At 43.7% G+C, this 57,671-nt stretch carries 38 protein-coding genes (2 of these 38 running past the window's edge); 18 read left to right on the top strand and 20 right to left on the bottom strand.

Translation table 11 applies throughout. The features are described 5' to 3' along the window. The 4 genes from cysW to H4W00_RS08850 all read right to left on the bottom strand — a co-directional run. Window positions 1-337, bottom strand: partial view of a sulfate ABC transporter permease subunit CysW gene (gene cysW, locus H4W00_RS08865; protein ID WP_209957356.1) — the 5' end (the start) only. It extends 584 nt beyond the left edge of the window; 337 of the gene's 921 nt are visible here — the first part of the coding sequence; its start codon is at window positions 335-337; the stop codon falls past the left edge of the window. A gap of 1 nt (window position 338) precedes the next feature. Then, the gene (cysT, locus tag H4W00_RS08860) at window positions 339-1,223 is read right to left on the bottom strand and encodes a sulfate ABC transporter permease subunit CysT (RefSeq protein WP_442793133.1); all 885 of its coding nucleotides are present in this window, start codon (window positions 1,221-1,223) and stop codon (window positions 339-341) included. Window positions 1,224-1,439: 216 nt separating this feature from the next. Beyond that, a complete protein-coding gene (locus H4W00_RS08855) occupies window positions 1,440-2,549 on the bottom strand; it encodes a sulfate ABC transporter substrate-binding protein (RefSeq protein ID WP_209957354.1) in 1,110 nt (369 codons plus the stop codon). 164 nt (window positions 2,550-2,713) lie between these two features. Beyond that, on the bottom strand, window positions 2,714-3,793 hold the full coding sequence (locus H4W00_RS08850; protein WP_442966466.1) for a sulfate ABC transporter substrate-binding protein: 1,080 nt from the start codon (window positions 3,791-3,793) through the stop codon (window positions 2,714-2,716). 477 nt (window positions 3,794-4,270) lie between these two features. Between H4W00_RS08850 and H4W00_RS08845 the strand changes: the two genes are divergently transcribed. Beyond that, the gene (locus H4W00_RS08845) at window positions 4,271-4,807 is read left to right on the top strand and encodes a hypothetical protein (protein WP_209957350.1); all 537 of its coding nucleotides are present in this window, start codon (window positions 4,271-4,273) and stop codon (window positions 4,805-4,807) included. Between the two features lie 188 nt (window positions 4,808-4,995). On the opposite strand, the gene sat is transcribed toward H4W00_RS08845, so the two are convergent. Beyond that, window positions 4,996-6,249, bottom strand: coding sequence for a sulfate adenylyltransferase (sat, locus tag H4W00_RS08840; RefSeq protein WP_209957346.1), 1,254 nt, complete (start codon window positions 6,247-6,249; stop codon window positions 4,996-4,998). Between the two features lie 404 nt (window positions 6,250-6,653). On the opposite strand from sat, the gene H4W00_RS08835 reads away from it, so the two are divergent. The 7 genes from H4W00_RS08835 to H4W00_RS08805 all read left to right on the top strand — a co-directional run bounded on the left by H4W00_RS08835 (window position 6,654) and on the right by H4W00_RS08805 (window position 17,878). Beyond that, window positions 6,654-8,339: a nitrite/sulfite reductase gene (locus H4W00_RS08835; protein WP_209957344.1), complete on the top strand. Its 1,686-nt coding sequence runs from the start codon at window positions 6,654-6,656 to the stop codon at window positions 8,337-8,339. Then, a complete protein-coding gene (locus H4W00_RS08830; protein WP_209957342.1) occupies window positions 8,332-8,934 on the top strand; it encodes a DUF934 domain-containing protein in 603 nt (200 codons plus the stop codon). Before H4W00_RS08835 ends, H4W00_RS08830 begins: the two co-directional genes overlap by 8 nt. Window positions 8,935-9,044: 110 nt before the next feature. Next, window positions 9,045-9,683: a phosphoadenosine phosphosulfate reductase domain-containing protein gene (locus H4W00_RS08825; protein WP_209957339.1), complete on the top strand. Its 639-nt coding sequence runs from the start codon at window positions 9,045-9,047 to the stop codon at window positions 9,681-9,683. A 275-nt stretch (window positions 9,684-9,958) separates the two neighbouring features. After that, window positions 9,959-11,707: a uroporphyrinogen-III C-methyltransferase gene (cobA, locus tag H4W00_RS08820; RefSeq protein WP_209957338.1), complete on the top strand. Its 1,749-nt coding sequence runs from the start codon at window positions 9,959-9,961 to the stop codon at window positions 11,705-11,707. A gap of 234 nt (window positions 11,708-11,941) precedes the next feature. Beyond that, entirely contained in the window at window positions 11,942-13,600 is a 1,659-nt protein-coding gene (locus tag H4W00_RS08815) for an exonuclease SbcCD subunit D C-terminal domain-containing protein (RefSeq protein WP_334684931.1), read from the top strand. Window positions 13,601-13,667: 67 nt separating this feature from the next. Beyond that, window positions 13,668-17,615 carry an AAA family ATPase gene (locus H4W00_RS08810; protein ID WP_209957335.1) on the top strand — a complete coding sequence of 1,316 codons (3,948 nt, stop codon included), beginning with the start codon at window positions 13,668-13,670 and terminating at the stop codon, window positions 17,613-17,615. 17 nt (window positions 17,616-17,632) lie between these two features. Further along, window positions 17,633-17,878, top strand: a complete 246-nt coding sequence (locus H4W00_RS08805; protein WP_209957333.1) for a hypothetical protein — start codon at window positions 17,633-17,635, stop codon at window positions 17,876-17,878. 42 nt (window positions 17,879-17,920) lie between these two features. Here H4W00_RS08805 and H4W00_RS08800 read toward each other — a convergent pair whose 3' ends face one another. Next, window positions 17,921-22,765 carry an NAD-glutamate dehydrogenase gene (locus H4W00_RS08800; RefSeq protein WP_209957332.1) on the bottom strand — a complete coding sequence of 1,615 codons (4,845 nt, stop codon included), beginning with the start codon at window positions 22,763-22,765 and terminating at the stop codon, window positions 17,921-17,923. Between the two features lie 560 nt (window positions 22,766-23,325). Between H4W00_RS08800 and purD the strand changes: the two genes are divergently transcribed. The 4 genes from purD to H4W00_RS08780 all read left to right on the top strand — a co-directional run bounded on the left by purD (window position 23,326) and on the right by H4W00_RS08780 (window position 28,397). Next, a complete protein-coding gene (purD, locus tag H4W00_RS08795) occupies window positions 23,326-24,726 on the top strand; it encodes a phosphoribosylamine--glycine ligase (RefSeq protein ID WP_209959108.1) in 1,401 nt (466 codons plus the stop codon). 384 nt (window positions 24,727-25,110) lie between these two features. Then, entirely contained in the window at window positions 25,111-26,517 is a 1,407-nt protein-coding gene (locus tag H4W00_RS08790; protein ID WP_209957330.1) for an ABC1 kinase family protein, read from the top strand. A gap of 405 nt (window positions 26,518-26,922) precedes the next feature. Continuing rightward, window positions 26,923-27,114, top strand: a complete 192-nt coding sequence (locus H4W00_RS08785) for a DNA gyrase inhibitor YacG (RefSeq protein WP_209957328.1) — start codon at window positions 26,923-26,925, stop codon at window positions 27,112-27,114. Between the two features lie 101 nt (window positions 27,115-27,215). After that, window positions 27,216-28,397 (top strand): aspartate aminotransferase family protein, encoded by a 1,182-nt coding sequence (locus H4W00_RS08780; RefSeq protein WP_209957326.1) that lies wholly within the window; start codon window positions 27,216-27,218, stop codon window positions 28,395-28,397. A 300-nt stretch (window positions 28,398-28,697) separates the two neighbouring features. On the opposite strand, the gene H4W00_RS08775 is transcribed toward H4W00_RS08780, so the two are convergent. The 5 genes from H4W00_RS08775 to H4W00_RS08755 form a co-directional block, all read right to left on the bottom strand. Beyond that, window positions 28,698-29,597, bottom strand: a complete 900-nt coding sequence (locus H4W00_RS08775) for a LysR family transcriptional regulator (protein WP_209957324.1) — start codon at window positions 29,595-29,597, stop codon at window positions 28,698-28,700. A 234-nt stretch (window positions 29,598-29,831) separates the two neighbouring features. Further along, on the bottom strand, window positions 29,832-31,709 hold the full coding sequence (gene dnaX, locus H4W00_RS08770; RefSeq protein ID WP_209957322.1) for a DNA polymerase III subunit gamma/tau: 1,878 nt from the start codon (window positions 31,707-31,709) through the stop codon (window positions 29,832-29,834). 288 nt (window positions 31,710-31,997) lie between these two features. Continuing rightward, window positions 31,998-33,530 carry a lysine--tRNA ligase gene (gene lysS / locus H4W00_RS08765; RefSeq protein WP_209957319.1) on the bottom strand — a complete coding sequence of 511 codons (1,533 nt, stop codon included), beginning with the start codon at window positions 33,528-33,530 and terminating at the stop codon, window positions 31,998-32,000. Window positions 33,531-33,828: 298 nt separating this feature from the next. Next, on the bottom strand, window positions 33,829-34,920 hold the full coding sequence (gene prfA / locus H4W00_RS08760) for a peptide chain release factor 1 (RefSeq protein WP_209957317.1): 1,092 nt from the start codon (window positions 34,918-34,920) through the stop codon (window positions 33,829-33,831). Between the two features lie 370 nt (window positions 34,921-35,290). Beyond that, window positions 35,291-36,436, bottom strand: a complete 1,146-nt coding sequence (locus H4W00_RS08755; protein WP_209957314.1) for a beta-ketoacyl-ACP synthase III — start codon at window positions 36,434-36,436, stop codon at window positions 35,291-35,293. A gap of 298 nt (window positions 36,437-36,734) precedes the next feature. Between H4W00_RS08755 and pnuC the strand changes: the two genes are divergently transcribed. From pnuC to H4W00_RS08740, 3 genes are all read left to right on the top strand, one after another. Next, window positions 36,735-37,460: a nicotinamide riboside transporter PnuC gene (gene pnuC, locus H4W00_RS08750; protein ID WP_209957312.1), complete on the top strand. Its 726-nt coding sequence runs from the start codon at window positions 36,735-36,737 to the stop codon at window positions 37,458-37,460. Further along, complete coding sequence (locus H4W00_RS08745) at window positions 37,411-37,998, top strand: AAA family ATPase (protein WP_209957310.1); 588 nt, start codon at window positions 37,411-37,413, stop codon at window positions 37,996-37,998. The genes pnuC and H4W00_RS08745 overlap by 50 nt, the downstream gene beginning before the upstream one ends. Window positions 37,999-38,197: 199 nt before the next feature. Further along, on the top strand, window positions 38,198-39,079 hold the full coding sequence (locus H4W00_RS08740; RefSeq protein ID WP_209957308.1) for a DMT family transporter: 882 nt from the start codon (window positions 38,198-38,200) through the stop codon (window positions 39,077-39,079). A gap of 230 nt (window positions 39,080-39,309) precedes the next feature. Here the strand turns inward: H4W00_RS08740 and H4W00_RS08735 are convergent, their stop codons facing one another. Next, a complete protein-coding gene (locus H4W00_RS08735) occupies window positions 39,310-40,170 on the bottom strand; it encodes a universal stress protein (protein WP_209957306.1) in 861 nt (286 codons plus the stop codon). A 55-nt stretch (window positions 40,171-40,225) separates the two neighbouring features. Then, on the bottom strand, window positions 40,226-41,725 hold the full coding sequence (locus tag H4W00_RS08730; protein ID WP_209957304.1) for a SulP family inorganic anion transporter: 1,500 nt from the start codon (window positions 41,723-41,725) through the stop codon (window positions 40,226-40,228). A 756-nt stretch (window positions 41,726-42,481) separates the two neighbouring features. Between H4W00_RS08730 and uvrA the strand changes: the two genes are divergently transcribed. Further along, window positions 42,482-45,091: an excinuclease ABC subunit UvrA gene (gene uvrA, locus H4W00_RS08725; protein ID WP_209957301.1), complete on the top strand. Its 2,610-nt coding sequence runs from the start codon at window positions 42,482-42,484 to the stop codon at window positions 45,089-45,091. Window positions 45,092-45,224: 133 nt separating this feature from the next. Here the strand turns inward: uvrA and H4W00_RS08720 are convergent, their stop codons facing one another. From H4W00_RS08720 to H4W00_RS08705, 4 genes are all read right to left on the bottom strand, one after another. Next, window positions 45,225-45,752, bottom strand: coding sequence for a GlcG/HbpS family heme-binding protein (locus tag H4W00_RS08720; protein WP_209957299.1), 528 nt, complete (start codon window positions 45,750-45,752; stop codon window positions 45,225-45,227). A gap of 160 nt (window positions 45,753-45,912) precedes the next feature. Beyond that, a complete protein-coding gene (locus H4W00_RS08715; RefSeq protein WP_209957298.1) occupies window positions 45,913-47,124 on the bottom strand; it encodes a CynX/NimT family MFS transporter in 1,212 nt (403 codons plus the stop codon). 279 nt (window positions 47,125-47,403) lie between these two features. Beyond that, on the bottom strand, window positions 47,404-47,874 hold the full coding sequence (gene cynS, locus H4W00_RS08710) for a cyanase (RefSeq protein ID WP_209957296.1): 471 nt from the start codon (window positions 47,872-47,874) through the stop codon (window positions 47,404-47,406). Window positions 47,875-48,060: 186 nt separating this feature from the next. Beyond that, window positions 48,061-48,723, bottom strand: coding sequence for a carbonic anhydrase (locus H4W00_RS08705; protein WP_209957294.1), 663 nt, complete (start codon window positions 48,721-48,723; stop codon window positions 48,061-48,063). 106 nt (window positions 48,724-48,829) lie between these two features. Here H4W00_RS08705 and cynR point away from each other — a divergent pair, with 106 nt between their 5' ends. After that, window positions 48,830-49,711, top strand: a complete 882-nt coding sequence (gene cynR / locus H4W00_RS08700) for a transcriptional regulator CynR (RefSeq protein WP_209957291.1) — start codon at window positions 48,830-48,832, stop codon at window positions 49,709-49,711. A 163-nt stretch (window positions 49,712-49,874) separates the two neighbouring features. Here the strand turns inward: cynR and H4W00_RS08695 are convergent, their stop codons facing one another. Continuing rightward, on the bottom strand, window positions 49,875-50,474 hold the full coding sequence (locus H4W00_RS08695) for a class I SAM-dependent methyltransferase (protein WP_209957289.1): 600 nt from the start codon (window positions 50,472-50,474) through the stop codon (window positions 49,875-49,877). A 603-nt stretch (window positions 50,475-51,077) separates the two neighbouring features. On the opposite strand from H4W00_RS08695, the gene benE reads away from it, so the two are divergent. Further along, entirely contained in the window at window positions 51,078-52,274 is a 1,197-nt protein-coding gene (gene benE / locus H4W00_RS08690; RefSeq protein WP_209957287.1) for a benzoate/H(+) symporter BenE, read from the top strand. A gap of 144 nt (window positions 52,275-52,418) precedes the next feature. Here benE and hrpA read toward each other — a convergent pair whose 3' ends face one another. Next, window positions 52,419-56,714, bottom strand: coding sequence for an ATP-dependent RNA helicase HrpA (gene hrpA, locus H4W00_RS08685; protein ID WP_209957285.1), 4,296 nt, complete (start codon window positions 56,712-56,714; stop codon window positions 52,419-52,421). Between the two features lie 220 nt (window positions 56,715-56,934). After that, window positions 56,935-57,671: the 3' portion of an alpha/beta fold hydrolase gene (locus H4W00_RS08680; RefSeq protein WP_209957283.1), read on the bottom strand. It continues 247 nt past the right edge of the window; 737 of the gene's 984 nt are visible here — the last part of the coding sequence; its start codon lies off the right edge, out of view — the gene reads right to left on this strand; the stop codon is at window positions 56,935-56,937.

Genomic DNA, 57,671 nt, shown 5'->3' with positions numbered 1-57,671 from the left:
ATGGTAAATCAAGCAAGGTCGTGACTAGCTGTTTGCCTCTAAATTGATAACGGGTTACTAGCCAAGCAATTGCTACGCCCATCACCATATTGATAGGCAGTACAATAGCAGCAGTGATTAGGGTTAGTTTGATCGCTTGCAGGGCTTCTGGGTCGACCAGCGAGGCAATATAAAGCTGCCAGCCGCCTTTTAAGGCCTCATAAAACACCGCAAGTAGCGGCACTACTAACATGATAATCATGAATAATACGGCAATGATGATAAAAGTGCGTCTAATCCATGGCGTATCTCTGGTCGCAGGGTTACTTTGGTAGTCGTAGCTATTGGCTATTTGCATCTTAGCGAGCTCCTACGCGGCGCGACAGTTTCCACTGTACGATATTAATGGTCAATAGAATAACAAACGAGATCATTAGCATAAATAACGCCACCGCTGAAGCACCCTGAATATCAAACTGCTCTAATTTACTGATAATAATCAATGGCAAAATTTCAGACTCCATCGGAATGTTACCCGCAATAAAAATCACTGAGCCGTACTCGCCAGTCGCGCGCGCAAACATCATACCTGCACCCATGAGTAATGCTGGCATCAGCTCTGGTAACAGAACTTTGCGAAAAGTAGCCAGACGGTTGGCACCTAATACCGCCGAAGCCTCTTCAAATTCGACCGACAACTCTGCTAATACTGGTTGAACGGCACGCACAATAAATGGAAAGCTGACCACCACTAACGCGAGCCAAATACCTATAGGGGTAAAAGCCACTTGGATGTCAAACTTTTCAAACCATTGACCAATGAGACCGTTTGGCGCATACAAGGTGGCAAGCGAAATACCCGTGACCGCCGTGGGTAGCGCAAAAGGCAAATCGACCAAGGCATTAATTAAGGATTTGCCCCAAAATTCATAACGTACCAATACCCAAGCTACCAGCGTGCCGAACACCATATTGGTCAACATCGCCAAAAAGGACATCCATAAGCTCAGCTTGATAGCCGCCATGACCTGAGGTTGACTGATAGTCTCCCAAAATCCGCTCCAGCCCATTTGACTGGTGGTATAGGCCATCATTGCAAACGGTAATACCACCAATAACGACAAGCTAAAGACGGTGATGCCCATGCTCAGACCAAACCCTGGCAGCACGTTGCGCTGGCGCATGCGGGTCAGCCAGCCCTTTTTATTACTAGGTTTGCTGGCGGGAGAAGTTGTTGCACTCATAGTGATGTCCTATTGCTATAGCCTAGCTAATAATACTTATCGTTGCGACCATGCTGTCGTATGATGTTACCTATGCGTCGAACTCGGTATAAGCTCACGGCTTAAAGGAAATAAGGACATAGCGCGGTAAGCCATGTCCTTATTAACGCGTTATTAAGTTCGATTGTTGCAGCGGGTGTATTACTGAGACGCTATCTAAATAATCGTTGCAAAAACTTATTGCGGCGCATTAATCGCTAATTGATCAAATACCCCACCATCGCTGAAGTAAGTACCCATGATGTCATCCCATGAGCCAAAAGCTTCATTCGGACTGAAGGTATCAATCGGTGGTAATTTATCACCGTTTTTGTCAAGAACGCTTTTTACACTAGGACGCAAGTAAAGGTTAGCGGCCAATTGCTGGGCCGGCTCACTCCATAAGTAATCAAGATAGGCTTTTGCGGCGTCAGTGGTACCTTTTTTATCGGTAACGGCTTTCACAATAGCGACCGGACTTTCAGATTTGATAGAATACTTAGGATAAACAATGTCTACTTTACCCGCACCAAAATCAGTAGCGGCAAGGTTGGCTTCGTTTTCAAAGGTAATCAACACATCACCGATACCGCGCTGGACAAAGGTAGTGGTCGCTGCACGCCCGCCATTCTCATAAACTTTCACATTTTTGAGCATCTCTCTAACGTATTTTTTGGCAGGGGCTTCTTCGTTATTAAAAGCATGAAGGCCATAGCCATAAGCGCCTAAGAATGCGTAGCGACCATTACCGGTCACTTTCGGGTTGGCCATGACTATCTCAAGGCCAGGCTGGGTTAAATCTTCCCAGTCTTTAATATTCTTAGGATTGCCTTTACGGACTAAGAATACGATAGTGCTGGTAAAAGGTACCGCATTGTCCGGAAACTGCCCTTCCCAGTCGCTATCTACTAAGCCTTTTTTCTCAAGTAATTCAATGTCTGAGCCTTGGTTCATGGTCGCCACATCGGCTTGTAAGCCACTAGCAATAGACAAGGCCTGCTTGCTGGAACCGCCATGAGACTGATTGACGGTCACATTACTGTCTGGGTTTTCAGCTTTATAATGTTCAACGAATAGTGGGTTATAGTCTTTATAAAAATCGCGAGCCACATCATAAGAGACGTTTAGTAGCTCGATATTTTGACCTGCTGTTGGGGTGCCGTCAGCATTGGTAGCTTGTTCATTATTGCTACAGCCTGCAAGCCCCAAGGTCATCGCCACGCCAGTAATACTTAATACCCCAAGCGCTTTATTTTTATAAGGGCTGGATTTTTTGCCTAGCGCTTTTCCTGCTGCGTAAGTTGTCATAAGTGCCTCAATGTAATATATGATGTAATGCCGTTATGCTAACAGCGCTAGCTTATTATGTTTAATGATGAATATGCGTATGTTATTGCCAAAATGGAATAACAAGATTGTATTAATCATCTATAAAAAATAGTGGTTATTTTGTAGTTGTCAGCCAAAAAAGACTATTGACGACGTGCCAGCCGATCATACAGTCCGCCATCGACAAAAATAGTGTCCATAATCTGCTCCCAAGATCCAAACACCGCCACCGGCTCAAAGGTATCGATATTAGGCAGTGTATTTTTATTGGCAGCCAACACTTCTTTATCACTGGGGCGTAGATACATCTGCGCCATCAGCTGTTGCGCCGGCTTATCCCATAGACCTTTTAGATAAGCGTTTGCCGCGTCTGTGCTACCGTTTTTATCGGCGACAGTTTTGACCACCGCCACCGGATTATTAATAGCGATAGAATAGCTGGGATAAACAATCTCAACCCTACCTTTAGCAAATTCCTTAACGGCTAAATGCGCCTCATTTTCGGTCGTAATGAGCACATCACCTAGCATGCGCTGGGTAAAGCTGGTGGTCGCAGCCCGGGCGCCATTGTCATAAGTAACCACATTTGCCAATAGATCTTTGATATAGGCATTGGTTTGGGTTGGCAATGGTTCTTTCATGGACATAGACTCTTTAAAATGATGCAAGCCATAGCCATAGGCACCCAAAAAAGCATAACGCGCAGTGCCGCTGGTCTTCGGATTTGGCATCACAACCTCGACACCAGTACGTGCCAAGTCTTGCCAATCTTGAATATTCTTAGGATTTCCCGTCCGGACTAACAGCACCATGGTACTGGTATAAGGTACGGCATTGTTCGGTAGCGCCTGTTGCCAGTCAGAGGCGACCAGCCCTTTTTCTACTAACAGATTCATATCAGTATTTTGATTGAAGGTCACCACATCTGCTTGTAGGCCATTCGCGACTGACAGTGCTTGTTTGCTTGAACCGCCATGTGATTGGTTGACAGCCACTTTACTACCCGGATACTTCGCCTTATAGGCCGTACTAAACAATGTGTTATATTCTCTATAAAAATCGCGCGACACATCATAAGAGACGTTCAGTAAATCGACATCTTGATTCGTACTAGCCGCCTGATTCGCAGGGTCACCATCTTGGGTTGCTTGGGTTGGACTGCAGCCAGCCAGCAATATTACCGCGGTAACCGCGCCACTTATTGCTAAAAATCGCGGAGACATACGGGTCTGAGCGGACACTAAAGAATGCAAAGAAGGATTAGTGTGGGGTAATACTTTGATAGCTTTGGCGAGGTGTCGCATGGTAGCTCTCTATAAAGTTAAGTTTATTATATGAGTGTTATTAAACCGTTTTTTATGACAATATTTATTGAGATAAAAATTATAGGGTAAAATCTGATACCGTTATGGTTAACAATAGTCATGCTAGCAGCTTGTGTGGGTAGCGCTTAATGATAAAACCGCTTATCAAGTGATTAACTTGGCATAAGTACGGGTCATTGATATTTTTAAATATTTTATTTTGCTATTCATTCTGCTAATGGGTGATGTGCTACGATTATAGTTACATAGTGTTATGGCTTATAATTTAGACTGTGGCATACTTTAACTGCCCAGCAGCTGGCTTTTAACCCCGCCTTTTCTACCAACTACAAATGCACCATTTTTATGATAACTTTATGATGACAAGGCCTACCTATGATCAAAAACCTACGTAGTCGTTTATCCTTTTTTACGAGAACCTCCTTCCCTATAACCATTGCCGCTCTTGTCGCTTTGACCAGTTGCAGTGCACTGACGCCAACCAGTCCAGATATGGCTGAAAATACAGCGTCAGAGACTCAAAAACCCGCCGTACTCACGACAGCCGTACAAACTGTGATCGGTGACTACGTCTCTGATGGTTATGATAAACGCACACAAGGTTATGATTGGGTTAGCGTGATGGTGCGACCTTCTGGCAACGCTGAAATAGATATCAAAGTACGCGCGCGTGCCGATATCAAGCAGCCCAGTTGTAGCTTTGATGGCACTGCTAAATTGATGGGCCAAGACAATGCACATGGGGTCATTTTTCAGACTGTCGCTAACGATAGCCTGACTTTTTTGCAGTTTAAAGAGGGCGTGTTAACCATCGATAGCCAAGACAAGTATGCGTTGAATTATTTTTGTGCTGGTGGCGCGACCTTAGCGGGCGATTATCAAAAGCTTGCTGGTAATTTGAAACTCAGCTAAAAGCTACAATAGGCAAACTTATAACAATAAAAAGGTGCCAGACTTACCGTCTGACACCTTTTTATTGAGTACTACATAAAATAGATACCGTGTCTTAACTCGTACAGTTCTACCGCGACAGAGGCTGCAAAAATTTCTTCCAGCTATACTATAACTGTCTTAAAATAGACTCATTCCACATCACATGATTATACTGCAGACGCACCAGTTAGTTTAACTTCAGCACGTTCTTCTTTTGCAATATTGGCATAGTAGCGACGCAAAACATCCAACACTTCTGGACGGCTAAAGTTATCTGGGACATCTTTATCTTCAGATAACGCCTTGCGCAGCTTGGTACCCGATACTTTCACATGCTGACTGGCATCATGTGGGCAGGTTTTGCTAGAGGCCATAGCGCTACAAGCATTACACCAAAACGTCCAATCTATTTTTAACGGCTGAGTAATTAGGTCGTCTTTTTCTAACGTCTCAAAAATAGTTTGCGCATCAAAGGCACCATAATAATCACCAACACCAGCATGGTCACGACCAACAATCAGATGGCTACAACCATAGTTTTGACGAAATAGCGCATGCAATAAGGCTTCACGGGGGCCCGCATAACGCATGTCTAGTGGATAGCCGGCTTGAATGACCGTATCTTGTTTAAAGTAATTGTCAATTAAGGTCTTAATGGCTTCTTGACGCACGTCGGCTGGAATATCACCGGGTTTGAGTGCGCCTAACAATGAATGTACCAATACCCCATCACAAATCTCGATGGCGATTTTGGCCAGGTATTCATGCGAGCGATGCATTGGATTGCGGGTTTGGAAGGCCGCAACCGTTTTCCAGCCTTTGTCCGCAAAAATTTGACGGGTTTGCTCAGGGGTTTTATAAGTCTCAGGATAAAGCGTTGGAAACTCACCTTCACTTAACACCTCAACACGACCCGCAATATTGACCTGGTCTTGGTTTAACACTTGCTGAACGCCCGGATGTTCACTGTCTATAGTGGTAAATACTTGCTGGCACTCATGTGCTTTATCGATGGTATAGGTTTCTTCTACCGTCAAGATGCCCATGACCTCACCATTTTCAGCAACCAACGCGACTTTATCGCCTTGATTCAAATGATCAGCAGTCGCTTGAGGTGCGGATAAGGTAATTGGAATGGGCCAAAACAGACCAGCGTTAGCGCCGGTCTGCAAGTGCATGTTATCAACCACCCCTTGCCAATCCGCCTGATTCATAAAACCGTCAAGTGGGGTGAAACCGCCAATACCAAGCATGATCAAATCACCACGCTCGCGTGAGCTTAAAGTAATTTGTGGCAAGGTGCTGGCCAGTGTCAGCGCCTGTGTATGTGCATCACCAGTTAATAGCAAGGGCTTAAGCTCGGCGCTGCCGTGTGGTGGGACTAGTTTAGGTTTTGCTACGGCTGCTATAGACTGTGTCATATTAATATCAGGGACCTCAAATAAGTGCTAGTGAAATAGGCAGTAAAAAACTGGGTAACAGGCGTATGGATTAAAGTGTCATTCAGGATGGTTAATGACTAGATATCCGTGCTGTTTTGCACGATATAGGTGTTATACATAGGCTACCTAACTTTCGTTATGAAAATTTATGCTGTGTTTGGATATGGATATGACTTAAAGGAATTTATATTTCGAGGCGCAAGCTTATATGATGTAAAGCTACGTGGTCTTAAGCTAATTTTTTGAGACCTCACTAACCTTTTTCTTAATGCTACTAGCTAGCACATGATTTTTGCCACGGCTCTTAGTGTTGCTTTATCGCATTGACATAGCGCACTTTTTGACACCACCTTCAAGTTTAAAAACAAAATTGAGATTACGTCATGTATCAATATAACTATGCTGACCAAGCTTTGGTTGAGGAACGGGTTGCGCAATTTCGCGATCAAACTCAGCGGTTTTTAGCCGGTGAGCTGCCAGAAGAGCAGTTTTTGCCGCTGCGCTTGCAAAACGGACTTTATATTCAGCGTTTTGCGCCCATGCTGCGTATTGCTATTCCTTATGGACTACTTGCCAGCTATCAATTGCGCAAACTGGCTGAAATCACCCGTTTGTATGACAAAGGCTACGGGCACTTCACCACTCGCACTAATATTCAGCTGAACTGGCCAAAAATAGAGGACGTTCCAGATATCCTAGCGCATTTGGCTTCGGTGCAAATGCATGCTATTCAGACTTCTGGTAACTGTATTCGTAATACCACGACCGACCCTTATGCCGGTATTCATCAAGCAGAGATTGCCGACCCGCGTCCGTATTGTGAAATTATTCGCCAGTGGTCGACTTTCCACCCAGAGTTTGCTTTTTTACCACGTAAATTTAAGATTGCGGTTATCGGTACGGAAAATGACCGCGCCGCGACCCAAGTACATGATGTTGGCTTGCATGTGAAAACCAATGATGACGGCGAAATTGGTTTTGAAGTGATCGTTGGTGGTGGGCTTGGACGTACGCCAGTGATTGGCAAAGTTATCAACAAATTTTTACCGCGTAAGCATTTGCTCAGTTACTTAGATGCCATTTTACGGGTCTATAACTTACATGGCCGCCGTGATAATAAATACAAAGCACGCATCAAGATATTGGTTGAAAGCATGGGCGGTCGCGAGTTTGCCAAACTGGTTGACGCAGAATGGGAGGCCCATACTAAAGATGGCGCCCTCACGTTAACGGATGATAATTTTGCCACTGCTAGCAGCTATTTTAGTGCCCCTGATTACCTTAATATCGATGCGTTACAAGTGCAATCTGAGCTGCAACAGCTATTGACCAGCAATCAAGACTTTGCCAACTGGTATACCCAAAATACGGTCGCACATAAAGTGGCTGGTTATCGCGCGGTAGTCATTTCTTTAAAAGCAGGCTTGGTTGAGGGTACTTATGTGCCCTCAGGCGACGTGAATGACGTACAAATGGATGCCCTAGCTGATTTGTCTGACCGTTATAGTTTTGGTGAGCTGCGTAGTACCTATGAGCAAAATCTAGTGTTCGCTGATGTGCAAGTTAGTCATTTGTATGAGCTATGGCAGCAATTGGCCAAGCTGAATTTAGCCCGTGCCAATATCAACACCCTAACCGACATGATTGTCTGCCCTGGTTGGGACCATTGCTCCCTTGCCAATGCGACTACCTACAATATCGCCGAACAAATCGAAAAGCAGTTCGATGACCTCGATTACTTATATGATCTAGGTGATATCCGCCTGAACATGTCGGGCTGTATGAATGCTTGCGCCCACCATCATGTGGGGGATATTGGTATTTTGGGGGTCGATAAGAAGGGCGAACACTGGTATCAAATCAGCCTTGGTGGCAACTCTAGTGATGATGCCAAGCTTGGAAAAATATTGGGCAGAGCTGTCCCTGCTGCTGATGTCGCCAGTACCTTGCAGATAATTTTAGACCTTTATCTTGAGATACGTGCTAAAAATGACAATGATGTTGAAGGCTTTGGCGACGTGATTACCCGCGTTGGTATTGCGCCATTTAAGGAGAAGGTCTATGGGTAATCACCAAGTACTCAACAGCAGCGGCATTAATATCAGTAGTCAAGATACCTGGTATGCCCTCACGACCGCTGAGCTGCCTGATGGTATTGCACTGACTCATATATCGCTACTGGAACTGCTACACAAACAAGAAAAACTCAATGTACTGCTACCATTTGCTGACTTATTGAGCGCTACTAATACGTTAGTGGGTGGTTTATTGCAACAAGTATATGAGCTCTTGATTCATCATACAGGCCGGCTTGGCGTTTGGATGACGGCTGACACCGATGCCGATGCGCTGGCAGGTTTGAGCGAGTTTTTATTGGCACAGGCACTGATTGTTGTTCATGTACCCGCCTTTACTGATGGTCGCGACTTTAGCTTTGTGCAAACGCTACGTCAATTAGGCTATAAGGGCGAGATTCGGATGGCAGGCGCATTTGGCCGCGACCAAATTGCATATCTGTTACGGGTCGGCGCGGACAGTTTTGTGCTAAGCGAACATGATATGAAATCTAGCACTGATTTTGATTTAAGCCAAGCGTTTACCGCGCTTGCCAGTGCTCATTCCGGACGTAGCGCCGCCAGCTTGCCCATGTTTAGCGGGGCTTAAAAAGCGATAGCATTCATCTCCACTTATTGTCAGCTTCTTAATTTAATATTTTCTTAATTTAACTTTAACTTTAACTTTAACTTTAACTTTAACTTTAACAAGGACACCATATGAGTCAATTACACCCAAATCTAGACCTTAATCAAGCCAATAAAGACTTGCAAGGTAAGTCGCCAGAAGACATCGTTGCCTGGGCGCTGAGTCAAGCGAGCAACCCAATTATTACTACTAACTTCCGTCCTTACGAATCTGCTATCTTACATTTGGTCGCCAAGCAACGCCCAGATATTACGGTGCTATGGGTAGATTCAGGCTATAACACTGACGCCACCTATCAGTTTGCTAACCAATTAATTAGTGATCTAGATTTAAACGTCATTACTTATATCCCAAAGCAAACCAGTGCTCATCGCGACGCGACCATGAATGGTATTCCCGGCATTGATAATCCACAACATGACGAATTCACTGACCAAGTCAAACTTGAGCCGTTCCGCCGTGCGCTTGACGAGTTAAAACCTGATGTCTGGTTTAATGCCATTCGTAAAGACCAAACTGAATTCCGTCAAGGTCTTGATGTGCTAAGTTTGTCTAAAGATGGCGTGTTAAAAGTAGCACCGTTATTTGAAAAAACTGATGCTGACTTAGACAGCTATTTAGCTGAAAATAATCTACCGAACGAGCTCGATTACTTTGATCCGACTAAGGTAGAAGAGAATCGTGAATGTGGTTTACATACCCAGCTATAATAGGCGAATGGTTAACTGATCATTGAAAAAGTTAATACTAAAAAATCCTGCTTAACCTCAATATCCTGCTCAACTCAATACAGGATGGTTAAGCGGGATTTTTTTATACCCTCCATTGTTTTATACTGCTATTCCTTTTCGCATCAAAAATTCCCATCATCATATCAAAAACGAATATGCTAATGCCAATACGCTAGGTGAGCATAAGCACGCAATGCCCCATAATAGTTTCATAAATTAATTGTAATTGACTGCAACCAACTAATGGTGACGATATGAACACCTTTCCGCTATTTTTTAAATTAGAAGGCCGCAAAGTGCTTATCGTTGGCGGCGGCGATGTGGCATTACGTAAAGCAGATTTGCTCAGTCGGGCTGGCGCGTGCATCACTATTCTTGCACCCGATATTTGCCCTGAACTACAGGCGCTGCTCACGAATGCTAAAGCTGGTAATAAACATTATCTGGTCTATGAAAATTATAATCAATCTTATATGACGGGTGCGCGCGTTATCATTGCTGGAACTGATGATGAAGCGCTCAACCAGCAAGTTCATGCCGATGCCACCGAATTAAATATTCCAGTCAACGTGGTCGATACCCCGCATTTATGTGATTTTATTTTTCCCGCTATTGTTGATCGCAATCCTATCGTGATTGGCATTTCCTCAAATGGTAAAGCGCCGGTGCTGGCACGTCTATTACGGGCGCGGTTAGAGACTTTAATACCCCAAGGCTATGGCAAGCTAGCCAAACTTGCTGGCGACTTTCGCGCAGAAGTTAAAACTAAAATACCAACCTTGACCGGACGCCGACAGTTTTGGGAACGTGCCTTTGAAGGTCAAGTCAGTGAATTGATGTTTGCTGGGAATGAGACCCAGGCATCGGCGCAGTTACAAGCAGACTTAGACAGCACTGCAGCTCAAATTATTAAAGACAATACGGTCCGAACCAGCTCATCTAATCTTACGAGCCAGCATGCGGACGGGCTAGAGACCCAAGCGATATCAGCGACTGCGCCAGTAATCGCGAATGAGTCAACGTCTAATGATCACAATAGTAGCCATGACATGACGGCCAAACCTGTACAACCCGTTGGTGAAGTTTATATCGTAGGCGCAGGACCAGGTGATCCAGAATTATTAACCTTTAAAGCGTTAAGGCTCATGCAACAAGCTGATATTGTGTTTTATGATGCGCTAGTATCCCCGCAAGTGCTAGATTTGTGCCGCCGTGATGCCGATAAAGTATTTGTTGGCAAGAAACGCAGCAACCATGCCGTCGCGCAGCTGGGTATCAATGAGCTATTGGTCAATGAAGCCAAACAAGGTCGACGCGTGGTAAGACTTAAAGGTGGTGATCCGTTTATCTTTGGCCGTGGCGGTGAAGAGATTGAGAGCTTACGTGCCCATAGCATCCCTTACCAAGTCGTTCCAGGAATTACTGCTGCTAATGCCGCTGCCAGTTATGCTGGCATTCCCCTTACCCACCGAGATCATTCGCAGTCAGTACGTTTTGTGACTGGTTTTTTAAAGGCTGGCGCGCCCAACGATAATTTCAAAAATCTACTTGATACCGATGAAACCGTAGTTTTCTATATGGGGCTACATTCGCTGCCACGTTTGACTGAAGGCTTGATTACAGCAGGACGCAGTGTTGATACCCCTATCGCTATCATCTCCAATGCCAGTATGCCCAATCAGCAAGTATTGACTGGTACGCTTGCCAGCATCGTTGCATTACAAGAACAACACCAGCTGCCCACGCCAGCGCTATTAATAATGGGTGATGTGGTCGCGCTACATCATGATTTGGCTTGGTACAACTTACACAATCAGCAGCATAATCAGAACGTTAGCGACACGGCTGATAACTGGTTACGTGAAGGTACGGCTGCTACGCCTAGAGATGACATGATATCTAGTAGTCAATCCACTCGCCAGCAAGCACATGCGCTATCGATGGTAGCCAATCTTGCTGAGCAAGAAAAAGGTGATAGTTTAGAGCAGCTAGTGATTGGTTAGCTTTACTATAAAAACAGCAATAAAAAACCACTTTAGTAGATCTATTAGAGTGGTTTTTTTATTAAAAAATTAAGTCATAAAAATACATTCTTACTATAAAGTCTTGCCCTGCTGCCGAAATTATTATCAATACTTACTATTAATAATTATTGTCAAAAACCATTGCAACACAGCAAACCCTGCCAATTCTTGCTAGAATAAAAGCCTTCTATTAACCGTAATCATAACCTGCTTATGTCTATATCTGCTGCTGCCATGCCCTTATCTTCCGTCCCTAATGTCAGGCCTTTGAATGTCCTGCATACTTCCGATTGGCATTTGGGCCGTAGGTTGTATGGGCGCATGCGTTACGACGAGTTTGAGGCCTTCTTAAGCTGGCTGCATGATGCGATTATTGCACAGCAGATTGATGTGTTGATCGTCGCAGGCGATATTTTTGATACCATGACCCCAAGTAATAAAGCCCAAGCACTGTATTATGAATTTTTGGGGAAGGTATCAAAAACCTGCTGTCAGCATACCGTTATTGTGGCCGGTAACCATGATTCACCCTCTTTTTTAGATGCGCCCAGTCAAGTTCTGAAGTTTTTAAACGTCCATGTTATCGGAACCGCTTGTGATGACCTAAGCGATGAAGTCTTAGTTTTAAATGACGCAGACCACGTTCCGCATTGTATTATTGCTGCCGTGCCTTATCTGCGTGACCGTGATGTGCGTAATAGCGCGGCTGGCGAGTCTATGGACAGTAAAGACGCTAACGTTATCTCAGGCATACACGCGCATTATGAGGCGGTTGCCACCTTTGCTAAAGCGCATCAACGAGCGCTTGCCGAGACCCACGAACATTATATTCCTGTTATTGCCACAGGGCATCTGTTTGCTGCTGGCGGTAGCACCACTGCTGATGACGGTGTACGCGACTTATATGTCGGTAACTTAGGTAAAATATCAGCTGACATGTTCGATGACTGCTTTGATTATGTCGCGCTTGGGCATTTGCATGTACCACAGCAGGTTGGCGGGCGCGAGCATATTCGCTATTCAGGCTCGCCTATTGCGATGGGCTTTGGCGAGGCGCGCCAACAAAAGCAAGTACTACTAATACAGTTTGGCGCAGTGACCAATAGTTCTAATGAGGAAATTTTAGAAGATAAAAACTTACAATCAAACGCGACTAACAATATAGTGACGTCACAACCTGTTGGTGTAACCGCTTTAATTACTAAGCCAGAAACTGAATATGCAAATAACCGCTTAAAAAATACAGATATAAAAGCCAAGTATATGGATGACTTATTCGGTTTTGATGAGTCAGTAGACGATACTAATAATAACAATACTGACGATAAAAATACTGAGAATGAAATTGCTCAAAATCTTACTAACCCCAATAACCAAGCAAAGCTTCTTGATGAAGATTTAAATTCAACTGTCCTACCCGCCTCTAAGCTATTGCATCATGACAACTTGCGCAATATGCAGGTCTCTTCTCTCCCTATCCCTTGCTTCCAAAAATTAGCGCAAGTTACAGGTGATTTAGAAACTATAGCAACCACTATTCAAGCGCTTATGCAGTCACTTTCGTTATCAGAAACCTTATGGTTAGAGGTTGTTTATACCGGTGCTGATATTATCAGTGATTTGCGTGAACAGGTTAATGCTATGGTAGAAGAGTTACCTTGTGAGATATTGAAAATAAAAAATACTCGAACCTACAATAAAATACTAAACCAAGAGAAGTCCTCAGAAACCCTGCAAGACTTAAATGAGCTAGAAGTATTCGAGCGTTGTTTGAATACTCACGAGGTGACAGACGCGCAAAAGTTGACCCTACGCGACGCTTATGAGCAGATACTTTATAATATTCATCATGATGACAGTCGGGCAGAATAGTAAAACATAACGCTTCGCTTAATTAAAAACTTCAAAATACATTAATCCAAAACTATAAGACCCAATAATGCGACTGACTGAACTGCGACTAAAGAACTTAAACTCTCTCAAGGGTGAATGGCATATTGACTTCACTGACCCCGCCTTTGTCAATGAAGGCATTTTTGCGATTACTGGGCAAACGGGCGCTGGCAAGACCACGATATTGGATGCGATTTGTTTGGCACTGTACAGCCAAACGCCAAGGTTGGGAGAGATTACGGGCTCTTCTAACGAGATGATGACCCAAGGTACGGGTGAGTGTTCAGCAGAAGTCGTCATAGAAATTGGTAACCAGCATTATCGCTGCTCATGGTATCAGCACCGCGCCTATAAAAAAGCCAAAGGTAAACTATCTGGTATAAAGCATGAGATCTGTAATGCAAAAACCGGTGTGGTTTTAGAGGATGCCAAGTCTAAGACCACGCCCTTTATCCAAGAACTGATCGGCATGGACTTTAGCCAATTCACCCGCTCAATTATGTTGGCACAAGGCAGTTTTGCTGCTTTTTTAAAGTCAGATACCGGTGATAGAGCGGCCATTTTAGAAAAAATTACTGGCACGGCAATCTATGCTGAAATATCTAAAAATGTCTTTGAAAAAAAACGTTTTGAGGAAGGTGAGCTGGCTAAACTGCAAGCTGGCGTTGACAGTTTACCGCTATTAAGTAGCCAAAATGAGGCGCAGCTGCTAGTAGATCTCACAGCACATCAAGATATGCAGTCAGTACAGCGGCTAGACTATAAGACCGTAACCGAACAACTGCAATGGTTGGATAAAGTTGCAGACTTAACACAACAGTCAGCGCACTATCAAACGACGGTGACGAATGCGGCGCAAGATGCACAATCATTTATCCCAGAGTTAGCACGTTTGGAGGCAGCCAATAAGGCATTGGAGATTGACAGTCCATTTAGCCAGCTGGTCTACAGCCGTAATACAGCAAAACGCTTGAATGGCGAACATCAAGACTTGCTAGATAACATTCCTGCCCAGCAGGCAGCGCTTGATAAATCCACAATAGACCTACACGCTGCGATTAAGTATGAGGCCCAAGCGGCAGATGAGCTACACGATTCTTTACCTATTATTGCCAAGGTACGTGAATTAGATGCAGATATAAAACAGCAAGCGCATGCTTTAGCGGATGATGATCGGCGTAAAACGTCATTATCGACCAACATCCAGCAATTAAAACAAGAGATAAGCAGTCATCAAGAAAACGAAAAACAAGCTAAAAGCCAACTGACGACAATAGCAAAATATCTCAGCACGCATCATGAGCTTACTGACCTTGATACTGATATTGCCACTTTTAATAGTAGCTGTAGTCGATTAAAAATCTTGCTGCAAAACAATACTAAACTAAGCGATGATAAGCTAATCGACCAAAATACTGCCCGCCAGCTAAAAGATGAACTGACACAATTATATGATAAGCAAGCGAAGGACACATCACATACCACAGAGAAGCGTGGGCAACTTAGTGGTTTGCAACAGCAACAAGCAGACTTACTACAAGATAACTCGCTGAATGAGCTGCGCGACCAGCAAGAGCAAATAGATACGGTTACTAGCCAGCTGGATTCGGTCAGTTTTAAGCTGCAATCACTAAATGAGCTTGCGACCCAAATTAAAAATATAAATTCAGCGCTGCCTACTATCAAGCAAGCACTGATTAGCCTCAAAGGTTTCATTCGTGATGATGAGGGTAGAATTAAAGACATAAAGCTCAAGCGTGAAGAAAAACAGGCGCATCTCAATCTACTACAAAAAGTCGCTAAGCTTGAAGACTATATTGCCGCGTTAGAAGAGGATAAACCTTGCCCATTGTGCGGTGCAACAGAGCACCCTTATGCTCGTAACCATCCATTATTGGATAGCGATGCTCAAGATGAGCACTCTATCACTAAGCAAACTCAACAACAGCTTATTGAGCTGGACGAACTTATTGATGGATTGGAGAAAACGCTAGCGCAACATTGTATCGAGCAGGCAACCAAACAAAATAACCTTGAGCGTGAGCAACAGCAACTCACATCTTTGACCAATCAAGCTAAAGCGCTTTGCCATGATATTCAAACCCACATGAAGACAGTATTGGATTCGAATAATTATTATTGCGCTTCAATCAGTACTATTATCAAGCCATTTAAACAAATTAGTGCCGATATCAATACCTTTATAGATACCCTCGATCAGCAGATTAATTTGAACGAAGGTACTATAAACATCGAAATCATTACTAATGCTCTGTCTTTAATAAGCGCTGGCAAGCAAAATCTCACTCAAGAAAAAGCGACTCGTAAAGTTAAGCTGACTCAATACGACACGTTTAATCAGACTATTACTGAAATAAATAAAGCACTTGAAGCTAATGAGCGTCAGCAACGGACACTTTCTGACGAAATCAGTAACTTGTCGACTGATATAAAGCTGAATACTCAAAAGGTAGAAGGCACAGAGAGTACGTTGGCTGCTAATTTCTCTGAACTAGCAGAAGTGATCGCCGCAGTGGTCTCTGTAGTACATAAATATCCAATCAGTAAATATGAGGATGATTCAAACACTGCGCACACCGACAGTACGACCAAGCAGTCGTTAGAATTATTAGTACATAGCATCGATGATCAAGCTGTGCTTAATGAAATCGATTGTAATAATCATATAGACGGACTCCGGCAACAGCGTAGCGCCTTACTGCAATTAAAGCAGAATTTTATTGCCCAAAAAGACAATCAACAAACGTTGCAAACCACCCTCAACGGCTTAAGTGCCCAAATTACTACCAAACAAGCGCAGTTAGACGGTATAGCAGTTGATTTTCAACACCTCGTTACTGTTGTTACAGATAAAAAGGCTGCGGTTGAGCAACTGCGGCAAAGCAGAATCGCACAGTTTGCTGACAAAAACTCAGATGACGAAGAAAACCGATTGCGTGCGCTACTTGATAAGACAAAAACTGTACGAGCAACCATGCAAAGACAGCAAGATAATGCCAAGCAAACGCTTGAGCAACGACAAGACCGTGTGCAACAGTTAGCCAATCAGCTTGATGCTACTAGCGATACGCTTGAGGCGCAGGAAAATACTTTTACAACTCTATTGGCACAATCACAGTTCACCACTGAAGCTGATTTTGAAAGCGCCCGTCTACCAAAAGAGTCGCGCGATGGCTTAAAACAACGCCAAACTGCCATTGACTATGCACTTAATCAAGCTAAGACCCAGCTAAACAGTGTTCAACACTCATTAAACGAGCAGCTTGCCAATCCACTAACCAGCGAGCAGAGAGAAACGCTTGCCAGCAAACATCTGCAATTACAAACCGATATAGAGACGCGCCTTGGTGAGACCGGTGCTATTGAGCAACAGCTAAGAGCCAATGAGCAGCAAAAAGGGGCGCAAGCATCGCAGCATATCGCTATCAATGCCCAAAAAGAAAACATGCAAGTTTGGCAACAGCTATACGATTTGATTGGTTCTGCGGACGGCAAAAAGTATCGAACTTTTGCACAAGGCCTAACTTTTCAAGTCATGATCAGTCATGCCAATACCCAATTACAAAAGATGAGCGACCGCTACTTACTGATTCATGATGACAACAATCCGCTGGAGCTTAATGTCATCGACAACTATCAAGGTGGCGATGTTCGTAGTACCAAGAACCTCTCCGGTGGCGAAGGTTTTATTATTAGTCTTGCATTAGCACTTGGGCTATCACAAATGGCCAGTCAAAATATTCGTGTCGATTCGCTATTTTTGGATGAAGGTTTTGGTACTTTAGATGAAGAGTCACTGGATATTGCCCTCGATACCCTCACCAGCTTACAACAAGAAGGCAAACTTATTGGTATCATCTCTCACGTACAAGCGCTAAAAGAGCGCATTTTGACCCAAATTCAGGTGACAAAAATATCTGGTGGTTTTAGTGAAATCACTGGTCAAGGCTGCTATAAAATTACAAGTTATTAAGTACTACTGCGACTTGTATGACTGAGGATATCAAAGACGACGCTGTTAGTGCCCAAGTTATTGATACTACTGGCAAACTGCGCTTGTCCTCTACGGCGCCTATTGTAAAGCTGCTATATCATCATTCTTATGCCTACCAGCAGGCTGGCAAGTTCGGCTTTATTAATGGTCAAGGTACGATAGCATTAAAGCCACAGTTTGCTAGTTATTGCGATTTAGCAGACAATTTAGTAGGCCATAAAAAACCACTCTTAATGATTTAAGAGTGGTTTTTATTTATAGAAAGTTACCGGTCTATCTGACTATTATTTAGTCACTAAGCCACTTAACTCGCTCATCAGTACTGACAACGTTGATAGGCTGATAACGCTGTCGTCATTGTTGTCGAGCTTTTGCATTTCAGCAGTGACGGACTCAATCTGACTGTTGTGACGCGACTTCCACTCAGTAAATGCTTGCTTAGTATTTTCTTGTGATAGTACCCCATCCATCAATAAGCGCAAGCTACGCGATACCTCATTGAACAGCGCATGGCGGGCGCGGCGATCCCAGTAGTCTTGCTGCGGTAAGTTGGCGATGTTGTCCACCATCCAATCGAGTTGCAAGATTTGATAGGCTTCAAAGTATAATTCGGCAATGGCATCAACAGGACGCTCATACTGCTCAGCAAGTCGCGCTGCATCTAGCGCATCGACATGATAAGGGAGCATGGCAAACAATATGGCTTCGCTCTCTGATAAACCGTCTTGAATTAAGCTGGCGGTATCATCTTGTAGGTATTGTGCGAATTGCTGCTCAATAAATCCGCCATTTTTAGTCAACTGCTCAACACTGTCTGTAAAGCGACCGATGAGATCTTTCACTTGTAAGTCTTGGCCAAAGGCATTGATGAACCAGACCACACCACGCTCAAGCGCATCCCGCAAGCGTATTTCAAGCTCTAGTAAGCGCGTGGCATCGACCTTGTTATCAAGAGACTCAAGCAACTCCCACACCGCTGAGACTTCAAACACCTCACGGGTAATGGCATAAGCACGAATGATGATAGCTAGCGTCTGACCCGTTTCTTCATAGAGACGGAACAGTGCCTCGATACCTAAGCGGTTAACCACACTATTGGTTAGATAGGTACTGATGATTTCGCGGTGCAAACGATGCTCAGTCATTTCATCAAAGAAACGCTCAACCAACTCATTGGGGAAATATTTACGCAGCTCGTTGATAAAGTACGGGGCATCCGGTAAGTCAGATAACAACAAGTTGTCATAAACCCACATTTTGCCATAGGCCATGACCACTGCTAGCTCAGGATTGGTCAAGCCAGTTCCTGCTTTTTGACGTTTGGCAATCTCTTCATCTGATGGCAAATACTCAATGGCGCGATCAAGGCGCTGCTCAGACTCTAACATTTGAATAAAGCGCTGATGATCACTTAAGTTTGCTGCAGCACGAATATGACTGAGTTCAATGGCTTGTGGTTGCAGATAGTTTTGGCGCAATACCAGCTCAGCGACGGTGTCAGTCATACTTTCTAACAGCTCATTACGCTGCTTTAAAGTCATATCACCCTGCTCAACTACTTTGCCAAGTAAGATTTTGATATTGACCTCATGATCTGAGCAGTTGACGCCGCCCGAGTTATCGATAGCATCAGTATAGATGCGCCCGCCCGTTTGTGCATATTCAATGCGCCCTTGTTGGGTAAGGCCTAAGTTACCGCCTTCACCGACTACTGCCGTACGTAACTCACTACCATCAACGCGCACGGCATCGTTGGCACGATCACCAACATCAGCATGAGTCTCGTTAGCACTTTTTACATAAGTACCGATACCACCATTCCAGAGTAGATCAACGGGTGCACGTAGCAAGGCGCTAATAAAGGCATTAGGCGCTAAGCTGTCTTCGCTGATAGCAAAAATCTCTTTCATCTCAGGGCTGATAGCAATGGCTTTATCTTGCCGCGAAAATACCCCGCCACCTTGGCTAATAAGCGATTTTTCGTAATCGTCCCACGTTGAGCGTGGTAAATTAAATAAACGCTCGCGCTCGGCATAAGAATCCGCAGTATTAGGATTAGGGTCGATGAATATATGTAAGTGGTTAAAGGCCGCGACCAGTTTAGTATGGGTTGAGCGCAGCATACCGTTACCGAAGACGTCACCGCTCATATCACCAATACCAATGACGGTGAAATCATCACGTGCTTGGATGTCCATGCCGCGCATGCGGAAGTGGCGTTTGACCGACTCCCAGCCACCACGCGCAGTAATGCCCATAGCTTTATGGTCATAACCGACTGAACCCCCTGAGGCAAAGGCGTCATCAAGCCAGAAATTATATTCAGCAGATAAGGCGTTGGCAATATCAGAAAAGCTTGCTGTACCCTTATCTGCAGCAACCACTAAATAAGGGTCGTCTTCATCATGACGTACGGTATTGGCTGGCGGGACAATATTACCATCGACGATATTGTCAGTGATGTCTAGCATGCCGCGCAGGAAGGCTTGATAACAAGCGATACCTTCAGCTTGGAAGGCGTCACGGCCATCTGCCATGGTCTTGGTTTTAACAATAAAACCACCTTTTGAACCAACGGGCACGATCACTGCGTTTTTGACCATCTGTGCTTTGACCAATCCGAGTACTTCAGTACGAAAATCTTCCATGCGGTCTGACCAGCGCAGGCCACCACGAGCTGCTTTACCGCCGCGCATGTGCACAGCTTCAACTCGTGGTGAATAAACAAATATTTCAAACATTAACTTTGGTTTTGGCAAATTAGGAATATCTTCGGCTAAAAACTTAAATGACAGTCGATCTTTACGTTGACCATTGTTATCTGTTTGATAAAAGTTTGTTCGTACCATCGCATTAATTAAGTCCAGGTACCAACGCAAGATACGGTCTTCATCCAAACTATCAACACCTGCCAGTGCGCTGGCAATTTGTTCTCTAACTTGATTCGTTTTCTCTAAACGTTCCTGGCTATCAGGGGCGCTATGTTTAGGATTCATACGCGCATCGAATAAATCGGCTAGTAGCATACTGATGGCGCTATTTTTGACCACTGTTTGTTGAATATATACGCTAGAGAATGGCGCACGAGCTTGGCCCATATAGCGTGACAGTGCACGTAGTACCACCACTTCATAAGTATCAAGCTTGGTGGTTAATATCAGCTCGTTAAAGGTATCGCTTTCAATATTACCTGCCCATATTTGCTTGAGACTGTCTTCAAATTGACCGCGCACCACTTGCATGTTGATCGTATCTACGTGCTCTAACGTCAGCTCATATTCTTGCATCCAGATAGCCTGTTCAGGCAAATCAAACTCATAAGTTTGCGCTGAAACCACTGAAACGCCAAAGTTTTCTAATACTGGCAACACCTTAGATAATATAACGGGCTGCTGGCGACCGTATAGTTTGAGGTGCAACTGGTTACTGACATCACCTGTAGATTGATACAAGTGCCAAAATATAGGTTGCTCGTCGGTCAAATTCGCCAATCGCTTGGTGTCTTCAACGGCTGTTCGCGCATCAAAACGTTCTTGATAAGCGGCGGGAATATAACTTAGGAATCTGCGCGTTAGAGCATTGGCTTGCTGCTCGCCAACATCGTCCAACAGCATTTTTTGATAGTTGTCCCCCCATGACTGCATCAATGCTGACAGCTCAGACTCAAGAGTATTGTTATCGACATCATTGACATGACCGGGTTCTGTCCGCACGTGCACATGGACGCGGGCGTGATCGGACTCATTGAACTCGGTAGTAAAGCCAGATGACATGCCGCCATAAGCCTCTTTTAGCACGTTTTGTACTTTAATACGCAGCTCGGTATTGAACTTATCGCGCGGAATATAAACCAAGCAGGAGACAAAGCGATGATAGTGATCAATGCGGCTAAATAGGCGCAAGCTCTTCTTGTCTTGTAACTGAGTAATACCAGAGACGATAGGATATAGCTCTTCGACGCTGGCCTGAAATAAGTCGTCACGCGGCAAAGTATTAATCACATGCATCATTTTATGGTGGGCATAACCATCGCGCGGTAGATCTGCCATCATCATTATCTTATTGGCTTTTTCACGCAATAGCGGGATTTGTTGCACGCTAAGTTGATAAGCTTGTGACGTGAATAATCCAATAAAACGATATTCACCGACCAGCTTACCATTATCATCAAATTTGTGAATGCCCAAAAAATCCATATATACCGGACGATGAACCGGTGATACCCGGCTTGATTTAGACAGCATTAATACGCGTGGTTCGGTTAATAGCTTTTTAAGGTTACCAGGTAACTCGTTAAAACTCTTCGAAAGCGTATCTTCGTTAACGCCTCGCAGTAAGCCAAGCCCGCTATTACCAATTGAAAACAAGTCTAAATCAGTGTTTTTATTTGCATCGTTGTCGATACCATTATCCTCTAGACGGTATTCTCGATACCCTAAAAAGATAAAGTTTTCATCGGTTACCCAGTCCAAAAAGTCTTGAATCTCTTGCCGTGAATAGAAAACTTCGGGTAGTGGCTTTTCTAATAATTCAGCTTTTATTTCAGTGAGGCGTACTTGCATCTGTTCCCAATCACCGACCACTGTATCAAGTGTATCAACCTTGTCTAATAGCAACTGCTGTAGTACCGCCAACTGATCATTATCTTGGTAAGCGATTTCGCATTGAATCAAGGACAAGTGCGAGGTGGCACTCTCGTGCGCGCTTTCGATAGTAGTGATGTTATCTTCATCATCGCGCTGAACGCTGACGATGATGTTATAAGTACGATGCACATCAATACCTTGTGTTTCAAGGGTCATTAATAGTGTGTCTACTAGAAAAGGACGATCATACGCCACCATTTGAATGACCGTATGTGAGCTATGAAAATGCTGCTCCTCGGCGACTGGATTTAGAATAGCCACCTGCGGTTTGCTGCCGTCATAAGATCTTAGTAGCGTAAAGTGATGTAGCGCCATCCCTGCTAAATCCGCGTCACTAACTGCATCTGCTGTCCCTTGGTGCAGAGGCTGATAGTAGCTATGAATAAAATGATCAAGCAGCGATTTATCCTTTTGTACATAGCTGGTGGCAATATCGCTGATTTGGCTAATGCGCTCTTCTGTGATACTTAGGGAGTGTGACATGGCGTTTGTGGTCCTTTTTTATAAGTTTAATTCTTATGAATATGTTTAAGAGTTACGGTTATTTATCATTTTTTGTATTAGCAGTCATTTTTATATTAGTAGTCATATAGATACAAACTCATCACTAACTTTAATTAGTAATGAGTTTGTATACACCTAATAACGGATTCTTCTGTGTTTTATCTTTTTTGTGCTGACAAGCGATTGACTGTCGTTATACTTCTCGTCTGCTAAAGTGTAACGCACCTGCTCGCCCAGCAACAGCATAATCATTTTATGAATTAATATTAGAGCGATAACCTTTACTAATGGAACAGCTATTTTCATTAACAGCTAACTAATTACCATCGATTAGGTACCAACTAGCTATTTAGCTTGTCTACAATAAGTAGTTTAACTTGATACTGAACCTCTCGAGTTATGGTTATGGTTGCCTTTTGATTGCTGGCAGGTGGATACTCATGGCAATCGGTGCAACTTTTTTGCTAGAATACGGCATTATGTGTAACAGTACTTTATTGACTCGCTATTAACGATTAATGCTAAGGGCAAGATGTATGATGAATATTTTGGTGATTGGTTCAGGTGGTCGCGAACACGCATTAGCGTGGCAATGTGCAAAAGATGACAAGGTGCAACACATCTATGTCGCTCCAGGCAATGCAGGCACTGCCCTTGAGCCTAAGTGCCAAAACGTCATTTTAGACAATGTATCTGGTGCTAGCGAACATAGTGCAGTCATAGAATTTTGCCAAAGTAATGCTATCGATATAGTCATTGTTGGCCCTGAAGCGCCACTGGTTACGGGTATCATTGATGCTTGCCGCGAAGCTGGTATTCAAGCTTGGGGACCAACGGCATATTGCGCGCAGTTAGAAGGTTCAAAAACGTTTGCCAAAGAATTTATGGCGCAAAATAAAATTCCTACTGCTGCTTATCAGGGTTTTACTGAAGTCAGTAATGCCAAAGCTTATGTTGATAAGCAAGGGGCACCAATCGTTATTAAAGCCGACGGACTTGCAGCGGGTAAAGGCGTTATCGTTGCCGAAACTATTGAACAAGCACATGCTGCCATTGATGACATGTTGGCTGACAATAAATTTGGCGATGCCGGTAGCCGTGTGGTCATCGAGCAATTTTTGCGTGGTGAGGAAGCCAGCTTTATTTGTATGGTTGATGGTGAGAATATACTACCAATGGCCACCAGCCAAGATCATAAGCGGGCTTTTGAGGGTGATACTGGCCCAAATACGGGTGGCATGGGCGCATACTCCCCTGCTCCAGTGGTTACCACAGCGGTTCATGATAAGGTGATGGCACAAGTCATTCAGCCGGTCGTCGATGCTATGAAAGCAGCAGGTCACCCCTATACTGGATTTTTATATGCTGGATTGATGATTGATAACAATGGTAATCCATCGGTAATTGAATTTAATTGTCGTTTTGGAGACCCTGAAACCCAGCCGATTCTAATGCGTTTGCAATCTTCCATGGTGGATTTGGTTGTTCAAGGATTAGCGGGCAAATTACCTAGTGAAGCCAATTGGGACTCGCGTCCTGCATTGGGTATTGTAATAGCATCGAAGGGCTATCCTGAAACATCTTCTAAAGGTGACGTTATTGCTGGATTACCAGAAATTCATGCGAAAGACAGCAATCATGGTCGTTCTAGCAATATCACTGACACTGACGATAACAGCCTAGCAGCCGTAAAGGTTTTTCATGCAGGAACTACTTTTGCCCATGGCAAACAGTCAGACAATGTCGATGCCGATGTGGTGGTAGGTAATGACAAAGAAATCGTTACTGATGGCGGCCGCGTATTGTGTGTCACTGCGATGGCAGATAGCATATCAGAGGCGCTACAAACCGCATTAGTCGTAACTGGAGCAATTAGTTTTGACGGTGCACAGTATCGTCGCGACATTGGTCATCATGCTATTACCCGCGAGAGTATTTAATCATTAAGCTGTTTTTGATTATTAACCGTTCATCTACAATAATATTTATAAAATTAGTCCCGAGTTCACGGCTAAAATACTATTGGTATGATTGACGCCGTAGCTACTTTATTGTGAGATTACTATACATTGTAGAACTCGACCTAGTGTTATACTAAGTCGAGTTTTTTGCTATCTCATCAATTGTGTTATGATTTACTCTAATCTGAATGGTAAAATTTAAGCTTACAAAGCAGCTATTATAAGCCGCCTAAGGCCAATCAATTAATATCACTGTGTATGATACAATTTCCTACACGAACATCACATCTTCTTTGTATTGCTGGCTTGTATTGCTGGTCTGCAACCCGCAAATCAATAACAACTCAATGAATGATTATATTTATGGCAAATGAATCGTCTAAACCTTCTAATAATAAACAGTCAATTGACAACCTAAAAACATCAGGGTTTGAACGTCGATTGTCGATTGCCAAAACTTCGTTAAATATCGGACGTCGCTGGGCAGGTAATAGTGTGTCTGGCATGTTTTTGGACAAAAAAACCCGCACCGCGCGCAATCAAGTGTTTATGGAAGCGCAGGCAAATTATGTAGCAGAAGAGCTTGGTAAGCTCAAGGGTTCAGTAGTCAAGATCGGCCAGATGTTGTCTCTATATGGCGAGCACGTATTGCCGCCCGAAATCACTCGCGCGTTGCAAACCCTTAATAATGATACTGCGACTTTGACATGGCCAAGGATAGAACAGACTTTACAGCGTATTTTAGGTGATAAGCTAAATGAGCTAGAGATTGATCCTGTTCCCATTGGTACCGCCTCCCTTGCACAAGTTCATCGTGCAACGGTGATTGCAACTGGTGAGCAAGTGGTCTTGAAAGTCCAGTATCCAGGGGTGGCAGATGCTATTGATTCAGATCTGGCATTGTTTAAACGTTTACTAAAAGTAAGTAACATCGTTCCGCAGACTCGTTCACTTGATACCTGGTTTGAGGAAATACGCGACCTACTCCATAACGAGGTCGATTATAAGGTAGAAGCTGCGACCACAGAACGCTTCTATGATCGTCTACTTGATGACTCACGCTATATTGTACCAAAAATTAATCGTACCTATTCGAGTAAGCGTCTGCTGTGTATGTCTTATGAGCCAGGCGTTTCCGTGGTTTCCGAAGCGCTAAGTTCGTTACCTCATGAGCGCCGTAACGCTATTGGTCAAGCTGCTATCGAAATTATGATGCAAGAAATTTTTGTATGGGGCGAGATGCAAACCGATCCAAACTTCGGTAATTATCTGGTGCGTATTAGTGATGACGATGACTATAGTAATGGCGAAATAGATAAGTTGATATTATTAGATTTCGGTGCTATTCGTCAGTTTGATAATACCCTACTGACTATCGCGCATGGTCTATTACGAGCAGGCTACTATCATGATCGTAAAGCGATGACGATAGCGATGACCGGTTATGACTTCTTTGATAGTATGAATGATAAGGTCTGTAATGATGTGGCGTCGTTATTTCTACTTGCCACTGAACCTTTTAGCAACCCTGAGACCAACCCTGCTATTCCTATTAATTGTCTAGACGATCAACAACGTTATATTTGGGCAGGTAGCAAGCTACATTCACGGCTCTCAGCGACTGCGTCCCGCGCTATGCAATCGTTTGAATTCAACCTGCCTCCCAAAGAGTTCATGTTTATAAGTCGCAAATTCATTGGCGCCTACACTTTTTTAACAGTAATTGACGCTCACACTGACTCTAATACTCTAGTAAAACCTTTTTTATAGCATGAAAGATACCCCGATATTCGGAACCGTCTCTTTTTGAGGCGGTTTTCTAATTAATAATTTTTATTTACTTAGGCTATTTTATGTTATTATTTTTATCCCTCTACCTGCTAATGTCTTCCGCATTTATTTTTGCTTAGGCTATTTGTAGATTCTAATGTTGCCCACTGGGATGATCCTGCGCAGAGAATTATGGCGTGGCATATTTCGATGTTGCTAGCCAGTTATGGCCTCAGCCATAAGATGAAAATGAGCGTTCTAAAGTGGCCACCCAAGCATATATTTATATTCTACTCATATTTGTCTTTTAATAACTGCGTGCTATTATAAAGGCTCTTATTCGCTGATAACGCTTTCTCTAATAACCCTTTTTTTAAGAACTATGAGGATATTCTCCCTTCTATTATGACGCAACCAGCCCCCAATCCCCTACCCAAAACCTATCCTTGCCCACGCTGCGGTACAAAAACAGCCTGGCAAAACAATAAATCTAAGCCTTTTTGTACTGAACGCTGTAAGCTTATTGACTTAGGCGCCTGGGCAAACGAAGATTATACCCTACCTGCTGATACCACCCCCTTTTCCGACGAGCTATAACGGTTATTAAAACAGCATCATCGAAAGCCGCGCGCTTAGCCCTGTTTGCTATTGTTATTATTGTATGACTTACTTCATTTTACTATTTAAAGGATGTCACTATGTCAGCTACCTATCTGATGCCTACCTATAATCGTCAGCCAATCGGCTTTACCCGTGGTGCGGGCAGTTGGCTTTATACTCAGAACGGAACACCCTATTTAGATGCACTCACGGGTATTGCAGTATGCGGGTTGGGACATTGCCATCCTGAAGTTACGGATGCTATTCAGCAACAGGCGGCCACTCTGGTGCATACCAGTAATTTATTCGGTATCGACTGGCAAGAGCGCGCTGGTAAAGCCTTGTGTAGCGCGGCGCAAATGGACAGCGTGTTCTTCGCCAATAGTGGTGCTGAAGCCAATGAAGCGGCTTTGAAAATGGCACGCCTATATGCCTATCAGCAAGGTTTTAAACGTCCCAAAGTACTTGTGATGGAGCAGTCTTTCCATGGTCGTACCCTATTATCATTATCAGCGACTGCCAATCCCAAAGCACGTGAGGGCTTTTTCACTTTAGACGATGATTTTGTTCGTGTACCTTTTGGTGATATCGAAGCGGTCAAACAAGCTGCTAGGGACCACAGTGATATCTGTGCATTATTTGTAGAGCCCATTCAAGGTGAAGGGGGTCTCAATACCGCTACCAATGGTTTTGCCTATCTTGAACAGTTACAAGCTGAATGTGATGCTCATAATTGGTTATTTGTGCTTGATGAGGTGCAGACCGGTAATGGACGGACAGGCAAGTATTTTGCTTATCAGCATAGTAATGCTCGGCCTGATGTACTAACCACGGCAAAAGGTCTTGGCAATGGTTTCCCAGTCGGTGCCTGCATGGTGCGAGGACGGGCTAATGGCTTGTTTGGCGCTGGTAGCCATGGTTCTACCTATGGTGGTACACCGCTAGCAAGCCGTGTAATTCATAGTGTCTATGACGTACTAACAAACAGTACTATTATGGATAATGCGGTATCTGAAGGACAGTTTATCCGTGATAGTATGACCGATGCACTAGAGCAACATGATGTTAGTACTCGCGGTGCTGGGATGATGATTGGTATTGTGCTACCTGAAACCATGGACTGCAGCCAGCTGGTTGATCATGCCCGTGATGAGCAAAAGCTGATTATCAATATCACTGGTGGTCATGTCATTCGTCTGCTACCACCACTAAACATGAATCGTGATGAAAGTGAGCAAGTAGTCGAGCGTTTACTAAATTTATTAAAGCCACTCTTTTAAATAAGTTTTTGAAGTGATGAGTGCTGTAGTTAAAATACCTTAAAAACGCTATAGTACTGCTGATATAAGCATTTTGTAGCCTCTGTCTGCGTAGGCACAGCAAGCAAGAAGCACTTATGCCAACAGTACATTATGTATTGATATTATTTTTCATTGACTATACGGCAATCATCAAAGCTAGTAGTCACTAAAAGTTAGTCCAAAAAAAGCCCCTAAATAAAATTTATCTAGGGGCTTTTTTTGGCTGTTTTTTTTACTATTAATTATTAATATAACTCTTGAATTAAGCGGTATCTATTATTAGCTAGCATGAAAATATTTTTTCAATACTTCTAAGCAGCGAGTAATTTTTGCTGGCTGTTGCTCACGGTTCAAAGTGACCGCGTATAACACAAAGCTAGGCAGCTGAAAGCCAGTCAACACTTCAACTAGTTCACCACTTTCTAATTCTTTTTTGACATCCATTTCCATCATTCTAACCAAACCATGACCTTCTTTAGCCAGGGTGGTTGCCATAAAGACATTATTGGTATGAATACGTGAGGTCATTTTTGTCCGTGTTTTTTTGCCTGTTTCTGTCTGGGTCATGTCCACCTGATTGGCATCTTTCATGATATCAATACAAATCAGGTGATGGTCAACTAAATCTTTCGGGCTTTCTATTTTTTCGCTGTGACGTAAATATTGCGGTGAGGCAACGAGCACTTGACGTACATCGGTCAGCGGATGACTGCTTAACGACGAATCATTGATATTTGGGCTCATACGAATCGCAATATCGATGCGTTCATCAATCATATCAATATAATGATTGTCTGCCAAATAATTAATACTCAAGTCATCATGAGCCGCCATCCAAGTGGATAAGGCGGGTAAAATATGGTTAACTCCTAGCTCAGGCGTAGTAGCAATACGCAAGCTACCAGCTAGCTCATCACGCAGCTGGTTAACTTTAATTCTGCCTTGCTCAGCCGCACTCACAACGTCTTTTGCTGCTTCATAAAAGCTAGCACCAGCTTCTGTTAAGCTCAACTTACGAGTTGAACGATGTAACAACACCACCCCTAGCTCATTTTCTAATGCTCGAATTTGTTGACTAACGGCACTGGTTGTGATGCCAAGCTCGCGCGCTGAGCCACTAAAAGAACCGTGTCCGACCACACTGGCGAACACCGCCATACCGCGTAAATTATCTATCATACTCTCACCTAAGCTATCCTACAGTTTTTAATATAACTTAACCATTATAGCTGATTTTTATTAATTTTAAAGTTTTAAAACACGTCTTTTCTATCAGATGTATTTGAATTCATAGTTAATAAAGTCAGCAATATCAAGGATATAGAATAATATAGACCTGTTGTAATGATAAGTCTTTACGTTTATTCACAATTGATTTCTAATAATATTGTGGTAATAATTTTTTTTGACTGTTTAATACAACTGAACTTTGCCCATTTTTCCTTCGCCGCGATCAAGCAGATATTGCATTACTGGCGAATTCGTTAATCTTGATTCTGCTACCGCTGTTGCTTTTACTAGTCGCTGCTTCTGACGACGTTCGGGCGTCTTGTCATCGGCTTGCATAACGCTACTATCAATCTGCAAGACAATCTCTGCCTGCATAAACTGCTGTTGCAACTTAGCCGCGAGCTGCTGAAAAGTTGCTTGCAGATGTTTACTATCAACGCCCGTAATAAAAGTAGCTTGCCCATTGCAGGTGCCAGTCATCAACCCTTGACGAGCCAGCGCGCGCTCATCTTCCGCCAGACGGTCTCCTTCACGCGCTGTTTGTAGCCAGTAATCCCATTTTTCTGGCGTCCACTCACCCGTCAATTTTTGCGGCGAACAACGCAATAAGGTACGCGGGTCGTCAGATACTGCTGTTAATTGAGAATCATTTCGGTCGGGTTCTGCAATTGGTTCTGCAATTGGTTCTGCAATTGGTTCTGCAATTGGTTCTGCAATTGGTTCTGCAATTGGTTCTGCAATTGGTTCTGCAATTGGTTCTGCAATTGGTTCTGCAATTGGTTCTGCAATTGGTTCTGCAATTGGTTCTGCAATTGGTTCTGCAATTGGTTCTGCAATTGGTTCTGGCTCAGTAGTCTCATAAGAAACATCGTAGGCTTGTGAGTCAGACGCCGAGGTTGCGACATGCCCAGCAGCAAGTGCAGTAGTTGAGACATCACTAGGATTTGATATCAACATGTCATCGACTGGTAATGGACGAAAAGCCAATAGCCGTAAAATACACATCTCCAGCGCTTGCATCGGGGTGCTTGCAAGCTTAATACCTTCGCGTGCTTGTATTATAATCTCATAATATAACTGCAAGACATCAGGACTAATGTGCTGCGCTAAAGCATTGATAGTTTGTGCTTGCGCTTCATTCACGTTAAGGGCCACTTCAGGCAGCAGCTGGGTTAATGCCAATTGATGCATCAGCTCAGCGAGGCCGTCGAACATGCTACTGGCATCAACCATTTGTGCGCGCATCTGCTCAATATGCGCGGCAACTGCAGACTTATCATGATTATAGATATCAGTAATTAACCGTACCAAATCAGCCGCATCAATCAAGCCTAACATCGCATTGACGGTCACATCATCGAGCGCACCTTGGCCAAAAGCAATCGCCTGATCGGTTAGTGACAGAGCATCACGTACCGAACCTTTAGCGGCACTTGCCAGCTGCCATAGCGACGGTTGTGTATAAGCAACCTGCTCTTGGGTTAAGACCTTGGCCAGATGCTCACTAAGCAAGGTTTGCGGTAAAGGCCGAAGCACAAACTGTAAACAGCGCGAGATAATGGTAATTGGTAGCTTCTGAGGATCAGTGGTGGCTAGCAAAAACTTCACATGCTCAGGTGGCTCTTCTAAAGTCTTGAGTAACGCATTAAAGCTGTGGGTCGACAGCATATGCACTTCATCGATTAGATAAACCTTATAGCGCCCTTGGCTGGGTGCATAAGGCACATTATCAAGTAACTCTCGGGTGTCCTCAACCTTAGTACGGGAGGCCGCATCAATCTCAATAAGATCAATAAAACGCCCTTGATCAATCGAAACACAATTATCGCACACACCACATGGGGTACTGGTCACCCCCATATCACAGTTTAAACATTTGGCTAAGATACGCGCAATCGTGGTCTTACCAACACCGCGTGTGCCAGTAAATAAATAAGCATGATGCAGCCGATTATAATCAATAGCATTGATTAGTGCTTGCGACACATGACTCTGCCCTATTAACTCATGGAAGTTTTTGGGTCGGTATTTACGGGCTAAGACTTGATATTGCTGGGTCATATCTATCCATTTTGCCAAGTGGCTTAGATTACTAGAATACTTATAAGTAAATACGAGTGCTATTTGAGAGTGCTCATTATAGCAAAAAGCCAGCGCATTCGTCTGGCTTCTTAGCTATTGAACAGTGACTCACATAGAGTTAATAGCGATTTTTGCTAATCGTTATGATCAATCCACAATAATACGCATACATGACAACCATATACAGACTATGTTCAACTCAATAAAACGAGTACTTCAAACAAAGACGCTTGATAACCTAATCATTCATTATGGGCAGGTTTTAATCTATTTATCAGTCTTAGGGCGCATATGCGGGAATAAAATCACATCGCGAATACTGGCCGAATCGGTAAACAACATTACTAAACGGTCGATACCGATACCTTCCCCTGCGGTTGGCGGTAGGCCATAAGATAAGGCTTCGATATAGTCTTCATCAAAATGCATGGCTTCAACATCGCCAGCATCTTTTTCAGCCACTTGACCACGGAAACGCTCCGCTTGATCAGCCGGATCATTCAATTCACTAAAGCCATTGGCCAGTTCACGACCACCAATGAATAACTCAAAGCGATCAGTAATGTCAGGGTTGTCATCGTTACGGCGTGCCAGCGGTGAGGTCTCAGCAGGGTATTCAGTAATGAATGTTGGCTGACGTAATTGATGTTCAGCCGTTTCTTCAAAAACGATGGTTTTTAATTTACCAGCCCCAAAGACGTCTTTCACTTGCTGCTTAAGTGTATTAGACACATAATCTGCTAAATATTCGCGGTCATCAATACGCGCCATATCAAAACCTTCAGCATATTGCGCAATAGCATCAGACATTGAAATACGGGCAAATGGTGCTTGTAAGCTAATAGTTTCTTCTTGATAAGTCAGCTCAGTACTGCCTAAAATGTCGGTCGCCAGCTGGTTAAATAAACGCTCGGTCAAGTCCATCAAATCGTGATAATCCGCATACGCTTGATAGAATTCAATCATAGTGAATTCAGGGTTATGGCGAGTCGAAACTCCCTCATTACGGAAGCTGCGATTAATCTCAAATACTTTTTCAAAGCCACCAATCACTAGTCGCTTCAAGTACAACTCAGGTGCAATGCGCAAGTACAACGGCATATCTAAAGCGTTATGATGAGTCTCAAAAGGACGAGCTACTGCGCCGCCTGGAATGGGATGCATCATTGGCGTTTCAACTTCCATAAAACGCTCATTCAACATAAATTGCCGAATACCACTAATCACTTGGCTGCGAGTGATAAAGGCATCGCGAGTAGATTCGTTAGTCATCAAATCTAGATGACGATTGCGATAACGGGCTTCAACATCCGCTAGGCCATGAAACTTGTTAGGCATTGGACGCAATGACTTAGTAAGTAGGTGGAACTCTTCGATGTGCACATACAGATCGCCTTTTCCTGAACGACCGATATAGCCTGACACGCCAACGATATCGCCCAAGTCTATAGACTTAATACTAGCGAGGACCTCGGGGTCCAACTCTTTGCGTGCGACGTACAACTGGACACGACCACTCATATCTTGGATCACGATAAATGAGCCACGGTTAAGCATCACTCGACCTGCCACGTTGACCGGTGTTTTCTCGCCTTTAGCAGCGTTGTCTTCAATCTCTTGCTTGGATATACCTTCAAAGGCGGCTTGTAAGTCTTGGGCGTAATCTGTACGCTTAAACTTATTTGGATAAGGCTGTTTACCAGAAGCCGTTATTTCATCTAGCTTAGCTTGCAGTTGAACAATCAGCTCATTGGCGTCTTCTAAGGTGGCGACTTGTTCTTGGTTATTTTTCTTTGACATAACACTCTCAAAATTATTGGATAATTAAAGGAATAAACTAAAATAATAAATCTAAAACAGCTGAAAAAATGAACTTTATTCTTAATCGACAACCATCAATCAGCATTAATCGATACAAATCGCAGGTTGTGACACACCCTGCTCAATAACTTGACGACAACCAAAAGGGTCGCTGTTACTAGCGCACTGCCCGACTTGATCAGATACTCCAGAGCAAATGAATTCGCCACTGTGTCTACACTTGTTATTTTAATGGCCATTATTTTAATGGTCATTATTTTACTCGCTATTGGTTATTTTAATCACCGCCACCAATACTGGCCATCAAGTCTGCTTGGTGCTCACGTAACAGCGAATCAAGCAGCTCGTCCATATCACCTTCCAAGATAGCATCAAGCTTATATAAGGTCAGGTTGATACGATGGTCAGTCATACGTCCTTGCGGAAAATTATAGGTACGAATACGCTCACTACGGTCGCCGCTACCTACCAGATCACGACGTATGGTGTCTGCCGCATCAACTTGAGCCTGTACTTTGACTTGTTGTATTCTTGAAATCAGCATCTTCATTGCTTGAGCACGGTTTTTGTGCTGGCTGCGCTCCTGCTGACACTCTGCCACAGTACCCGTTGGAATATGGGTTAAGCGTACGGCTGAGTTAGTCGTGTTGACATGCTGACCACCGGCGCCACTTGAGCGAAAGGTGTCAAAACGAATGTCCGCTGGATTTAAATCGACTGTATCATCAATCTCAATTTCCGGCATTACCGCAACGGTACAGGCTGACGTATGCACACGGCCTTGGCTTTCAGTCTCAGGCACACGCTGAACACGATGTACCCCGGATTCAAACTTTAAGCGGCCATAGACGCTGTTACCCGATACACGGGTAATAATCTCTTTATAACCGCCATGCTCACCTTCACTGGCTGACAGTACTTCCATTGTCCACCCTTGAGTCTGTGCATACTTTTGGTACATCCGAAACAGATCACCTGAGAAAATCGATGCTTCATCGCCACCAGTGCCCGCACGAATCTCCAAAAATGCTGGAACTTTATCGTTCGGGTCTTTAGGCAACATCATGACGTTGAGCGCCTCTTCCATCTCTACGATGGTATCACGTGCGCTGTCAATTTCATCCTGCATCATCTCTTTCATTTCAGGATCGACAGACTCCGCTAACATCCCTTCGGCATCAGCTTGATCGACTTCGGCGTGCCTATAGTTCAACCATAACGTGGTAATGTCCATCAAATCGCTGTGCTCAACAGACAGTTCACGGAATTTATTATTATCACTGATGATATCAGGATCAGATAATAAGGCAGTAACCTCTTCGTAACGGTCTACCATCTGGTCTAAACGCAGGCGCAAGGATTCTTTCATAACAGGACTTTTATCTAAATGATGGAAATAAGACCGCGATTATAGCAAATTTTTACGGATAAATTAAAACCACTGCGCAATCTTAATGCTTATATTAGCGACGGCCACTAAATATGCTCCATAAATGTTGTTCATAAGCAGCAATAACGAAAATCAGAACAATAAAAAATAGCTAAGATTGCTCTTAGCTATTTTGTTCTCTATCAGGACAATAGGTCATTCATATCAGATATTTAGTTTACTGTAGTCAAAACCGTGTGATGATAATACAAAGCAACCAAACGTAAATAACAACTGACTAACATAAGCAGACACAACATGTGATTCTAGTGCCCACAAACAATCTACATTGATTTGATTATAACTGTTCTTAAGCTTTGCGTACTAATACTGACCCAATCGAGTAACCGGCACCAAATGAGCAAATGACACCTAGATCGCCCGATGTTAGCGAGTCTTTATAACGATGGAAGACTACCATTGGGCTAGATGAGCTGGTATTAGCAAATTCGGCAATGACGCTTGGGGCAATAGCTTTGTCTGCATCTTTGCCAATGACTGTACGTAAAATTAAGTCCAGCATATTAGCATTGGCCTGGTGTAGCCACATCATCTTAACCTCAGAAGTTGGTATATCATTTTCCTGTAAGTGCTCGGTGATGACTTGTGAGACTTTTGGGCAGACTTCACGGAACACTTTACGGCCATTTTGTAAGAACAACTTGTCAGTCACTGGTTCTTTAATATCAGGATACATCTGAGTTTCGGCCGCTAAAAACTCTGAGCGATCCATAAAGCCATATTCGTTTTTGATATTAGTCGAAAACTCAGTAAATAATTTACAATTTAAGATTTCATAACCTTTAGGCGTATCTAAATCTTCTACGATACAAGCGGTTGCGACATCACCAAAGATGAAATGACTGTCACGGTTACGCCAGTTTAGGTGCGCAGAAGTAATCTCAACGTTGACTACAGCCACTCGTTTGGCCAAACCAGATACGATTGAGCCGTGCGCTTGTGACAGACCAAAGGTTGCTGCACTACAGGCCACGTTCATATCGTAAGCAAAGCCACCAACCATACCAATTTCATTTTGAATTTCAATAGCCACTGCTGGATAGGTACGCTGAAAATTCGAGCAGGCGAGAATAATACCATCTAGATCATTGGCTTCTAATCCAGCATCTGCTAACGCATCTTTAAGCGCCGCAGCCCCCATTTCTGCCATGATGGACAGCTCTTCGCCTAAGTTACGGTAAGCGATGACTGGAGCCATAATTTCGGGGTTTAAAATACCGTCTTTTTCCATTACATAACGCGACTTAATACCGGATACTTTTTCAATGAACTCAGCTGATGAGTGCTGGAGTGCTGGTATGGTATCGCTTGCTATCTCGTCAGCATGCTGTTCGTTATATTTATCGACATACTGGTTGAATGACACTACCAGCTCTTCGTTACTGATGCTATAAGGGGGTATGTATAGGCCGGTGCCGGTGATACAAGTCGTCATGATAAGCTTCCTTGTCTACTATGGTGTCGCTTACTAATAAGCATAAAAGTGGAGAAAACAGCGCAGGCTACTTTCAATGAACAATGGTTCGGTGAATAACTGTAAACTTAAAATCAATGCCTTTATTATGCCTGAATATTATTATTATTCTAATACTTTGTTACAAATAATCAATTTCCAGTCTATAACTGGCAAAGGTTGGCTTAATTGACGCGCACCTACTATATAATCAGGAGCACTCAAAATCGTTAAACTTTATTAAAATTCATTAGAAATAGTAATTAGGAGACAAGATTCAATGGCAGGACTCTTTGACTGGCTGTTCGGGCAGTATGCTGATTACTCTACCCTTTTCATCGGCTTAGAATTAATTGCCGTTATATTCGGTGTGGCAAGTGTGTTGCTTGCCCGAAAAACTAATATTTTGGTATTTCCAATTGGCCTGGTCAGCACCGCTATTTTTGTTTATCTACTATGGAAATGGCAGTTATTTGGTGATATGTTTATTAATGCTTATTATACGGTCATGAGTATATACGGTTGGATAAATTGGTCAAAAAGCAAAGTAAGTCACGGCAGCCAACAGTCTGACCAGCAGTTAAATGAATCATCTCAGGCTGAAGTGCAAATTGAACATATCCAGTCAAGTGACGCACCGATTATGGCTGTACTAGCAACTGCGACGGTCGCATTCGTTGCGCTAATTTATTATTTCCGACCCGTGATTAATAATAATTTTAGCTTCGATGGCGTGGTGTTGGGTGTGCACTTATTTACTTGGGTCGATTATACCGATATGCTAACCACCGCGCTGTTCTTAATGGCGATGTGGTTAATGGCCAGTCGAAAGATTGAGCACTGGTTATTATGGATTGTCGCCGATGCTATTTCAGTACCGCTATACTTTTATAAAGGACTCACCTTTACCGCACTACAATACGTGGTGTTCACCTTCATTGCAATTTGGGCCTATTATGAATGGCAGCGACGCTACCGCATTCAATTTAACGCAGCATACGCCTAAATCGATCATCAAGATAGCCATCTTAGGTGCAGAAAGCACGGGTAAGACTAGCTTATGTCGTGATTTGGCCGTACATTTTAACAGCCCATGGGTACCAGAATATATGCGCACCTACTTGCAGGCAAAATGGGATAGCGAGCAAAAAATCTGTACCTGGGACGATTTATTGCCCATAGCTCAAGGTCAAATAGACTTAGAAAATGAGCTGGCTCAGCAGGTTGAACAAACTACGGGCTACCTGTTTTGTGATACCAGTTTATTCGAGCTGATGGTTTACGCCAACTGGTATTACGGCGACTGCCCTGATGCCATCACACAGGCAGCATTGGCACATAATTATGACTTAATCTTATTGACCAAAGCCGATATACCCTGGGTCGCTGACGACTTACGTGATAGTCCACATGAACGCGAAGAAATAAGCGCTCGCTTTGCAGATGAGCTGGTTCACCATGATAAGATATTCCGCCAGATTGGTGGGAATAGGAATGAAAGAGTTCAGCAAGTAGTCGATTGGCTTAATAAAATACAGAGTTGAGTCTTATTATTTAATACATCAAAGTAGCTCGCACATAAGGCTATCACTGACTTACCACACTTATTACCTTACCTTATAATCTTTTATAAAAACTCACTTAAAAAATTTCCTTGTGTTTAGTGCAACGCAGTGCTTCACTCTTTCCCAGCTCAAATTTTTGCTATCGCTATACCCCCACTACGCACGCTAAGGATTATTTTTGAAAGCCACGTTGTACACAATTATTGCTTTAATTGCATTTGCCGCAAACTCTATTTTTTGTAGAATGGCCCTAGTTGAGGGTTATATCGATCCATGGAACTTTACTATTATTCGTCTGCTCAGTGGTGCCGCCTCTTTAGGCATTATTATGGTGATTTATACTTATAATTTAAAACGTAAAGCCACATTTAACCCGGCTATTTTAAAGGACAAAGGCAGCTGGCTAAGTAGCATTAGCTTATTGTTTTACGCACTGTGTTTTTCGATTGCCTATGTAGAACTGGATGCGGGTACGGGGGCACTTATTTTATTTTCAGCCGTACAACTGACCATGATAGGTTGGGGTATCTATAAAAAAGAGCAATTAAGCGCATTGCAGTGGGCAGCTTTTGTGGTCGCAATAGCAGGTTTTGTCTACTTAATGCTGCCTTCAGCAGCGGTACCATCACTGTTTGGGGCAGCAATTATGGCCATTAGCGGTATGGCATGGGGTATATACAGTATACGCGGTCAAGTGTGTGTATCACCGCTTAGAACCACAAGCTTTAACTTTATAAGGAGCTTAGTCGCCATTCCCCTATTGTTGTTAGTCGGTATAAGCCACATACAAGACATCAGCATTGAAGGAATATTATTAGCGAGTACTTCAGGGGCGATTACCTCAGGTATGGGCTATATCCTTTGGTATGCTGCTATGCCGCTGTTAAAAAGTACCCAAGCGGCAGTCGTACAGTTTTGCGTACCCGTGCTTGCGGCTATTGGTGGTGCGCTCTTTCTATCTGAGCAGTTGACCATGCGATTTATAATAGCAAGCACGATCATTTTAGGGGCAGTTCTGGTGTTTGTTTTAAACAAAAAAGCGCTTAGAGAGCCTACTTAAAATAGCGAATGCGCAAGAGATAGATATGGTAAATCCAATTTAAAAGAGATACAGTGCTACTATTATGAATTTTTCGCAGCCTCCGTCACACTTGTGAACAGCAAGCAAGAAAAATTTATACCAGTAGCACGCTGACACAAATGCACCTATTTTATTTTGAACTGGCTATATATAATGAGGATGTTGATAGATTATTATCATCAGTAGTAACAATCAAAACCTAAGGCGCCCTAATGCACCAAAATAACCGGTGACAGTGTGCTAGCAATAATTTGTGTCGTTGTACTACCCAGAAACAATTGCCGCCACTTGGAACCACTGTAAGCCCCAACCACGATAATATCGACATTATTGTTTGCTTGAAATGCCAATAGTGTGTCAACAGCATCAGACTCAGGTAAGTGATGAGCCTCTACTGTAAAGCCCGATGAATCTAATTGCTGAAATGCCGCTGCTAAGCTTTCTTTAGCATAGTCATCATGATTGCCTATCATCACAATATGACCTTGCAACCCTTTTAACAGTGGGCTCTTTGCAATCATTTGGATCGCTTTAATGGCCGTTTCACTGGCATCAAATGCGATCATGTATGAGGTAGGGGCGGTAAACTCCTCTGAACAAATCAGGATAGGTATGTGTGATGCGCGTGCCACCGTTTCGATTTGGCTACCAATATTGATTCGATCATTTTTATGATCTTCTCCGCGCCGCCCCATAACAATGGCACGATTTTTTGCTTCAAAGTGTTCAATAGCGGGTAATAACTTGCCGCGGCGTTGATAAATGCTAACTTCCACATCAAAATCACTGTTGATATGACTTTTTGCATCTTGTACTAAGGCATTACTATAACTGTTCACTACCTTCGCTCTTTGTTCATCGAGCTGGGTTAATTCTTCTAATAAAAACTGGCGACTGTTCACCCCTATCGCACCGGACAAGTCGCGCCTGGACGACGCAGGGATATCGCTAACATGTAATAGTGCCACCGGTAAATCTAAGCGACTGGCGTACCATGCAGCGTAGTTACAAACGGATTCAGTGACTGCCGATCCATCGATACAAGCTAAAATATGCTGTTCTGTGGTCATAATTTATCCTTAATTCTTGAGTGAATAAAGTTATCAACAAGCCCTTAACGAGCGTTTAATGAGCACTTAAGTTATTAGCGGCGTCTGATTTGTCATGAACACCGAACTTTTCTACCATCGCTTGGCTGGCCTCATTAAGGCCTATCAGCTCAACTTCGGTGCCTTCTCGGCGAAACTTAATAATAACTTTGTCAATAGCAGCGACTGCTGTCACATCCCAAAAATGAGCCTCAGAGACATTAATAACCACATTAGGGATCGCCTCCTTAATATCAAATGATTCTATTAAGCGCTCTGCAGATGAGAAAAAGACTTGGCCATTCACTCGATAGTAACGTGTTTGCTTTGATTCATCCAGTTGCGTATCGACACTCATATAACGCTCAATCTTATTAGCAAAGAATAATGCCGATAACAGAACACCAATTAAGACCCCATAAGCTAAGTTATGGGTGGCTACGACCACCGCAACCGTGGTGATCATTACTAAATTACTCTGTAGAGGTTTGGTCTTGAGCTCCTTAAAAGAGCCCCAGTTAAAGGTACCAACCGATACCATAATCATAACCGCCACTAACGCGGCCATTGGAATAATCTTCAACCAGTCGCTTAAAAAGACCACCATCAATAATAAAAACAACCCAGCAATTAAGGTCGATAAACGAGTAAAGCCGCCTGATTTTACGTTGATTATAGACTGACCAATCATCGCACAACCTGCCATACCACCAAAGAAACCACTAACCATATTTGCCATTCCCTGACCTTTGCATTCTTTATTACGATCGCCTTTGGTGTCCGTTAGGTCATCTACAATACTCAAGGTCATCATAGATTCTAACAAACCGACTATGGCCAAACTAATAGAGTAAGGCAAGATAATACGCAAGGTATCCATATTTAGAGGAATATCAGGTAATAAGAAAATTGGCAGGGTATCCGGCAACTGGCCCATGTCACTGATAGTTCGTGCCTCTGCACCAAATACAATGGCCAATATAGTCACCAATACGATGCAAACCAAGGGTGAAGGAATGATCTTGCCAATTTTTGGAATGTGAGGATAACCATATATTATGATTAACCCTAAAGCAACCAGAGCATAGACATGCCATAAATTGGAGCCCGCTTGCGGCATTAACTCAGGAAGTTGCGACATAAAAATTAAAATGGCTAAGGCATTAATAAAACCAATAATAACTGACTGAGAAACGTACTTCATCAGATTACCCAGTTTTAAGAAACCAAAGATAACCTGTAAAACCCCTGTCAACACAGTTGCTGCCAGCAAGTACTGTAAACCATGATCTTTGACTAGCGTGACCATTAATAAAGCCATGGCACCAGTAGCGGCAGAAATCATCGCTGGCCGGCCGCCAACGAAAGCGATAACCACTGCGATACAAAACGAGGCATAAAGACCCACCTGTGGGTCGACACCAGCAATAATTGAAAAGGCAATGGCTTCGGGAATAAGCGCTAAGGCGACCACCATACCCGCTAAAATATCGCCTCTAACATTTGATAGCCAATGCTCTTTAATAACATTTAACATTTTTAACTCAGTCTTATTTACGGATTTATTATTTTAATAATCGATAAGTTTAAGATAAAAAAATACAGTATTAGCCCTCTATAATCTTCCAGCTACGCTCTTGAGCCTATTAAATATGCTGAGAAGATACTAGATATTATTTAAAGGTCTTAATTATAAATACTATTTTGAATACCCTGATTTTAGAAACTTAACTTATAAATCGATTAGTAAGATAGATAATAAAGCAATGCGATCACGCAGAAAAAGGCGCAAAACGCTTTAGAAGAGGGGTATTACTATAATAAGCAATAAGTTACGGACAGAGGTACAATTAGATTGGCATATTCATTTTTATATTAAAACTCTCATATGATTGATAATTTATATGACTGATTGACCAATAGTCGCTGGTATTAATGCCGCTAATTCTACCACACAGAGAAAGTTAAGAAAATATTGTATTTCCTAACTTTAGTAAAGTCATTAGCTGCAATAGTTACAACTATAAAAATAGGCTTACTAAACTACGCTAAACGAAGCAGGCTACTGGTATTAAAATAAGATAATGTTAGTACGTACCGACAGCCATCAATTCAGAACTCATAGTACAGTAATTCTTATTCAAAAAAACTGAGTTCAATCTCAAGTCTAAATGCCCTAAAGTTGCCTTAAGGGGCCTATTAAAGGGCGCATTCAACCAGCTAAACACTTTGACCGGCATAACCCAACCACAGCGAAAATTAAAAAATATAATTCAATAGGAGTAGCCTTTTTATGGCGACCACCAATAACGACCTAGTAAACAATAGCAATCCAATAGCGAATCAGAGTCAAGCTAAAGACACGCTCCATAATACTAGCCCCCGCGATACCGATCTTCGTGATACTAATAATAGCATTCAAGTAAGGGGTGCCCGCGTTCATAACTTAAAGAATGTTGATATCGATTTACCTCGTGATGCGCTGGTGGTTTTTACTGGGATATCAGGCTCAGGAAAATCATCACTGGCTTTTGGTACCTTGTTTGCAGAGTCACAACGTCGTTACCTTGATACCGTATCGCCTTATGCGCGGCGCTTGATAGACCAAGTTGACGAGCCCGATGTTGATTCAATAACGGGGCTGCCACCAGCAGTCGCACTACAACAACAGCGTGGCACACCCTCTGTGCGCTCATCGGTTGGCAGTATTACCACAATTTCTAACGGGTTGCGCATGCTTTATTCACGGGCTGGTGACTACCCTGCCGGTCAGGACATGCTCTATGCAGATGCGTTTTCGCCTAACACCCCCGACGGCGCCTGCCCTGTCTGCTCTGGTATCGGTCGCGTGTTTGAGGTAACTGAAAAGCTGCTGGTTCCCGATGATACCAAAACCATTCGAGAACGGGCCATTGCAGCCTGGCCACCTGCATGGCAAGGTAAAAACCTGAGCCGTATATTGGTGACTCTTGGCTATGACATCGATACGCCGTGGCGGTCGTTACCGAAAAAAACCCGCGATTGGATCTTGTTTACTGACGAAACCCCGACAGTACCTGTCTATCCAGAATATAGCGGTGAACAAGTACGCGAAGCAATTGTAAAAGAAGAAGAGCCCAATTATATGGGTACCTTTGCAAGTGCTAAACACTTTGTTTTGCACTCTTTTGCCACCACCCAAAGCCCTCGCACTAAAAAACGTGTGTCCCAATTTATGCAGATATCTGTCTGTCCAGAATGTCACGGCAAAAAATTAAAGCAAGCATCGCTGTCAGTCAAATTTGCAGGACTAGATATTGGTGAGTTGTCGCAGTTGACCTTGACCGAAGTTGCTCTCAAGCTTCAGGCTGCTGCCAATAACAAACCTACTGATAACATGAAAGATCGAGAAAAAGCAATCGTCGCTCAGCGCATCGCCCGCGATGTTCTGTCTCGAGTTGAGGCCCTGACGATGCTGGGCTTGGGTTACTTGTCGCTTGAGCGCACCACCCCTACTTTATCTCCAGGTGAGTTGCAACGCTTACGGCTTGCCACCCAAATTCGCTCGCAACTGTTCGGAGTAGTTTACGTCCTTGATGAGCCCTCCGCAGGTTTACACCCCGCAGATACTCAAGCGTTATTAAGTGCCTTGGATGAACTAATAGTCGCTGGCAACTCAGTATTTGTGGTTGAGCACGATGTTAGCGTTATCAGACACGCCGATTGGATAGTAGACGTTGGACCAGATGCTGGTACTCATGGCGGCGAGGTTATTTACAGTGGGCCTATAGATGGTTTACGCGAAGTGGCTAGGTCACACACTGGCCGCTATCTTTTTACCACCGATGCGAAAATTAAACACACCCCAAGAGCGCCGATGGCTTGGCTCAAGCTAGCAGGAGTTGAGCGTAACAACCTACAAAATTTAGACATTGAGTTTCCGTTAGGCGTGATGACTACCGTTACTGGGGTATCCGGTTCCGGTAAATCAAGTTTAGTGAGTCAAGCCCTGGTCGAACTCATTTATGAGTCACTAGGACAACAATCTATAATTGCAGCGCCAACTGGCGAAGCTGATTTACTCGAACAAGAGTTGGAAACACCAACCGGTGGGCAGATTGTTGCTGGAATGAGTCACGTAAAGCGACTAGTAACCGTTGATCAAAAAGCAATCGGTCGTAGTCCTCGCTCAAACCTGGCCACCTATACCGGCATGTTCGATCATGTCCGTAAGTTGTTTGCGTTGACCCCAGAAGCAAAAGCACGTCGCTACGATATGGGTCGCTTTTCGTTCAATACGGTAAAAGGGCGCTGCCCCAATTGCGAAGGCCTCGGCTTTGTCATGGTCGAGCTGTTATTTCTTCCTAGCGTTTATTCGCCATGCCAAGTCTGTCATGGACAGCGCTACAATGACAAAACCCTTGAAATCACCTATCGTGATAAAAATATTGCCGAAGTGCTCGCTCTGACGGTTGAATCCGCCTATGAGTTCTTTGCAGATGAGCCTGCCATTTTGCGCGCGCTAAATGCCTTGCTGCAAGTCGGACTGGGCTACTTAAAACTCGGCCAGCCAGCCACTGAACTATCTGGCGGTGAAGCCCAGCGGATCAAACTGGCCACTGAACTGCAACGCACCCAGCGTGGCAACACTCTTTATGTGCTTGATGAACCGACCACCGGCTTACATCCTGCAGACGTATCGATGTTGATGTCACAATTGAACGGGTTGGTTGACGCTGGCAATACCGTCATTATGGTCGAACACGATATGCAGGTTGCCAGTAATAGCGATTGGGTTATCGATATCGGCCCAGGTGCTGGCGATAAAGGCGGACTTATTGTTGCTCAAGGCGCACCTGAAGAAGTGGCTTGTTCAGAAATAAGCCAAACGGCGCCCTTCTTAATGGCAGAGTGCAACTCTTAAAAAGAACTGCCTTAAAAGTAGCATTTAGAAACCTCATAAAGTGATGTTAATTCATAGCATAAAAAATAGAGCCGATAATGGCTCTATCTTTTTGTAAATACAGATGTGTAAATACAGATTTGTGAGTACAGACTTAATCCAAAGCCTTTATGCCTGCTTTGGCAATCCGCACATCTTCACTACCATGCGCACCGCCTACTCCGATGCCACCAACCACAACACCATCGATATAAATGGGAACGCCGCCATCTAACATCAATATATTTTCATCTAAATACCGAATGTCAGCAGGAATACTACCGTCTTTGATACCCTTAGCAATGTCCGCAGTTTCTCTTTTTTGTGAATTGGCGGTATATGCTTTTTTATAACTGGCACGAATGGTATGCACGCCTGCTCGGTGATCTCTCAAAACGGCCAACGTCTGTCCTGAGCGATCAACCACCGTTACGGACACCATTAGTTGATCTTTTTTAGCTTCTAAGGCGGCGGCATTGATCATGTTCTGTGCCATCTCACCCGTTAACACAGGAATGGTTGCCATATAAGCTCCAGAGTTAGTTGCACTGGGTATAATTTGATTGTTTGGTGAGGTACTGGCACAAGCCGTGACCGATAACAAAGAGGTTGCAAGAGCCGCATATATAAGTAATTTCTTCATTTTAAACCCTTAATATTATTTTTTTTGCCTAACTTAATAGGTCTCAGTCAGTATAATCTAATTAACACTGCTTTAATTTTCATACGTTATTCAGCATACATAAATCAATAAACCTGAATCAACACACACTCTTTAATAAGCTGTAATCAACAAGTCTTGATTAAATATCAGTCATATTCATGGCTTTAGCATAGCTGCTGGGGTTAAATCTGGTGGTGACCACAAGCATACCTATTAGCGTGATCAAAAGCATCAGCCAAACGGCCTGAAAATCACCAGTCCCTTCACGTAAAACTCCGGCTAAGTAAGGGACGATTGCAGTGATTATAAAACCAACGCCTTGTACAAAAGCGGTCAGTGCACCAGCTAATTTAGGGAGTGATAAATGATCAAGCGCCACGGTCAGCGTTAATGCAAAACAAGCGCCCAGGCCACAACCTATCATGGCGGCCCAAACAATCAGCAATGACTCTGGCATTAGCATTAATCCTGCAAAGCCGATAATCTGAATACCTACTGCAAAAAACAACCAAGGGCGTCGATCCAGGCGACTAGAAGAGAGCGCAGGAGCACCAAGCGCACCGATCACCTGAAAAACAGTCATGATACCGATTAACTCACCGCTACTCTGAGCGCTCCAACCTAAACCACGAGCATAAGTCGGCAAAAAAGCGATCATACAAGCATAACCGGCGTTGGCCAAGCCAAAATAACTGGCCAGTAACCAGGCACGACGATTTTTAAAAAAATTGACCGGTACACTGTTATGCTTGGTTTCCATCACTTCCGATGGTCTCAGCCACCATAGCAAGAGGGCAACGACTGGTAGTATTAGCCATATACCAAGGCCTGCTTGCCAGCTGCCATAATGCTCAGCCACTAGTGGGCTAAACGTAGCAGCAATTCCACCACCCGCCATTAGTGAGGCTGAATAAATACCCATCGCTAGCGGTACGCGCTTAGGATACCAGCGTTTTACGACGCCGGGCGCCATCGCCTGTACGATAGCGATACCAGTACCGCCTATTAGCGCGCTAGTAATCAGAGTCCAACCTGATCCTAATTCCAGACGCCACAAGCCTGCTAATGCTATAGCGATTAGTCCACCCGTTATCCAAGCACTTTCGCTCAGCCGTTTGCCCACCCATGGTAACAGTAAAGGAAACACGCCCATACAGAACATGGGCAACACCACTAGTAATGAGGCCGCTTGCAAACCTATACCGGTACTCAAGCGAATTTCCTCTAGCAGAGGGCCGGTAGACGTTATCGTTGGGCGTAGGGTCAGTGCCAATCCAGCAATCACTATCATAGGCCAAAATAGGGTCAATGATGACTGGCGTGCGGTGGCAGAAATGTGATCAGTGCTCATTAATAAAAGGCCTTCCTTTGTATACTTAATCTACTTTAAAATTAGTACCACGTGGCTTAGAGAAATTTTTGAGCAGTTGTGCGGGTTTATATAGCGTGTCTGTTTCAATCAATAGCGACTGTCGTTAAACATAACTAAATATGTCCGAAAAAAGCCGACGCAGAGCGCCGACTTTCGCCATATTACAGTTTTTTAGTCGCATTTTTAGTAATGATTTTAGCCCTGTACTCGTTCTAAAAAGCTTTTAAGACTTTTTGAGGCCAGTGTCTAGGGACACAGTTAAAAAGGTTTGAAAGGCAAGAACTTACCATCAAGGATAATAACCGCGCGGTCACCACCTTCTGGGTCTGCAACTTTTTTGATATCCATTTTAAAGTTGATAGCGCTGATGATGCCGTCACCAAATTGTTCATGAACCAAAGCTTTGAGAGTAGTACCGTACACCTGCATCATCTCGTAGAATCTGTAGATAGTAGGGTCGGTCGGCATTTCACTGCCAACGCTACCGCGTAACGGAATAGCTTGTAGTAAAACGATAGCATCATCATCAAGACCTAAGGTTTCGCCAACTTTTTGCGCAGCCTCAGTAGGTAAAGGATGCTGACCCAGTAGAGCGGCAGTTACATAGACGTCGCTAAGACCAGTACCAGCGGCTATTTGTTCGAACGACAAACTTTTCTCAGCTTTGGCGGCAATGATGGTATCTGTTAGTGCTTGGCGGGCAGTGTTGCTAATTTGAGATTGAATCATGGTAGTACCTTTTTTAGTGAGTGGTAGTAGTTATTAAGTAAACAATTGAGTAATTACTAAGTTGAAAATCATTGAGTTTGAAATAATGCTAATCAATATTACTTATCGTTGATAAAGCTCAAACCCTATTGGCTTAAACCATAAAATTAAAACAGTAAGCTCGAATAACGATCTTAAATAATAAGCTTAGACCGCTACAGGAATAGGCTGTATAGGATAAGCGCGAACTTCAGTATGCTCTGCAAGGGAAACAAAATCGTTGGTAGCGCCGTCTAAGGCATCAATGCCACCGGTCTCGATATCGTATACCCAGCCATGCAGTGCCAAACGGCCTTCTCTTAGCGCCAGACGAACAGAGGGATGAGTTTTAATATTTTCAATCTGAGCGATGACATTTTCTCGCACCATAGATTCAATACGGTCGCTAGCACTTAAATGGGTAATAGATTCATTAACTACCCGTGCTGAGTCAGCGTAACGCAACCAGCTACCAACTGCTGGCATGTGATCCATGCAGGTGCAATTAGCAATGGCTGACATGGCACCACAGTCTGAATGCCCACAGATGACCACATCCGTAACTTGTAGTGCGGTTACGGCGTACTCTACTGAGGCTGACACCCCACCGGGCTCAGGTCCATAAGAGGGAACAATGTTGCCAGCATTCCTAATAACAAATAGGCCGCCCGGTTCGCGCTGGGTTACCAGCTCAGGCACTAAGCGGCTGTCTGAGCAAGAAATGAATAGCGTACGCGGGTTCTGTTTAGTCGCTAAATTCTTGAACAAATCAGCACGTTCAGGAAATGCATCGCTATGGAACTTCAAAAAACCTTCAATAATATCTTTCATAACGGCTGTCGCTGTTGTTTCGATAGAATGAATAATACGCCGTTATTGTAATAAGGTAAAATACTGGTATATTATGATATCGATAATAAATACTTATAGGTATATTATGATACTTAGACATATTAAGTACTTTCTCGCGGTTGCCAAGCATCACAGCTTCACGCAGGCAGCAGCATCTCTGTATGTCTCGCAGCCCGCCTTGTCGCAACAAATCAAACAACTAGAAGAAACCTTAGGGGCGACCTTATTTGATCGTTCGGGGCGTCGCGTTAAGCTAACCGATGCCGGTGAAGTGTACGCCCGCTATGCGCGCAAAGCCTTACAAGATTTAGAAGAAGGACAAAGAGCACTGCACGATGTACAAAACTTAAGTCGCGGCGCTTTACGAATCGCGATTACTCCTACGTTTACCACTTACCTGATCGGGCCACTGATAAAAGAATTTCATGCTTGCTATCCTAACGTCACCTTAAGCGTACAAGAGATGTCGCAGGAGCAGATGGAAAAGCACTTGCTTGATGATGCCTTTGATGTGGGTATTGCCTTTGCAGAGGTGCAATCTGCCGACATAGAAACCCAAACCTTACTCGTTGAAACCCTGGCATTGGTAGTGAATAACCACCATCCCCTTGCACAGCATCAAGCTATTGATTTGCCAACCCTGAATGCGCAATCATTGGTGCTATTGAGCCATGAATTTGTGACCCGTGAGCAAATTGAGCGTTATTGTCGCCAACACGATATCCAGCCACAGGTACTGATGGAGGCCAATTCATTAAGCGCCGTTATTGAAATAGTACGCCACACCCAATTGAGCACTTTATTACCGTCCAACATTGTGAGTAATCGTGATGAGCTGGTCGCCATTGCATTAGCCCCAACTTTACTAAAGCGCACTGCGGTATTATTACAACGAAAAGGCGCTTATCAAAGCGCGGCTACTGCAGCTTTTATTGACTTAGCACACAAGGTCTGCAAGCCAGCTTAAAGGACTAATCTTAAATAGTGACCAGTATCAAGCTAATTGAACGTTTCGATTGGTTTGCGCAATGAGCAATATGTGGGCACTTATTTAATAAGAGCCTGCTTAGCGACAGCGTGTTAAACGTTAAGATAGTTGCAAGATAACGGCATCTCTATCTAGGCCACGCTTACTTTTTATAACCGATAAATTGCACGACTGCACTGAGACCTTGATGGCGATCTCCTTCTGAGACAATACGTTGCTTTTCAACCCCAATAACCTCCTCTAGTTCTGTAAGCTCACTCTGTAAGTCTTCTAATGACACAAATCTATCTTTTTGGTCAGCAGATGGCCCACCAACCCCTTCCATGGTCGTTTGCTGATACGTATAAGCTTCAAGAATAAATACCCCACCTGGCTGTAACGCTGATGCAACCTGTGCATGAACACGGCGCTGTATGGCTTCAGGCATATGCGCCCAAATAGAAACAATGCCATCCCATTGCTGTTCGCCTAATTCATAATCAGCCAGGTCTGCAACCTGAGTAGAAATTTCCACTCCTTTATCGCGGGCTAGTTTCAGCGCTTTGTTTAAACCAACTTCGGAGAGATCAATGCCAGTTACCTGATAGCCTTGTTGGGCTAAGAACACCGCATTTCTTCCTTCACCTTCAGCCAAACATAACACACGTCCCCCTGCTGGTATTTTCTGAAATTGCTCTTTTAGAAAGTCATTGGCTTCTGTGCCGTAAGCAAAACCTGCTTCACGATAGCGTTCGTCCCACATGCTATTTTCCTTTTATAGTCAACGAAAAGTAATATCGATACATAACCTACTGCTGGCATACGTTTTTCTTGCTTGCTGTGCCTACGCAGACAGAGGCTGCAAAAAGCTTATAGCAGCAGTACCGTCGCGTTTTTAAGGTATTTTAACTATAGTACTTAAGTTCAGGTATTTAAGTTCAGGTATTCAAGATTAGGTATTTAAGTTAAATATCTATTCTACTATCTAATCAATCGTATTGTCTGTAAGGATAACAAGGCTTATATTTTAGGTTGCTGGCTACAAAATTCAGTCCGATAGCCAGTCCCACCGAAAGGAGCTAGCTTGAGAAAACCTATCTTATTTTTGCCTAAAGAATTAACGGTTCGTCGTAGAATATTTTAAAAAGTTGATGGGTATAAGAACAAAAAAGCTCAGCACAAGTTAGACTGACTTGATTAAATTAGCTGATCGACAATCAAATGATTGAATGATGGCAGTTAACAAATTAGCCCGATAGCGTTAAAATATTATTTAAACATATAGCGTGGTTTTTGTGTTGCGCTACCTAAGCTAGGTTTACTGGCTATTGACCCACTGATTATTGATGATTCGCAAGAAGACAATATGGCAACTTTGATCCAAACGCTTAAAGAAGATTGGTCACTCTCAGCATCTATTGCCGGTTTTTTAGCGGTGCTGATCGCTTATTCTGGCCCGCTGATTATTTTCTTTCAAGCGGCGCAAGCTGCGCAAGTGTCAGATGCCATGATGGCCTCTTGGATTTGGGGTATTTCTATCGGCGCAGCGATACCTAGTATTTACCTATCTATCAAATATAAGACTCCCGTGGTCATGGGCTGGTCTGCCCCAGGTACGGCGCTGTTAATCACACTATTTCCGCAGATGAGTATCAACGAAGCAGTCGCTGCTTATATTATCTCAGCCTTAGTTATATTTATCATTGGTGCCACAGGCTACCTTGATAAAATCCTAAAGCTGATCCCTCCTGGCATTGCAGCTGGAATGATGGCCGGTATTCTATTTCAATTTGGCCTAGAGTTATTTATCGCTACTGACACCATGCCGTTTATCGTATTCAGTATGCTGGCTTGTTATTTATTAGCCAAACGTTGGTCGCCGCGCTACACCATGATTTGGGTATTGCTGTGCGGCGTTATCTTGAGTGTGATATTCGGCAAGATGAATCCTGTCGATATCAATTTTTCAATAACCATACCCACACTCATCTGGCCAGAATGGTCATGGAACTCAACGTTGAACCTAGCCATTCCGCTGATCTTAGTGAGTTTAACCGGACAACTGTTACCCGGTATGGCTATTTTAAGACTGAGTGGTTATGACATTCCTGCTAAGCCTATTATTACGGTTTCCAGTATTGCCTCGTTGGCGGTCGCTTGTGTTGGTGGCATAACGGTTATACTAGGGGCTATTACCGCCGCATTATGTACGGGAAAAGACGCACATGAGCTTAAAGAAAAGCGCTATATCGCAGGCGTGGCTAATGGTATTTTTTACTTATTAGGCGGCTTATTTGCGGGCAGCATCGTCACCGTATTTAGCTTGTTACCCAAAGAGCTCATCGCAGCGCTAGCAGGTCTCGCATTAATCGGTGCCATCTCTGCCAATATTACCGTTGCCATGAAAGATGAGAGCCAAAGAGAATCAGCGTTGATTACCTTTTTAGCCACCGCATCTGGCATGCATTTTTTGGGGCTAAGTTCAGTATTTTGGGGTATATGTATCGGTATGATTGCGCACTATATATTGACTAAGAAAAGGGTTGTGGAGGTTGGTGTGTAGTTAATACGTAGCGTTCTTGTGGTTGTTTTGATGATTTTAAAATAAGCAGATTATATATTAATTAATTTTAAATAATATCAGTTAGCTGTAAGGTGGGTTACGTACTTGCTAACCCACCCTACAAAACCTAGAGCAACCTCTACCCTAACTCATCTTATCCCACATTTTACTCAGACGCTTCGGTGATACCGCCATGCGGGTTTTCATTGGCTGAGCGAATAGTTGAATACGATATTCCTCCACTAGCCAGCGATACTCACTGATAGATTCGGCATTGGCACGTCCAGATAGTCGTTCCATGTGCAAATCTAATGCATAAACCCCATCAAGATCGGCTTCGATATTGTGCTCAAGTCGCTCAAGTCGAATCTCAACTGCTTCCAAATAACGTGGGTACTGCTGCCACTGACTGTAATCCATCCGGTAAACAAAATTAGACAGATGTAAGTCTTCCAATTGGTCTTCGATGTCATCAATAGACTCGCCAAATACCTCACGATCGAGCATCAATAAGCTCTGACGAATACGTTGCCAGCGGGTGTAGACATTTTTAAGGGTCTTGATCACCGTCTGTCCAGTTAGTAGAAAGTTACTAACCACCACTTCAGAAGTTTGGCTGTACTCTTCCTGCGTAAACGGCAACTCTTCGGCTAGACTAATGGCGATATCACCCGCGCTCTCAGATAAGTCCTCACTATGGTCAAACAAGATATAGTGCTCTTCAAGAGCCGCATCTAGCGCGGCATCAATGACGATAGTTTTTAGTTTTTCCATATCGCCAAGTGGTGCAAAGGCCAGTTTAAATATCTTATCAATTTGACTGGTCAGCTGTTTTTTCTTGGCACCCAGCTGACCTTTCATTAACGTCAGCACCCCGATTCTATGCGCCTGCAATGCAGCGGTCACGTCGGTATACTGATGAATCGATACTGCCTCGCCGGCCTCATCAGTAACCAAAGCGGCAAACTGCTTCATAACTACCCCAGCACTGTGATGGTTTTTACTGAAATTAAAGTGCTCAGGGAAGCTCGTATGTGCGCCTTGATGCTCAGTGACTGCTTGGCTAGTCTCGCTGGCATGTCGGATTTGCAAGGTTTGTAAATCTCGACCCTTTTCAATAATGCGATTCTTGTCATCGACCACACAGATTTGTGGTTGTAGATAACGATCAATGCTAGACGGGTTAAAGTTGTCGGGCTTTACCGACATGATACCGCGGCGATTGAGCGCTTGGCACAGCTGTTTGAGCAATCCCTGCGATTGCGCAGGTTGCAGCTCATCAAATAAGCTATCAGCCATATCAGGAATCGGTACAATTTGTCGGCGAATGTCTTTCGGTAGTGACTTAAGCAACTGTAAAACCAGCTCAAAACGCCACCCAGGCACGCCCCATAACAGCTCAATAGCATCCAACTGCGGCAAGGCTGCTAATGGCACACGGATAGTTACACCATCTTCGTCGCTGGAGGGATCAAAGATATAACGTAGCGGCAATTTTAAATCACCCAACTGCCATACTTCTGGGAAGTCGCCAGTCGTTGGCGCTTGGCTGTTTAGTACATCTTCATCAGTAAAGAATAGATATTTATTATCGGTTTTTTCAATGTCCGCACGCCAATCTTCAAAGGCTTTACGGCTGGCAATATGCTCAGGTGTCTTCTGATCATAAAACTGATAGAGCGTCTCTTCATCAACCAGTAAATCACGGCGACGCAGCTTGTCTTCGATGCGTTCAATATCAGCCACTTTATCCATATTATGCTGTAAAAATGGCGCTTGCCGGCCGAAGTTACCAGTTACTAGACCATCACGGATAAATATCTCGCGTGCTTCAATTAGATTAACTTGTTCATAGTTAGTCAGCTGCTTACCAATAATAATCAAGCCAAACAAGCTGATCTGCGCGTAGGCTTTTACCCGTCCGGTCTTTTTCGACCAGTGTGGTTCAAAGTAGTGATACTTTAATAAGTTACCAGCCGCTGAGATAACCCATTCCGGTTCAATTTTGGCAACCGTACGCATAAAAACTTGCGAGGTTTCTACCATTTCAAAAGCCATCACCCACGGTGGTATTTGCTTAAATACCGTACTGGCCGGGAATATCTTAGCTTTTTGCTGGCGCGCCGCTAGGTACTCACCACGATTTTCAGTTTTATGAGCAATAATAGACAGCAAGCCCGTTAACAGGGCACGATGCAAATTAGCATATTTAACCGCTTTTAGCGCCTCGTCGTGAACGCCAGTTGGGTCACTGTCAGTAGATTCATCAAGGTTGTTTTTAGAACTGTTTTTATCATTACCTTTGGTATTGTCTTTTGAACTATTAACATCGGTAAGCTTAAGCTCGGTGACCATCTGTACCAGTTGACGATGGGTTTGATGCCATTCGCGCACTCGTGGAAAGCTTAAAAAGTTCTTTTTGGTAAACTGCTTACGCTGATTGCCTGACAGCTTATTGCCGTTTTCATCTTTTTCAAACAGCGCTTTCCAAAGGCTCAGGTAAAACAAAAAATCAGAATCATCTTGGCGAAACTCGGCGTGCTTTTGATCCGCTTGCTGGCGCTTATTGGCTGGGCGTTCGCGCGGGTCTTGCACCGCAAGCGCGGCAACCACGATCAGCATTTCACGAATACAATCAAAGTCGCTACCTGCAACCAGCATACGTGCCAGCCTTGGGTCTATTGGCATTCGCGCCATCTGTTGCCCAATGCGGGTCAGCTGTAAATGATCAAGTCCTTGGCGTTTAGATTTTTTGCTAGGCAAACTATTACTGTTCGGTTTAGTGCTTAACTGATTAGCGGCCTTCTCGTCTTTATGGGTAATCGCGCCCAATTCATCCAGTAGTTTATGCCCATCAATCACTAAACGACTGTCAGGAGGTTCAATAAATTCAAAGTCATCAACACTGCCTAAGCGCAGATTGGCCATCTGTAAAATGACTGAGGCTAAGTTAGTGCGTAGAATCTCAGGTTCAGTGAATTCAGGACGACCACTAAAGTCCTCCTCACTATATAGGCGGATACAGACGCCAGGTGCAATACGACCACAACGACCTTTACGCTGATTGGCTGCCGCTTGAGCAATGGCTTCGATCGGTAGGCGCTGTACACGTGAGCGATACGAATAGCGTGAAATCCGCGCGAACCCTAAATCAATCACATAACGGATACCCGGCACAGTCAACGCAGTCTCGGCAACGTTGGTAGCGATAACAATGCGTCGCCCTCTACCCGACGGCTGAAAAATACGTTGTTGTTCTTCATAGGTCTGCCGCGCAAATAGTGGCAATACTTCGGTGTGTTTTGGCCCATGACGCTCAATGACTTCTTGTAACTCCCGAATTTCAGCTTCGGTAGCGGCAAATATCAGGATATCAGCCTGATCTGGATGGCCTTTACTTTCCGCGTCGCTAAAGCATTCTTCTACTGCCGCAACCATTGCACGTGGCAAATTTTCTTCAAAATCATCGTAGCTATCATCGTCTGAACTGGTTACTGGCTCGTCTGTTAAAGGACGATAACGTACTTCAACTGGAAAATTACGCCCTTCTACATTAAAAATAGGTGCCGGTATCTGACGTTTTGACTTGGCATCATAACGGCTAAAGTAATCACTGAAGCGCCGGGTATCTAAAGTTGCTGAGGTAATAATGACTTTTAAATCAGGACGTTTGGGCAGTAATTGCTTGAGGTAACCCATAATAAAGTCAATATTCAAGCTGCGCTCATGGGCCTCATCGATAATAATCGTATCGTATTTGCTCAAAAAGCGGTCATGACCCAGTTCAGCGAGTAAGATACCGTCCGTCATCAGTTTAATCACTGACTGCGCGGTACCTTGTTCATTAAACCGAATCTTAAAACTAACGGTATGACCTAACTGCTCACCCAACTCTTCGGCGATTCGGTTGGCCACACTGCGCGCCGCCAGTCTACGTGGCTGAGTATGTCCTATCTGTCCACGTATTCCACGACCTGCCAGCATCGCTAATTTTGGCAGCTGAGTGGTCTTACCCGAACCGGTTTCACCAGCGACAATAATCACTTGATTATCAATAATTGCCTGTATTAAGTCTCCGGCCCGTTGACTCACTGGCAGATCAAGATTTAATTTATCTGCTAACTCATTTGGAATGCTGTCCATGCGCGCTTGTACCGCCTGCTGTGAGCGGGTTTTTAGCTTTTCAAATTGTGCACGTTTTTGAGCGACTGCCTCAGCAGCTTTTTCGTTATTGTTATCAGGCTTGTTTTTAGATGTAGAGGCGCGTGTGAGCTCACGCTCAAGCTTACTTAAATAATATTCGTCTTTAGCAAGTACTGGCAGTATAGCTGGTACTTCAGCTCGAGAAACTCTCTCGTCCTCGGCTTGGCTATTAGCCTGTTTTCCGCTGCTCATGTCGTCGTCGCTTAAATCTTTAGGGTCTTCTAGAGTATTAGGCATATTTGCTTAGGCTATTTATTATTAATAAGTGGTTAGATTATGGGGCTAATTTGGCTATGATTCAAGATACAGTTAAATGACAGACAGCATTTAACTGCCTGATATGGTTTTTATCCAGCAGTTAAATACAATTGATGCGAGATCTGTGGCCTTTACTGACGACTCCCTTTAGGTAATAGTGACTGTTTAGAAATTAATTCTTAGAAAGTATGGTGTAGGATTAATCTAGTTTTTCACCAACCAAAAACTGTCTTGCTGCCCTAACAGTCGCGACGGGGTCTTCTTCATGCGGCACATGCCCTAGATTATCGAATACTTTAAGCTGGCTGTTACGGATGTCTTGATGAAAACGCGTGGCATTCTCCACTGGGATTAGGTCATCCTGTGCGCCCCATAAGACTAAAGTAGGCAGGGTTAAACCCTTAATTTGGTCTTGATTTTCGGTGCTATCAAATTCTTGCAGACGATCTATCAGTGCTTGGCGATTGCCCTGACGTAGCGCTAGATCATAGTAACGATCAATCAAGGCGTCATTAACCTTGCTATCATCTGCATAAACACTCACCAGGCTTTTTCTGACCACGTCTCGAGGCAGAACATAATTCAAAATAGGGGCTAAAGCTGGGTACTTCGCTAGCGTAAAGGCTAGAGGAACCTGTTTTGGTGTCGCTGGATAACCGACCGAATCGATCAATATTAATTTTTCCACATACTCAGGATACAAGGCGGCAGTACGCCAAGCAATTTTACCTCCTAACGAATTGCCCACTAAAGTGGCTCGACTTACCTGTAAGCGATCCATTACCTGGGTCACAAAAGCCGCATAATTATCGCTAGTATAATCTATTGACTCCTTAACATAGGGACCAGTCAAGCCAAACCCTGGTAGATCCATACGAATGACGCAGGACTCATTACTGAGTGCTGTCGCCCAACCTTCCCAGGTATGTAAGCTTG

Source organism: Psychrobacter sp. PL19 (genome assembly GCF_017875835.1).
GTDB lineage: Bacteria > Pseudomonadota > Gammaproteobacteria > Pseudomonadales > Moraxellaceae > Psychrobacter.
Note: the sequence above shows the minus strand (reverse complement) of the source record. Positions and strands in the feature narration are given on the sequence as shown.

Excerpts from the sequence above, each read along its gene's own strand:
- cysT (WP_442793133.1), bottom strand. The coding sequence starts at position 1,223 with ATGAGTGCAACAACTTCTCCCGCCAGCAAACCTAGTAATAAAAAGGGC.
- H4W00_RS08695 (WP_209957289.1), bottom strand. The coding sequence starts at position 50,474 with ATGTGGGACGAACGCTATCGTGAAGCAGGTTTTGCTTACGGCACAGAA.
- H4W00_RS08810 (WP_209957335.1), top strand. The coding sequence starts at position 13,668 with ATGCGACTGACTGAACTGCGACTAAAGAACTTAAACTCTCTCAAGGGT.
- H4W00_RS08735 (WP_209957306.1), bottom strand. The coding sequence starts at position 40,170 with ATGACCACAGAACAGCATATTTTAGCTTGTATCGATGGATCGGCAGTC.
- prfA (WP_209957317.1), bottom strand. The coding sequence starts at position 34,920 with ATGAAAGAATCCTTGCGCCTGCGTTTAGACCAGATGGTAGACCGTTAC.
- lysS (WP_209957319.1), bottom strand. The coding sequence starts at position 33,530 with ATGTCAAAGAAAAATAACCAAGAACAAGTCGCCACCTTAGAAGACGCC.
- pnuC (WP_209957312.1), top strand. The coding sequence starts at position 36,735 with ATGGCAGGACTCTTTGACTGGCTGTTCGGGCAGTATGCTGATTACTCT.
- H4W00_RS08830 (WP_209957342.1), top strand. The coding sequence starts at position 8,332 with ATGGGTAATCACCAAGTACTCAACAGCAGCGGCATTAATATCAGTAGT.
- H4W00_RS08755 (WP_209957314.1), bottom strand. The coding sequence starts at position 36,436 with ATGACGACTTGTATCACCGGCACCGGCCTATACATACCCCCTTATAGC.
- H4W00_RS08845 (WP_209957350.1), top strand. The coding sequence starts at position 4,271 with ATGATCAAAAACCTACGTAGTCGTTTATCCTTTTTTACGAGAACCTCC.
- cobA (WP_209957338.1), top strand. The coding sequence starts at position 9,959 with ATGAACACCTTTCCGCTATTTTTTAAATTAGAAGGCCGCAAAGTGCTT.
- H4W00_RS08815 (WP_334684931.1), top strand. The coding sequence starts at position 11,942 with ATGTCTATATCTGCTGCTGCCATGCCCTTATCTTCCGTCCCTAATGTC.
- H4W00_RS08800 (WP_209957332.1), bottom strand. The coding sequence starts at position 22,765 with ATGTCACACTCCCTAAGTATCACAGAAGAGCGCATTAGCCAAATCAGC.
- benE (WP_209957287.1), top strand. The coding sequence starts at position 51,078 with ATGGCAACTTTGATCCAAACGCTTAAAGAAGATTGGTCACTCTCAGCA.
- H4W00_RS08745 (WP_209957310.1), top strand. The coding sequence starts at position 37,411 with ATGAATGGCAGCGACGCTACCGCATTCAATTTAACGCAGCATACGCCT.
- H4W00_RS08835 (WP_209957344.1), top strand. The coding sequence starts at position 6,654 with ATGTATCAATATAACTATGCTGACCAAGCTTTGGTTGAGGAACGGGTT.
- purD (WP_209959108.1), top strand. The coding sequence starts at position 23,326 with ATGAATATTTTGGTGATTGGTTCAGGTGGTCGCGAACACGCATTAGCG.
- H4W00_RS08855 (WP_209957354.1), bottom strand. The coding sequence starts at position 2,549 with ATGACAACTTACGCAGCAGGAAAAGCGCTAGGCAAAAAATCCAGCCCT.
- H4W00_RS08850 (WP_442966466.1), bottom strand. The coding sequence starts at position 3,793 with ATGTCTCCGCGATTTTTAGCAATAAGTGGCGCGGTTACCGCGGTAATA.
- H4W00_RS08775 (WP_209957324.1), bottom strand. The coding sequence starts at position 29,597 with ATGATAGATAATTTACGCGGTATGGCGGTGTTCGCCAGTGTGGTCGGA.
- cynS (WP_209957296.1), bottom strand. The coding sequence starts at position 47,874 with ATGATTCAATCTCAAATTAGCAACACTGCCCGCCAAGCACTAACAGAT.
- sat (WP_209957346.1), bottom strand. The coding sequence starts at position 6,249 with ATGACACAGTCTATAGCAGCCGTAGCAAAACCTAAACTAGTCCCACCA.
- H4W00_RS08715 (WP_209957298.1), bottom strand. The coding sequence starts at position 47,124 with ATGAGCACTGATCACATTTCTGCCACCGCACGCCAGTCATCATTGACC.
- H4W00_RS08805 (WP_209957333.1), top strand. The coding sequence starts at position 17,633 with ATGACTGAGGATATCAAAGACGACGCTGTTAGTGCCCAAGTTATTGAT.
- H4W00_RS08720 (WP_209957299.1), bottom strand. The coding sequence starts at position 45,752 with ATGAAGAAATTACTTATATATGCGGCTCTTGCAACCTCTTTGTTATCG.
- H4W00_RS08825 (WP_209957339.1), top strand. The coding sequence starts at position 9,045 with ATGAGTCAATTACACCCAAATCTAGACCTTAATCAAGCCAATAAAGAC.
- H4W00_RS08780 (WP_209957326.1), top strand. The coding sequence starts at position 27,216 with ATGTCAGCTACCTATCTGATGCCTACCTATAATCGTCAGCCAATCGGC.
- hrpA (WP_209957285.1), bottom strand. The coding sequence starts at position 56,714 with ATGCCTAATACTCTAGAAGACCCTAAAGATTTAAGCGACGACGACATG.
- H4W00_RS08705 (WP_209957294.1), bottom strand. The coding sequence starts at position 48,723 with ATGAAAGATATTATTGAAGGTTTTTTGAAGTTCCATAGCGATGCATTT.
- H4W00_RS08790 (WP_209957330.1), top strand. The coding sequence starts at position 25,111 with ATGGCAAATGAATCGTCTAAACCTTCTAATAATAAACAGTCAATTGAC.
- cynR (WP_209957291.1), top strand. The coding sequence starts at position 48,830 with ATGATACTTAGACATATTAAGTACTTTCTCGCGGTTGCCAAGCATCAC.
- uvrA (WP_209957301.1), top strand. The coding sequence starts at position 42,482 with ATGGCGACCACCAATAACGACCTAGTAAACAATAGCAATCCAATAGCG.
- H4W00_RS08730 (WP_209957304.1), bottom strand. The coding sequence starts at position 41,725 with ATGTTAAATGTTATTAAAGAGCATTGGCTATCAAATGTTAGAGGCGAT.
- dnaX (WP_209957322.1), bottom strand. The coding sequence starts at position 31,709 with ATGACCCAGCAATATCAAGTCTTAGCCCGTAAATACCGACCCAAAAAC.
- H4W00_RS08785 (WP_209957328.1), top strand. The coding sequence starts at position 26,923 with ATGACGCAACCAGCCCCCAATCCCCTACCCAAAACCTATCCTTGCCCA.